The organism is Gilliamella sp. B14448G11, from assembly GCF_016101765.1.
Classification (GTDB): domain Bacteria; phylum Pseudomonadota; class Gammaproteobacteria; order Enterobacterales; family Orbaceae; genus Gilliamella; species Gilliamella apicola_N.
The window spans coordinates 1-57671 of sequence record NZ_JACFPX010000018.1 but is presented as its reverse complement, the minus strand read 5'-3'; the positions used below and the strand labels follow the sequence as shown (position 1 = coordinate 57671).

Annotated in this window: 55 protein-coding genes (1 of these 55 running past the window's edge); 35 read left to right on the top strand and 20 right to left on the bottom strand. The window is 35.2% G+C overall.

Annotated features, from left to right (window positions below; all coding sequences use genetic code 11):
• The 3 genes from ptsI to H3S88_RS11000 all read right to left on the bottom strand — a co-directional run.
• Positions 1-130, bottom strand: the 5' portion of a protein-coding gene (ptsI, locus tag H3S88_RS11010; protein ID WP_232352580.1) for a phosphoenolpyruvate-protein phosphotransferase PtsI. Its footprint begins 1598 nt before the window's first position; the window shows 130 of its 1728 coding nt (coding positions 1-130); its start codon is at positions 128-130; the stop codon falls past the left edge of the window.
• A 51-nt stretch (positions 131-181) separates the two neighbouring features.
• Positions 182-439, bottom strand: coding sequence for a phosphocarrier protein Hpr (gene ptsH, locus H3S88_RS11005; RefSeq protein WP_025316545.1), 258 nt, complete (start codon positions 437-439; stop codon positions 182-184).
• A gap of 139 nt (positions 440-578) precedes the next feature.
• Positions 579-932: a hypothetical protein gene (locus H3S88_RS11000; protein ID WP_198228832.1), complete on the bottom strand. Its 354-nt coding sequence runs from the start codon at positions 930-932 to the stop codon at positions 579-581.
• A gap of 121 nt (positions 933-1053) precedes the next feature.
• Here H3S88_RS11000 and H3S88_RS10995 point away from each other — a divergent pair, with 121 nt between their 5' ends.
• Entirely contained in the window at positions 1054-1596 is a 543-nt protein-coding gene (locus H3S88_RS10995) for a UPF0149 family protein (RefSeq protein ID WP_086326318.1), read from the top strand.
• A 40-nt stretch (positions 1597-1636) separates the two neighbouring features.
• The gene (pepP, locus tag H3S88_RS10990) at positions 1637-2947 is read left to right on the top strand and encodes a Xaa-Pro aminopeptidase (protein ID WP_198228866.1); all 1311 of its coding nucleotides are present in this window, start codon (positions 1637-1639) and stop codon (positions 2945-2947) included.
• Positions 2948-3027: 80 nt separating this feature from the next.
• Here pepP and H3S88_RS10985 read toward each other — a convergent pair whose 3' ends face one another.
• Complete coding sequence (locus H3S88_RS10985; protein ID WP_198228833.1) at positions 3028-3819, bottom strand: TonB family protein; 792 nt, start codon at positions 3817-3819, stop codon at positions 3028-3030.
• 154 nt (positions 3820-3973) lie between these two features.
• Here H3S88_RS10985 and ispB point away from each other — a divergent pair, with 154 nt between their 5' ends.
• A complete protein-coding gene (gene ispB, locus H3S88_RS10980; protein ID WP_232352578.1) occupies positions 3974-4960 on the top strand; it encodes an octaprenyl diphosphate synthase in 987 nt (328 codons plus the stop codon).
• Between the two features lie 126 nt (positions 4961-5086).
• Positions 5087-5959 (top strand): EamA family transporter, encoded by an 873-nt coding sequence (locus tag H3S88_RS10975; protein ID WP_198228834.1) that lies wholly within the window; start codon positions 5087-5089, stop codon positions 5957-5959.
• A gap of 90 nt (positions 5960-6049) precedes the next feature.
• Here H3S88_RS10975 and ffh read toward each other — a convergent pair whose 3' ends face one another.
• Positions 6050-7417, bottom strand: coding sequence for a signal recognition particle protein (gene ffh, locus H3S88_RS10970; RefSeq protein WP_198228835.1), 1368 nt, complete (start codon positions 7415-7417; stop codon positions 6050-6052).
• Positions 7418-7607: 190 nt separating this feature from the next.
• On the opposite strand from ffh, the gene H3S88_RS10965 reads away from it, so the two are divergent.
• The 5 genes from H3S88_RS10965 (at position 7608) to galU (ending at position 11466) form a co-directional block, all read left to right on the top strand.
• A complete protein-coding gene (locus tag H3S88_RS10965; protein ID WP_198228836.1) occupies positions 7608-7991 on the top strand; it encodes a RidA family protein in 384 nt (127 codons plus the stop codon).
• Between the two features lie 266 nt (positions 7992-8257).
• Positions 8258-9451, top strand: coding sequence for an amino acid aminotransferase (locus H3S88_RS10960; RefSeq protein WP_198228837.1), 1194 nt, complete (start codon positions 8258-8260; stop codon positions 9449-9451).
• A gap of 25 nt (positions 9452-9476) precedes the next feature.
• The gene (locus H3S88_RS10955) at positions 9477-9626 is read left to right on the top strand and encodes an entericidin A/B family lipoprotein (protein WP_081301693.1); all 150 of its coding nucleotides are present in this window, start codon (positions 9477-9479) and stop codon (positions 9624-9626) included.
• 48 nt (positions 9627-9674) lie between these two features.
• Positions 9675-10175 carry a hypothetical protein gene (locus H3S88_RS10950; protein WP_198228838.1) on the top strand — a complete coding sequence of 167 codons (501 nt, stop codon included), beginning with the start codon at positions 9675-9677 and terminating at the stop codon, positions 10173-10175.
• Positions 10176-10551: 376 nt separating this feature from the next.
• Positions 10552-11466 carry a UTP--glucose-1-phosphate uridylyltransferase GalU gene (gene galU / locus H3S88_RS10945; protein ID WP_198228839.1) on the top strand — a complete coding sequence of 305 codons (915 nt, stop codon included), beginning with the start codon at positions 10552-10554 and terminating at the stop codon, positions 11464-11466.
• A gap of 68 nt (positions 11467-11534) precedes the next feature.
• Here the strand turns inward: galU and H3S88_RS10940 are convergent, their stop codons facing one another.
• The 5 genes from H3S88_RS10940 to orn form a co-directional block, all read right to left on the bottom strand.
• Positions 11535-12956, bottom strand: coding sequence for a cation:dicarboxylate symporter family transporter (locus tag H3S88_RS10940; protein ID WP_198228840.1), 1422 nt, complete (start codon positions 12954-12956; stop codon positions 11535-11537).
• 145 nt (positions 12957-13101) lie between these two features.
• Positions 13102-14433, bottom strand: a complete 1332-nt coding sequence (locus H3S88_RS10935) for a CoA-disulfide reductase (RefSeq protein ID WP_198228841.1) — start codon at positions 14431-14433, stop codon at positions 13102-13104.
• Between the two features lie 185 nt (positions 14434-14618).
• Entirely contained in the window at positions 14619-15590 is a 972-nt protein-coding gene (gene hemH, locus H3S88_RS10930; RefSeq protein ID WP_198228842.1) for a ferrochelatase, read from the bottom strand.
• 9 nt (positions 15591-15599) lie between these two features.
• Positions 15600-16871 carry a lipid IV(A) 3-deoxy-D-manno-octulosonic acid transferase gene (gene waaA, locus H3S88_RS10925; protein WP_198228843.1) on the bottom strand — a complete coding sequence of 424 codons (1272 nt, stop codon included), beginning with the start codon at positions 16869-16871 and terminating at the stop codon, positions 15600-15602.
• Positions 16872-16876: 5 nt separating this feature from the next.
• Positions 16877-17440, bottom strand: a complete 564-nt coding sequence (gene orn / locus H3S88_RS10920) for an oligoribonuclease (protein WP_039127389.1) — start codon at positions 17438-17440, stop codon at positions 16877-16879.
• A gap of 79 nt (positions 17441-17519) precedes the next feature.
• Between orn and rsgA the strand changes: the two genes are divergently transcribed.
• A complete protein-coding gene (gene rsgA / locus H3S88_RS10915) occupies positions 17520-18548 on the top strand; it encodes a small ribosomal subunit biogenesis GTPase RsgA (protein WP_198228844.1) in 1029 nt (342 codons plus the stop codon).
• A 124-nt stretch (positions 18549-18672) separates the two neighbouring features.
• Here rsgA and H3S88_RS10910 read toward each other — a convergent pair whose 3' ends face one another.
• Complete coding sequence (locus H3S88_RS10910; protein WP_065737884.1) at positions 18673-19215, bottom strand: HdeD family acid-resistance protein; 543 nt, start codon at positions 19213-19215, stop codon at positions 18673-18675.
• A 188-nt stretch (positions 19216-19403) separates the two neighbouring features.
• Positions 19404-21077 carry a C4-dicarboxylic acid transporter DauA gene (gene dauA / locus H3S88_RS10905; RefSeq protein WP_198228845.1) on the bottom strand — a complete coding sequence of 558 codons (1674 nt, stop codon included), beginning with the start codon at positions 21075-21077 and terminating at the stop codon, positions 19404-19406.
• A gap of 242 nt (positions 21078-21319) precedes the next feature.
• On the opposite strand from dauA, the gene H3S88_RS10900 reads away from it, so the two are divergent.
• On the top strand, positions 21320-22681 hold the full coding sequence (locus H3S88_RS10900) for a histidine-type phosphatase (protein WP_198228846.1): 1362 nt from the start codon (positions 21320-21322) through the stop codon (positions 22679-22681).
• A 61-nt stretch (positions 22682-22742) separates the two neighbouring features.
• On the opposite strand, the gene dtd is transcribed toward H3S88_RS10900, so the two are convergent.
• The 4 genes from dtd to rpsT form a co-directional block, all read right to left on the bottom strand.
• Positions 22743-23177 carry a D-aminoacyl-tRNA deacylase gene (dtd, locus tag H3S88_RS10895; protein WP_039127398.1) on the bottom strand — a complete coding sequence of 145 codons (435 nt, stop codon included), beginning with the start codon at positions 23175-23177 and terminating at the stop codon, positions 22743-22745.
• A 7-nt stretch (positions 23178-23184) separates the two neighbouring features.
• Positions 23185-24024: a virulence factor BrkB family protein gene (locus tag H3S88_RS10890; RefSeq protein ID WP_039127423.1), complete on the bottom strand. Its 840-nt coding sequence runs from the start codon at positions 24022-24024 to the stop codon at positions 23185-23187.
• Positions 24025-24034: 10 nt separating this feature from the next.
• Positions 24035-24649 (bottom strand): SPOR domain-containing protein, encoded by a 615-nt coding sequence (locus H3S88_RS10885; RefSeq protein WP_039127401.1) that lies wholly within the window; start codon positions 24647-24649, stop codon positions 24035-24037.
• 108 nt (positions 24650-24757) lie between these two features.
• Entirely contained in the window at positions 24758-25021 is a 264-nt protein-coding gene (gene rpsT, locus H3S88_RS10880; protein WP_025316521.1) for a 30S ribosomal protein S20, read from the bottom strand.
• A 228-nt stretch (positions 25022-25249) separates the two neighbouring features.
• Between rpsT and pgk the strand changes: the two genes are divergently transcribed.
• The 23 genes from pgk to H3S88_RS10765 all read left to right on the top strand — a co-directional run bounded on the left by pgk (position 25250) and on the right by H3S88_RS10765 (position 53277).
• Positions 25250-26413: a phosphoglycerate kinase gene (gene pgk / locus H3S88_RS10875; protein ID WP_025316520.1), complete on the top strand. Its 1164-nt coding sequence runs from the start codon at positions 25250-25252 to the stop codon at positions 26411-26413.
• Between the two features lie 78 nt (positions 26414-26491).
• On the top strand, positions 26492-27571 hold the full coding sequence (gene fbaA, locus H3S88_RS10870) for a class II fructose-bisphosphate aldolase (RefSeq protein WP_039127407.1): 1080 nt from the start codon (positions 26492-26494) through the stop codon (positions 27569-27571).
• Between the two features lie 183 nt (positions 27572-27754).
• A complete protein-coding gene (gene rplK / locus H3S88_RS10865; RefSeq protein ID WP_025316518.1) occupies positions 27755-28183 on the top strand; it encodes a 50S ribosomal protein L11 in 429 nt (142 codons plus the stop codon).
• 3 nt (positions 28184-28186) lie between these two features.
• On the top strand, positions 28187-28888 hold the full coding sequence (gene rplA / locus H3S88_RS10860; protein WP_198228847.1) for a 50S ribosomal protein L1: 702 nt from the start codon (positions 28187-28189) through the stop codon (positions 28886-28888).
• A 230-nt stretch (positions 28889-29118) separates the two neighbouring features.
• On the top strand, positions 29119-29616 hold the full coding sequence (gene rplJ, locus H3S88_RS10855) for a 50S ribosomal protein L10 (RefSeq protein WP_025316516.1): 498 nt from the start codon (positions 29119-29121) through the stop codon (positions 29614-29616).
• 61 nt (positions 29617-29677) lie between these two features.
• The gene (gene rplL, locus H3S88_RS10850; protein ID WP_025316515.1) at positions 29678-30046 is read left to right on the top strand and encodes a 50S ribosomal protein L7/L12; all 369 of its coding nucleotides are present in this window, start codon (positions 29678-29680) and stop codon (positions 30044-30046) included.
• 248 nt (positions 30047-30294) lie between these two features.
• Positions 30295-34323 carry a DNA-directed RNA polymerase subunit beta gene (gene rpoB, locus H3S88_RS10845; protein ID WP_198228848.1) on the top strand — a complete coding sequence of 1343 codons (4029 nt, stop codon included), beginning with the start codon at positions 30295-30297 and terminating at the stop codon, positions 34321-34323.
• A gap of 90 nt (positions 34324-34413) precedes the next feature.
• The gene (gene rpoC, locus H3S88_RS10840; protein ID WP_065737878.1) at positions 34414-38631 is read left to right on the top strand and encodes a DNA-directed RNA polymerase subunit beta'; all 4218 of its coding nucleotides are present in this window, start codon (positions 34414-34416) and stop codon (positions 38629-38631) included.
• Between the two features lie 83 nt (positions 38632-38714).
• A complete protein-coding gene (locus H3S88_RS10835) occupies positions 38715-39026 on the top strand; it encodes an antibiotic biosynthesis monooxygenase (RefSeq protein WP_086308311.1) in 312 nt (103 codons plus the stop codon).
• Positions 39027-39457: 431 nt separating this feature from the next.
• The gene (locus H3S88_RS10830; protein WP_198228849.1) at positions 39458-40057 is read left to right on the top strand and encodes a LemA family protein; all 600 of its coding nucleotides are present in this window, start codon (positions 39458-39460) and stop codon (positions 40055-40057) included.
• 5 nt (positions 40058-40062) lie between these two features.
• Positions 40063-40974, top strand: a complete 912-nt coding sequence (locus H3S88_RS10825) for a YgcG family protein (RefSeq protein WP_198228850.1) — start codon at positions 40063-40065, stop codon at positions 40972-40974.
• A 340-nt stretch (positions 40975-41314) separates the two neighbouring features.
• Positions 41315-41824, top strand: a complete 510-nt coding sequence (gene yceD / locus H3S88_RS10820; RefSeq protein ID WP_198228851.1) for a 23S rRNA accumulation protein YceD — start codon at positions 41315-41317, stop codon at positions 41822-41824.
• Positions 41825-41828: 4 nt separating this feature from the next.
• On the top strand, positions 41829-41996 hold the full coding sequence (rpmF, locus tag H3S88_RS10815) for a 50S ribosomal protein L32 (protein ID WP_198228852.1): 168 nt from the start codon (positions 41829-41831) through the stop codon (positions 41994-41996).
• Between the two features lie 33 nt (positions 41997-42029).
• Complete coding sequence (plsX, locus tag H3S88_RS10810) at positions 42030-43076, top strand: phosphate acyltransferase PlsX (RefSeq protein ID WP_198228853.1); 1047 nt, start codon at positions 42030-42032, stop codon at positions 43074-43076.
• A 4-nt stretch (positions 43077-43080) separates the two neighbouring features.
• Positions 43081-44034, top strand: coding sequence for a beta-ketoacyl-ACP synthase III (locus H3S88_RS10805; protein ID WP_198228854.1), 954 nt, complete (start codon positions 43081-43083; stop codon positions 44032-44034).
• 35 nt (positions 44035-44069) lie between these two features.
• Positions 44070-45005, top strand: a complete 936-nt coding sequence (fabD, locus tag H3S88_RS10800) for an ACP S-malonyltransferase (protein ID WP_198228855.1) — start codon at positions 44070-44072, stop codon at positions 45003-45005.
• 19 nt (positions 45006-45024) lie between these two features.
• Positions 45025-45759, top strand: coding sequence for a 3-oxoacyl-ACP reductase FabG (fabG, locus tag H3S88_RS10795; protein ID WP_198228856.1), 735 nt, complete (start codon positions 45025-45027; stop codon positions 45757-45759).
• A 149-nt stretch (positions 45760-45908) separates the two neighbouring features.
• Positions 45909-46142, top strand: coding sequence for an acyl carrier protein (acpP, locus tag H3S88_RS10790; RefSeq protein ID WP_034948180.1), 234 nt, complete (start codon positions 45909-45911; stop codon positions 46140-46142).
• Positions 46143-46288: 146 nt separating this feature from the next.
• Positions 46289-47533: a beta-ketoacyl-ACP synthase II gene (gene fabF, locus H3S88_RS10785; protein ID WP_198228857.1), complete on the top strand. Its 1245-nt coding sequence runs from the start codon at positions 46289-46291 to the stop codon at positions 47531-47533.
• A gap of 253 nt (positions 47534-47786) precedes the next feature.
• Complete coding sequence (locus H3S88_RS10780; RefSeq protein ID WP_198228858.1) at positions 47787-48035, top strand: hypothetical protein; 249 nt, start codon at positions 47787-47789, stop codon at positions 48033-48035.
• Positions 48036-48210: 175 nt separating this feature from the next.
• Entirely contained in the window at positions 48211-51693 is a 3483-nt protein-coding gene (dnaE, locus tag H3S88_RS10775) for a DNA polymerase III subunit alpha (RefSeq protein WP_198228859.1), read from the top strand.
• Between the two features lie 249 nt (positions 51694-51942).
• Entirely contained in the window at positions 51943-52902 is a 960-nt protein-coding gene (gene accA / locus H3S88_RS10770) for an acetyl-CoA carboxylase carboxyl transferase subunit alpha (RefSeq protein WP_198228860.1), read from the top strand.
• A 6-nt stretch (positions 52903-52908) separates the two neighbouring features.
• Positions 52909-53277, top strand: coding sequence for a diacylglycerol kinase (locus H3S88_RS10765; protein ID WP_232352577.1), 369 nt, complete (start codon positions 52909-52911; stop codon positions 53275-53277).
• Between the two features lie 111 nt (positions 53278-53388).
• Here the strand turns inward: H3S88_RS10765 and H3S88_RS10760 are convergent, their stop codons facing one another.
• The 4 genes from H3S88_RS10760 to metK form a co-directional block, all read right to left on the bottom strand.
• The gene (locus H3S88_RS10760) at positions 53389-54231 is read right to left on the bottom strand and encodes a 23S rRNA (adenine(2030)-N(6))-methyltransferase RlmJ (RefSeq protein ID WP_198228861.1); all 843 of its coding nucleotides are present in this window, start codon (positions 54229-54231) and stop codon (positions 53389-53391) included.
• Positions 54225-54599, bottom strand: a complete 375-nt coding sequence (locus H3S88_RS10755; RefSeq protein ID WP_065737865.1) for a hypothetical protein — start codon at positions 54597-54599, stop codon at positions 54225-54227. Before H3S88_RS10755 ends, H3S88_RS10760 begins: the two co-directional genes overlap by 7 nt.
• A 258-nt stretch (positions 54600-54857) precedes the next feature.
• On the bottom strand, positions 54858-55361 hold the full coding sequence (locus H3S88_RS10750) for a SprT family zinc-dependent metalloprotease (protein ID WP_198228862.1): 504 nt from the start codon (positions 55359-55361) through the stop codon (positions 54858-54860).
• Entirely contained in the window at positions 55345-56496 is a 1152-nt protein-coding gene (metK, locus tag H3S88_RS10745) for a methionine adenosyltransferase (protein ID WP_198228863.1), read from the bottom strand. Before metK ends, H3S88_RS10750 begins: the two co-directional genes overlap by 17 nt.
• Before the next feature lie 213 nt (positions 56497-56709).
• On the opposite strand from metK, the gene murI reads away from it, so the two are divergent.
• Positions 56710-57534: a glutamate racemase gene (gene murI, locus H3S88_RS10740; protein ID WP_198228864.1), complete on the top strand. Its 825-nt coding sequence runs from the start codon at positions 56710-56712 to the stop codon at positions 57532-57534.
• Positions 57535-57671 lie beyond the last annotated feature (137 nt).

Here is a 57671-nt window from a genome sequence, read left to right as displayed (position 1 = left end):
TGAAGCGTTCAATTTCAGCGTCAATTTTGTTATCAAGAATTTGTCTATTACTAATAACAATAGGCTCTTCTTTTAATAATAGCGCTTTTGCAAAAGCGATACCGGGGGAAACAAGTATACCTGATACCATAAATTTAATCCTTATTCAATTTTAAAACTGTTCATAGCTAATTTGGAGTTATTATTCTAATTCTGGAATTAGTTTTACAAGATGTTGTACTGCTTCTTTTTCATCTTCGCCTTCGGCTGAAATAGTAATTGTTGTTCCTTGTGTTAAACCTAAAGTTTGTAATTTAAATAAGCTTTTGGCACTTGCACTTTTACCATTTGAAGTAACGGTAATTTCAGCATTAAAATTTTTGGCTTCTTTGACAAATTGCGCCGCTGGACGGGTATGAAGACCATTTGATGCCGTAATTGTTACATCTTGTTTATACATATTATTTTTGCTCCTAAAAATATTTTCTTTTCAGCAACCAATATAAATAAAAACTGCATGAAAGGCTAGTAAGATTTCATAGATCTTTGACATTCATTGAATATTATTAGCCATAATTTATAGAGATAGCTAGATTTTATCAGTATCGGTAAATTCGAGTGATTTTATCACTACATTTTCTAAATTCTACCTGCCCATTAATACCATGTTTGATATTCTCAAAAACGACTTCTTCACTACCATCAAGTTGTGAAGCTCTAATTTCTTTACGACAGAATGTTTCAAATCGTTGCAGTTCTTGCTCGCCATTACCTAATTTATAAGTTTTAGGTAAATTTTGACCGGTTACATAAGTGTGTATCTTATCTTGCACATTAAGGATAATCACGCCATTATTTGAAACTAATGTACCACAAGCGGCTAATGATATAGCTAAAACTGCATAAAAAGATAGTAGTAGAGGCAATTTCACCATTATTCTTAATAACTTCAAAATAATTCCTTTATAAAGCTCAGTAACCTGTTTATTATTTATAGCAAGCTTAGAATTATATACTAAAATTGTGGAAAGTGCAGAAATGCATTTTTTGATATGACAACATCAAGGTGGCGTAATGGCGGAAACTATTAATTATGACGAACTTAATCGTCAATTAGTCCAATATAAAGTAGGGATTACAGCAGCTGAGTTGCATGGTTTTATCGTAGGTATTTTAGCTGGAGGTAACCATGATGAGAGTTGGCGTCCTTTAGTTGAAGATATGTTAAATAATGGTCAAACTGTTGTTGCACCTCTGAATGAACAAATTACTAAACTTTATCAGTTAACTAAGCAACAACTCTTAGATGAAGATTTTGAATTTCAATTATTTCTTAGTGACAAAGATTTGTATGCACAAATTGATGATTTAGTTGGTTGGGTAAATCATTTTTTACTTGGTATAGGGCTGGTACAACCCAAAATTAATCGGATTAAAGGTGATGTGGGAGAAGCTATTTATGATTTACGTCAAATTGTTAATTTGGGCTATGATGAGCAAGAAGATCAACAAGAACTTGAGTTTGCGTTTGAAGAAATTAAAGAATATGTACGTATAACATCAATGTTATGTTTTGACGAATTCAATGAAACTGAAATAACACCAACAATTCATTAAGATTAACTAGTAATTAATCTTAATTAAGGTCGTCATAATGATGAAAACAGATATTAAAACAGAAATTATTTTGCGTCGTGAAAAGTTGCTTGCGCAGATGGTGCCCAATAGTGTTGCTCTTTTTTTCGCTGCTCCTGAAGTAACACGAAGTAACGATACTCATTATCCATATCGACAAAATAGTGATTTTTGGTATTTTACCCATTTTGCTGAGCCAGAGTCAGTGTTGGCTGTGATTAAACAACAAGATAATAGTGCGCGGTATGTATTATTCAATCGAAAAAAGGATCCTTTGGCAGAGACATGGACGGGATATCGTTTAGGTCAGCAAGCTGCATTGGCATCAATTTTCGTTGATGAAGCTTATCTTTTTGATGAAATTGATACCATATTGCCCGATTTATTAAATGGTAAAACTGCAATTTATCATGCTGATCAACTTTATCAATATGCCGATAAAATTGTTAACCAAGTACAGGCGACTTTAAGACAAGGGGGTAGATTAAATTTAGTGGCGCCAAGCTCTATCATTGATTGGCGACCAATCGTGCATGAGATGCGGATGTTTAAGTCGGATTTTGAGATGCAACTATTACGTAAGGCTTGTAAAATTAGTGCAGTGGCACATGTTAGAGCAATGCAAAAATGTGCGCCTTCAATGTATGAATATCAATTAGAAGCCGAAATTTTACACGAATTTGCTTGGCACGGTGCACGCTTTCCATCTTATAACACCATTGTTGGTGGTGGCAATAATGGTTGTATTTTGCATTATGAAAATAATAGTGAGCAATTGAAAGATGGCGATTTGGTTTTGATAGATGCGGGGTGTGAGTATCAATACTACGCAGGAGATATTACTCGAACATTGCCAATTAATGGCAAATTTAACCAAGAACAACGTGAGATTTATGATATCGTTTTGGCTTCTCAATATCAAGCAATTCATCTTCTCAAACCTGGCACATCCATTAAAGACGTTAATGACCAAGTCGTACGAACGATGGTGATAGGTTTAGTTAAGTTAGGCATTATGCAAGGTGATGTAGACACTCTAATTGCTAATAAAGCCTATTTGGCGTTTTATATGCATGGTTTAGGGCATTGGCTTGGCATTGATGTGCATGATGTTGGTAGTGGACGAGATCGAATTTTAGAACCTGGAATGGTGTTAACTGTCGAGCCAGGATTGTATATTAATAAAGATGCTGATGTACCAGATCGCTATAAAGGTATTGGCATTCGTATTGAGGATAATATTTTAATTACCGAATCTGGTAATGAAGTTTTGACCGCGGATGTTCCCAAAGAGCCTGAACAAATTGAACAATTGATGGTCAATCAGTTGTAGAGTATAGATAACTATTGCCATAACTTTCGAGATATAGGTTATGGCTTTGTTGTTGTCACTTAAAACGATTATGCGAATAATTAGTCCAAACTAATGGATTTATCTCGATTAAAGATAATTTTTATTTTCTGATCTTTCGCTGCAATAGGTTGATACTTCCACATTTTCATTGCACTAATTACTGAACGATTAAAGATATTATTGGGTTTTGCTTCTATAATCCGAATATTTTCAATACGTCCATTACTGTTTATATCAAACAGTGCTATCACGTAACCTTCTAACCGCATATCAAGTGCTCGGCGAGGATACTCGGGTTGGTTGCGACTAATCGGTGAAGGATTACCTGAGTATCGACGACTATCAGATATTTGTGGGGCAACAGAAGTATTAGAGATATTTTCAGCAATGACTTCTTGCCTTACTTGTTGACGTGATGCTTTTTGTACAGGGCGAGGCTTTTTCTTAGGCTTATCTTTTTGTTTTACAACAATATCTTTTTTAGTTATTACCGCAGGTTTGTCAGGTATTGTTTCTTCAATAGGTTCAGGTTCAACAATTGGTGTCTCTTCAATTGGTTTGTTATCAATAATTTCACTGTCTTGAGCACCTTGAATATCAGGTGTATTTTCAACTAATGATTGTTCGGGAGCAGCAAGAGAAAAATCAATCATTATGGCTTTAATTGAATTATCGCCCTCATCTGCAACGATGTCTTTTACAAATAGCGTAGAGCAAAACAATAAAGTAAGTATACACAAATGTGACATTACAGCAATAAATGCATATAAATAAACACCTCTTTCCTCTTTCTTAGCAATGGATTGAGGGATCTTTTCATCACTGATATCTATATCAAAGTTAATCTTCATACTAATAAACATTTCTAACTTAAGGTGGGTATTTTAAATGAAAATGCTTATCATTTGTAGTTTTTTTTAAAATATGATCCGCAACTCTTGTTGCATAAAAATATTTATCAGATAATAGCGTGATTAATATCTATTATTTCTAGCGGTTAAACTGATGAATAATCCATCAATGAATCAAATACTCGATCTGGTAAAAGATGATTTAGTTAAAGTGAACCAAGCTATACAAGCTGAACTAAGTTCAGATGTGGCTTTGATTAATCAGTTGGGCAATTATATTATTAGCAGTGGAGGAAAGCGTATTCGTCCTGTTATTGCTTTATTAATTGCTAAAGCACTTAATTATCAAGGTGACAAACATATTATTACGGCTGCTTTTATTGAATTTATTCATACCGCCACCTTATTGCATGATGATGTAGTAGACGAGTCTGATTTAAGGCGTGGTAAATCGACCGCGAATGCTTTATTTGGGAATGCTGCTAGTGTATTAGTCGGTGATTATATTTATACACGTTCTTTTCAAATGATGGTGCGTACAGAATCGTTTAAGGTTTTGACTATCATGTCGGCAGCAACTAATGTTATTGCTGAAGGGGAAGTACAGCAATTAATTAATTGTAATGATCCTGATATTACCAAAGAACAATATTTAGAAGTTATTTATCGCAAAACAGCACGTTTATTTGAGGCAACTTCGCATTCTGCTGCGGTGTTAGCTGGTGCAAATGAACAGCAAGAGTTTGCCTTACAAGAGTACGGTAAATATTTAGGTACAGCCTTTCAAATTATTGATGACCTATTGGATTACAATGCCGATAATAATCAAAAATTAGGAAAAAATTTAGGAGATGATCTTAATGAAGGCAAGCCAACCTTACCGCTCCTACACGCCATGCATCACACTAAAAATGCTGAGGATGCTGCATTAATTCGTCGAGCTATAGAACAAGGCAATGGTCGACATTTATTAAATCGCATTTTACATATTATGGATGAATGTGGTTCACTTGAGTTTACCTTGCAAGCTGCTCAGGCGGAAGCCCGTAAAGCATCGGATGTTATTGCTATTTTACCTGACTCACCTTATAAACAAGCATTACAAGATCTAGCCTTATTGTCAGTAAAAAGAGAAAATTAATTAATCGGTAAATGTTAAGTAAGTTATTTAAGCGTCTATTTTATACTCAAATGTATCGTTTATCTCAAACTTTTTGGCATTAATTAAATAGACAATAAGTTCAATATATTAAAGTAAGGTATTTTTATGTTTAAAAGATCTTGGCCGGTTTTTTTGATTTTTGTTTCGATGATCTCCATTCAAGGTAGTGCTTCAATCGCCAAATATCTTTTTCCAGTGTTAGGACCTGAAGGTATGACCGCTTGGCGATTGTGTTTTTCGGCTATAATTTTAATTATCATTTTTAAACCTTGGCGAAAACCAATACCTAAACCGGCATTAAAATTTATATTTTTATACGGTATTTCAATTGGTTGTATGAATTTAGCTTTTTATAGTGCTATCGCTAGAATTCCTTTAGGCATTGCTGTAGCTATCGAATTGACAGGACCAATAATGGTAGCCATGTGTTCATCACGTCAATTGTTTGATTTTATTTGGCTAGGTATTGCCGTGATCGGATTAGCTATGTTACTGCCTATTCATCAAGCGTCAGGGAATTTAGATCCTGTCGGTATTTTATTTGCTTTATTAGCAGGCAGTTGTTGGGCATGTTACATTTTATTTGGGCGTAAAGCTGGTGCTATTTATGGATCTTCAAGCGTCGCTATTGGGTCGGTAATTGCTTCGTGCTTTTTATTTCCAATTGGTGTATGGCAAAGTGGTAGTGCTATGTTTTCGTTAGATCTGCTCCCTTTGGTGTTTGTTGTCTCTTTATTGGCCTCAGCTATTCCTTATGGATTAGATATGATTGCTCTACCAAAATTGCCTGCGCAAACATTTAGTACTTTAATGAGTTTATCACCCGTTTTTGCTGCGCTTTCTGGTTTAATTGTGTTGCACGAACAATTATCGAGTTATCAGTGGTTAGCAATTGTGTTTATTATTGTTTCATCAATAGGTACCGTACTCACCATGAATCGCCCAACAAAGATTGAATCGGTTAAATCAGGTAATTAAAAAAAATTATCGCGCTGTTGAAGGCGCGATTTTTTTGATAGTCTAATGTTCAATTATGACCCTTTTACAAGGAAGAAATTAAGCGTAGATTTAACGTGGAGGGAATCCCATTCCACCGCCCATTAAACCTTTCATCTGGCGCATCATCTTCATCATGCCACCACCTTTCATTTTCTTCATCATTTTTTGCATATCGTCAAACTGTTTTAAGAGTTTATTCACATCTTGTACTTGGGTTCCTGAACCCATTGCAATTCGACGCTTACGTGAACCTTTAATGATTTCAGGATTTGCACGCTCTTTGAGCGTCATTGAGCCAATAATTGCTTCCATTTTGATAGTGATTTTATCATCCATTTGTGCTTTGATATGATCCGGCAGTTGACCTACACCAGGTAATTTTGCCAGCATTGCACCCATACCGCCCATATTGCGCATCTGTTTAAGTTGATCTTGAAAATCATTAAAATCAAATTTATCGCCTTTTTTCAATTTTTTGGCGATTTTTTCTGCTTTCTCGCGATCGACATTACTTTGTAATTCTTCAATTAACGAAATAACATCACCCATACCCAAAATACGAGAGGCAATACGATCAGGATAGAATGGTTCTAAAGCATCGGTCTTTTCACCCATCCCCAAAAATTTAATTGGTTTGCCAGTAATATTGCGAATAGAAAGCGCTGCACCACCACGAGCATCCCCATCAACTTTAGTTAAAATCACACCAGTGAGTGGTAATGCATCATTGAAAGCTTTCGCGGTATTGGCTGCATCTTGTCCGGTCATGGCATCCACAACAAACAGGGTTTCAATTGGGTTTATTGCTTGATGAAGAGCCTTGATTTCGTCCATCATGTCATTATCGACATGTAAACGACCTGCGGTATCGACAATAAGTACGTCAAAAAATTGTAGTTTAGCGTGTGAAATGGCTTTATTTACAATATTAACTGGTTTTTCATTAACATCAGATGGAAAAAATTCGACATCAATGGCTTTAGCTAGTGTTTCTAACTGCTTAATTGCCGCTGGTCGATAAACATCGGCAGATACAACCAGTACTTTTTTCTTCTGTTTTTCTTTTAAGAATTTGGCCAGTTTTGCAACACTGGTGGTTTTACCTGCACCTTGTAAACCAGCCATTAAGATTACTGCGGGTGGCTGGGTTGCTAAATTGAGTGAACTGTTAACTTCTCCCATTGCAGCCGTCAGTTCGGCTTGAACTATTTTAATAAACTCTTGGCCTGGTGTTAGGCTTTTATTGACATCTAAACCTACAGCTTTTTCTTTAACTTGATTAATAAATTCACGAACAACAGGTAGCGCAACATCGGCTTCAAGTAGAGCCATTCGGACATCGCGCAGTGCTTCTTTAATATTATCTTCAGACAGTCGCCCACGACCACTGATATTGCGAAATGTCTGTGATAAACGGTCGGTTAAATTCTCAAACATGTTAACTCTCAATAAATAAAAAAATTTTGATTATCATATCAGAAAATTTTAAGAAGTCCCATGATCATAATTGTGTATTGACTTGACACCAAATTATCTTCCTGTTCAAATGAAAATAGATAAACAAAGGTGTATTACTTATAAAAAGTAATGAAGAGATAGAATAAATACAAAAGGAGAAAAATTGAATATGGCAAAAGTGATTCAAACCGAAAAAGCCCCAGCAGCAATCGGACCATATGTTCAGGCACTCGATTTAGGCAATATGCTATTTGCATCAGGGCAGATTCCTTTAGTCCCTGAAACGGGTGAAATGCCAGATTGTGTTAAAGAACAAGCAAAACAAAGTTTAGCCAATGTTAAAGCAATAATCACATCGGCAGGTTATCAAGTGAGTAATATCGTTAAGACAACTATTTTTTTAGCTGATATGAATGATTTTGCTGCTGTTAATGCGGTTTATGAAGCATTTTTTATCGAAAATAATGCCGGATTCCCTGCACGTTCTTGTGTACAAGTTGCTCGTATACCTAAAGATGCAAAAGTTGAAATTGAAGTCATTGCGGCTAAATAATTTTAACTAGTTTGATTAGCACTAAAAAGTGCTAATCTTTGTCAAAAAGTTTCAGGTAAACCCTACGTTTTAGTATAAAATTGAACTTAAATTGAATAATTTTTTCATTTAATATATCGTTGATTATTCTTATCAAAAATGATTGAAATTCCTAATGAAAATTCAATTGAATTATTTACAGTTGAACTTGTATTTAGTGATTGATTGCCAATTGAGTTGATGCAATAATCTACAGTTATGAGTTATTGTGTCAATTAGGTTGTAATATGTTTGAAAAAGTAGAGTCCTATTCAGGGGATCCAATTTTATCTTTAGTTGCTGAATTTAATAATGATCATCGTGAAAGTAAAACTAATTTAAGTATTGGTTATTATTATGATGAAAATAGTGTTGTCCCTCAATTGGAGTGTATTAAAATTGCTCGTGATTATATTTATCATAATCAACAAGATGCACAACTTTATTTACCAATGAGTGGTTTACCCTCTTATTGCCAAGCAATTCAGTCATTGCTATTTGGTGAAGAACATTCAGCCTATAAAGATAAACGTATTTCAACTATACAAACATTAGGCGGATCAGGTGCACTAAAAATCGGTGCTGATTTTTTATATCGTTATTTTCCTAATTCACAAGTCTGGGTCAGTGATCCAACATGGGAAAATCATATTGCTATTTTTGGTGGCGCAGGTTTTAAAGTTAATACCTATCCCTATTTTGATTCACAAACATGTGGAGTTAAATTTGACTCAATGCTTGAAACATTGGAACAATTGCCTGCCAAAAGCATTGTATTACTGCATCCTTGTTGTCATAACCCAACGGGCGCAGATTTAACACCATCACAGTGGGATAAAGTAATTGCTGTATTACAAACACGTGATCTCATTCCATTTATGGATATTGCTTATCAAGGATTTGGTGAAAGTATTGAAAGTGACAGTTACGCAATTAAAAAAGCAGCTGAAGTGGGGCTTTGTGGTTTTATAAGTAACTCGTTTTCCAAAACATTTTCACTTTATGGGGAACGTGTTGGGGGGTTATCTGTGTTGTGTGAAAATGATGAAGCTGCTCGTCGTGTATTAGGCCAACTTCAGGCAACGGTTCGTCGAAACTATTCTAGCCCAGCTGCTTATGGTGCCCAATTAGTCAGTTATGTTTTAAATAATTCTGAATTGAAAGCCTGTTGGGTTAAAGAAGTTGAATCAATGCGAAATCGTATTGTATTGATGCGTTCTACTTTAGTTAGTTTGTTAAAAACACAAGCGCCAGATCATACTTTTGATTATTTAGTTAAGCAGCGTGGTATGTTTAGTTATACTGGTTTTAGTAAACAACAAGTCACACAATTAAAAGATAATTTTGCTGTTTATTTGGTGGGCAGTGGAAGAATGTGTGTGGCGGGCTTAAATCACCATAATATTCATCGTGTGGCGGAAGCATTTGCTACATTAAAATAATCAAGTCACAAAAAGGAGAATATTTATGTTACGCAAGATGTTAATTCTAGTATTCGGTATTGCAATGACAACTCTCATTGTTGGATGTAATACAGTTAATGGTGTAGGCAAAGATGTTCAATCTGGTGGTAAAGCCATTTCGAAAACGGCTGAAAATGTTAGTGATAAATTATAATAAGGATGATTAATATATATTAATCATTTATAGATTATAAAAAGTAAAATGCGACATATTATAGTAGTTATATTTTTTTTACTTACTGGGTGCGGTTCGTTAAATTTTCGAACTGCACCTTTAACTGTTGAAAACTGTCATTATTCAAGTATGATTAATACGGAATTTGTATTAAATCCTTTGCCGTCAAATGTATTAAGTTATCCACATATTTATATTGCTCAAAGTCGACAAAGTAAACATTTACCAGCAAGTTATGCCGGCATGAAAGGAAAACTGACGGGTAATATTGAGGGTCGTGATTATCCTAAACAAACATTTTGGCGAGCGCAATCCTTATTTGATAGGGCTACATTATATGATGATGGCTATGATGATCTCTATATAAGTCCCACGCAAAAAGAAGCTCGTGACCGTAAAGCGAAATTTGTAGTAAGACAAGCGATTTTGCAAAACTGCCAGCTTATTTATATTGCTATTGATTCTTTGGCAAAAGATAGGGATAATCCTGCATTAATTGAATCTAACGATTTATCAATAAATAGATAAGATATTATATAAAGACAAATAACTAATAGTATTATTGGTTGAATTGATATTTATAGTATCGAGTTTATTAACAAAATTTATTTCTCTTTCTTATTTAATTTTTGATAATTATTCTTTAGAATTGTTTTTATATTGTAAAGATTATCAATGCTACGTTTAATATGTTAGATTTAGCTTTTTTTATCGTTTATTACAATTTGATATCGAATCAACGTAATATATGAAATTTTACAAGGGCAATTATTCATACATGTACTTTGATTCCCTATATGTTAATGTCATTATGGGTTGAAAATACATATTGTTAATATGGCATAGAGATAATAGAGACTATTATAATAGTTGTGTTATCTGCTAATTTTTTTAAGGAAATAAAATGTCATCAAGTTTTGAATCAACTTTGAATGGAAACGTCAAAAAGGCCGTTATCCCTGTTGCCGGTCTTGGTACTCGAATGTTACCTGCTACTAAAGCCATTCCTAAGGAAATGTTACCTGTGGTTGATAAACCACTTATTCAGTATGTAGTAAAAGAGTGTATTGCGGCAGGCATTACTGAGATCATTTTTGTTACCCACTCATCAAAAAATTCAATTGAAAACCACTTCGATACTAGTTTTGAATTAGAAGCAATGTTAGAAGCGCGTGTTAAACGTCAACTGTTACAAGAAGTACAAAGTATTTTACCTAAAAATGTAACAATAACGAGTGTTCGACAAGGTTTAGCCAAAGGACTTGGTCATGCCGTATTGTGTGCTTATCCTTTGGTTGGCGATGAACCTTTCGCGGTTGTGCTACCAGATGTGATTATTGATGAGTATGAAAGCGATCTAACAAAAGATAATTTAGCGGCAATGATTAATAATTATCATGAGACCAAGCATAGTCAAATTATGGTTGAGCCAGTACCGAAAGAGTTAGTTTCTTCTTATGGGATTGTCGACTGCCATGGTCAAGAATTGTCTGCTGGTGCTGTTACACAAATGTATAGTGTCGTTGAAAAACCATCAGTTGAAGAAGCTCCATCCAATCAATCGGTTGTTGGGCGTTATGTTTTATCTGAAAAAATCTGGCCTTTACTTGCTAAAACACCATTAGGTGCAGGTGGCGAAATTCAACTCACGGATGCAATTGCAATGTTACTTAAAGAGGACTCCGTTGATGCATATTGTATTAAAGGCCGGAGTCATGATTGTGGTAATAAATTGGGTTATGTACAAACCTTTGTACAATACGCAATGCGTCATAAAAGCTTAGGCGATGATGTTACTGCATGGTTAAAAACAATTTAAACATTAATTTTTGAATAAAAAAGGACGCTCTAAACGTCCTTTTTTATTCTGCGTATTCTTTACTTAAATTAAACATCCGACTGCTCATTTTCAAGAGAAATATTTGGATCATAGAAAGTATTCATATCCATAAGTCCCACTTCGCGATCGGTAGCGACTGCCGCAGTCATTGCCCCAGATACGTTGGCTAGTGTACGTGCCATATCAATGATTGGATCGACCGCCAGAACCATACCAATTAATGGGAAGTATTCAGCCATGCCCATACCAGATAAAACCACTGTTGCAGCAACTGTTGCTGTACCAGGAATACCAGCAATACCAATTGAACCAATGACGACTACAATTACCAACATAATATAAAATTGGAAATTAGTATCAATACCCACCATATGCGCAACCATAACAGCAAGTAATGCAGGAAAGAAACCAGCACAGCCATTCATACCCATAGTACTACCAAGTGAACCGACCAAATTTGCTGTGCCTGTATTGACTCCCATACGTACTGTTAAAGTTGAGATAGTCATGGGTAATGTACCAACTGACGAACGGCTTGTAAAAGCTAATAACCACGTTCCCATTGCTTTTTTAATAAACATGACAGGTGATATACCGTGAATCATAACAATTAAAACATGCACAATTAACATGATCAATGTGGCAATGTAGATGGCTGCAACAAAACCTGATACTTCAACAATTGCAGGTATACCATTAGAAATAATGGTTCTAGCTAGAAGGGCGATGACTGCATATGGCATATACTTAATGATGGTCATGGCAATTGACATCACAATTTTATAAAGTGCTTCAATAAAGGTTTTAAACAGAGCAATCGGTTGTGGATTTTTCTTTTCCATTCGATTGGCAGCAATCCCCATAAGAGCAGAAAAGATAACTAATCCAACAATATTTTCTTTAACCATTGATGCAATGATATTACTTGGAATAAGGTTTACAAAAGTATCAATTATATTAGTGTATTGTTTAGCTTGAGCATGATGCTCAGTTGTAGAGCTGATTTCTCCTAATTCAAACAAATTAGCCAAAGCAATACCAACTATACAAGCAATTGCAGTGGTAAACAGTAACCAGAATATCCCTCTAAATGCGATTTGTGGTAGGTTTTCTTTACCAGAAAAATCAATAATGACTTTAACAATAGAGACAAATATCAAAGGAATGACTAGCATGCGAATAAAGGCAATAAAAGCACGTCCAAAAAGGCCATACCATGTAGCTGTCTCTTGCATCCAAACATTTGATGTATCAGGGAATCCTGCTGCAGCTTGTATACCTAAACCAAGCACTGCACCAAGTATTAACCCAACTAACATACGAAGAGAAAAATTAATTTTTTTATCTTGTAACGGTTTCATCACTCCAAAAAAACAAACTAGCAGTAGTCCAATACCAATTAAAGTTTGATAGTGTGTGATAGATAGGAACTTTTCAAAAAAAGTTCCTTGAAAAATGGGATCTGACATAATTGCCCCTTTATTGTGATAATTTAATCATCGAATAAAATCATATTAATAATCTTACTTAATTTATGATGCACTGATTTTTGTATCAAGTAAGATAATTTGTATTATTTAGGTGTTGTCATTAACAATGACAATTTAACTATTATTATTTAGCTATTGAACCTGCAATATTTAAAATGTCCCATGGTCTTGAAAATGGCGGTGCATAAAGAAAGTCCATCATTGCTAATTCATCAATTTTTATTTCTGCCCAAATGGCAGTTGCTAACGTATTTACTCGTAAAACAGCGCCACTACCACCTACAATTTGTCCACCTAAAATGGTGCGGGTCTCGGCGTGATAAATTACTTTGGCTGTTACCTCAGTTTGCCCTGCAACATAGTTACTGTGATTTTTATCCTTAACAATAACTGTTTTATAAGCAATACCCGCTTTTTGAGCTTCTTTTTCGGTTAAGCCTGTTCGTCCTGCCTCAATATCAAACGCTTTAAATGCTGATGTACCGATGGTTCCTGGGAATTGACTCTGTCCACCTCCTAGATTTTCACCAACTATCTTGCCCAGTTTGTTCGCACCTGTGGCAAGAGGAATGTAAACCATCTCTTTGCTGACTTTATGCTGCAATGCAGCGCAGTCACCTGCTGCATAAATATCTGGAAAGTTTGTCCGTCCATAGCTATCGGTAATAATAGCGCCATTTGGTAGCATATTAAGACCAATATTTTGATAAATTTCACTGTTAGGTTTTACTCCAGTTGCGATAATAACCATGTCAGCAAGATAAGTATCTTTATTGGTAATTACGTGAGTGACATGCTGTTCTCCTATAAAACCTTGTACTTGTTCTTGTAGATGTAAATCACAATGTTGTTTAATGTTCTTTGCAATTACATCGGTAATTTGTGCATCGAATGCATCGACCAGTACTCTATCATCTAACTGAATTAATTTGACTTGCTTATTTAAAGCAACAAATGACTCGGCAATTTCAAGTCCTATAAAGCCTGTACCAACTACAATGACGTTTTTTACTGCTGGATCGGATAATGCTTGTTTAATGGCTAAACCATCATTGAGATCGCGTAAAGTAAAAATATTTTTCAATTTATAATTTGTAAAATTTGGAATGATAGGGCTTGCACCAACGGCAATTAATAATTTGTCATAATTATCATCAAAACATTCATCTGTATTAATATTTTTAATCGTTAGTTTTTTTTGTATGCTATCAATAGCGACAACTTGGTGACGTGTTTTTATTTCAATACCATCTTGTTGGAATTGTTGTGGTGTACGGGATATCATTTCATTAGCATCAGTGAAATGATCACCGATAAAATAAGGTAAACCACAAGCTCCAAACGATACAATGTCAGTTTTTTCATAAATACGAATGGTAGCATTAGGGTTCATTCTTTTGGCTTTAGCAGCAGCACTCGCTCCTGCAGCTTGAGCACCAATGATGATTATTTTCATCTAATTTTCTCCTTAGGGCTCAGATTCTCAATAATGACAATCCTATCATAGGTTATAACATATGTGTGCGACAGATAATGACTTATTATGAATATTAATCAGTCGTACATTTGAAAACAAAATATTAAAGGTCTAAAGCGATAATTAATTCCTTTTTAGCCCTATTTTTGTCAAAAAGTTTCAGGTTAACTATACGTTTGAGTATAATTTATTAGATCTTTAATTAAATCAATTTGTAAATTAGAATCATTTAACGCATGAATATAATGAAACTTTTTGCCTCCAGCCTGTAAAAATAGTTCTCGATTTTCTTCGTTAATTTCGTAAATGGTTTCAATACAATCCACAGAAAATCCAGGACAAATAACATGAAGATATTTAACGCCATCATGTGCTAACTTTTCCAAAAAATCACTGGTATTTGGCGTAACCCATTTTCCTTTACCAAATTTAGATTGATAAGCCATTTCAATGGGAATATTAATGCCATTAGCTTCACATTTCTCAATTAATAATAATGTGGTTAGTTGGCAACGCTCTATGTAATCATCTTTACGTTTATGAATATAACGTTCAGGAATTCCGTGATAAGATAGTACTAATACCTCGGGCTCTCCTTGCTCTTCAAATGCTTGTTTAATTTGCAAATATAGAGCATTAATATAACTTGGATGATCAGCATAATCGCGGATGTAATGAATATTATTGGTTATTGATTGAGATGATTTAATTGTCTTTAGTTTATCAAGCACCGCTAATGTTGTTGTGGTCGAATATTGGGGAAATAATGGTAATACCGTTATTTTCTTACACGATTGCAGTTTATTTAAGGCAAATTGAAGATTCGGCTCGCCATAGGTCATGGCTAATTGACAATGTATATTAGGTAATTCCTGTTGTAATTTGTCACACAGTTGTTGGCTATAATGCATCAATGGTGATGAATTATCTATCCAAATTTTTTTATAGTGGTTAATAATATAAGGTACTCGTTTTGGTAACACTCGATACTTTAAAATTGGATACCAAAAAAAAGCAGGCAAATCCACTACATGCCTATCTAGTAAAAATTCGGTTAAATAGTGTTTTATTGCATCAGGCGTGACAGCGCTTGGCGTTCCGAGATTAACCAGTAATAACCCTTGTTTTTTATCCATAGCTAATCCTTATTTTGAACAAAGATAATGGGTTATAATACCAAGAAGCCGATCTAATGCACCTTGATTTTGCTTTAATACTTGGTAGGCATTTTCACCAATTTGTTGGCTATCTGTTTTATTATTTAATAGGTTGTTTACTACTAAATATAAAGCTTCTGCTGTGCTGTCACAAATTATCATTCCGTTTGCAGCAATTAACTGTTCGCAGATGATTTTAAAATTGAAAAAATATTGACCGCTAATAATTGGAATATGATGTAAGGCTGGTTCTAGAGGATTATGTCCACCATGGTCGACTAAGCTACCACCAACAAAGGCAATATCTGCCATGCTATAAAGTTCTAACAGTTCACCCATGGTATCACCCAAGACCACTTGTGTTTGATCGGTTGGAATTTGGTTCGAGCTACGGGTTATATAATTAAATTCATTATTTTTAATGAGTTTTTCGACTGTTTTAAAACGTTCAGGGTGACGGGGCACTAGGATTAATAATAAATTAGGATGCTGTAACAATAATTGTTTAAATGCTTTTAAGATGATTTCATCTTCACCATCATGAGTACTAGCTGCAATAAAAACGGGACGGTTCAATTGCCATTGTTGTTTTAAGTTAGCAATTTTTTGTTGTTGCTCAGTTGTTAAATTGATGTCGAACTTAATACTGCCTGTTACGGTTAGATGATCGCTGGGTAAACCTAATGCTGTAAAGCGTTCACCATCTTGATTATTTTGTGCGGCAACCATGCTGATTTTTGCTAGTAATTGCTTAATGGTTGTGCCTAGCTTACTGTAACGATTTGCTGAGCGTTCGGACAAGCGAGCATTAGCAATAATCAAAGGGATAGCGTTCTTATGGCATTGGCTAATAAAATTAGGCCAAAGTTCGGTTTCCATAATAATGACTAATTTGGGTTGGGTTATTTTTAAAAAACGTTTGATAGCGCACGGTAGGTCATATGGTAAATAGACATGGCTCACACTGTCTTTTAATAATGATTTAACTCGCTCAGAGCCTGTTGGTGTCATGGTTGTAACGGTAATGGGTAAAGCGGGATATCGTCGCTGCAATGCTCTAATAAGTGGAACAGCGGCAATGGTTTCACCCACGGATACCGCATGGACTAAAATACCATTTGCTTTCACTTTATTTTTGCAAAAACCATACCGTTCAAACCAACGTTTACGGTATGCTGGTGCTTTGTGGCTGCGCCAAAGTAATCTTATCCATACCAATGGCTGAATAAGATAGAGTAAAATGGTATAAAGTAATTGCATATCAATTAGTTCTTAAGCTTAAAAAAATGTTGGCGATAATAAATAAGCTCGGCAATTGAATCACGAATATCATCAAGCGCTTGATGGGTACTTTGCTTTGTAATTCCTTTTAAAATTTCAGGTTTCCATCGTTTAGCTAATTCTTTTATGGTACTGACGTCTAAATAGCGGTAATGAAAATAACTTTCTAAATTAGGCATATAGTTAAATAGAAAACGACGGTCTTGACCAATAGTGTTACCGCAAATTGGTGAGCTGTTTGCAGGTACCCACTGTTTTAAAAATTCGATAGTTTGTTGTTCTGCTTGTTGTTCATTAACGGTACTTTGGCGTACTCGTTCAATTAAACCAGATTTGCCGTGGGTATTTTTGTTCCAATCATCCATTAAGGCTAATTGATCGTCGGATTGATGAATGGCAATAACAGGGCCTTCAGCTAAAATGTTTAAATTAGAATCAGTTACAATAGTTGCAATTTCAATAATACGATCAGTTGCTGGATTAAGCCCAGTCATTTCAAGATCGATCCAAATAAGATTGTTGCTGTTAATTTGTGATTGTGTGGTCATAATTTGTTATAGAAGTTTTCTTTTTGATGCCGAGTAGTGTAGCATAACTGTCAAACTGTTTTAGCAAAAATTAGTGACTGTGGCAAAAAATCAACTATCCAAAAATCAAAAAAGACGCGTGGCGGCTAAACACCAACAACGATTAGAAACCAAACAAGATGAAAATCTGTCAAATTTTTCATCACCCCGTGATGGTGTGGTAATAAGTCGTTTTGGTAAGTCGGCTGATGTCGAAGATAACGCTCAAAACATTTATCGCTGTAGTATTCGGCGTACTTTACCATCGTTAGTGACAGGCGACAAAGTCGTGTGGCGCGAAAGTTTGGAGCCCAATACCAATGGCATTATTGAGGCGGTACATGCAAGGCATTCTGAGTTGGTTCGTCCTGATTTTTATGACGGAGTTAAGCCTGTGGCCGCCAATGTTGATCAAATAGTGATTATTTCAGCGGTTTTGCCTGAATTATCACTTAATATTATTGATCGTTATTTAGTGGCTTGCGCAGTAACCGATATTGAGCCAATCATTGTCTTAAACAAAATTGATTTATTAAATGCTGAACAACGAGTAGAAGTTGAAAAGCAATTAACTATTTACACAAATATTGGCTATCAAGTTTTATATGTTTCTTGTCAAAATCACCAAGGAATTGCTGCATTGCAGACTGTCTTGCAGGATAAAATATCCATTTTAGTTGGGCAGTCAGGTGTCGGTAAATCAAGTATTATTAATTTATTATTACCACATCAATTGCAATCGGCTATAACTGGAAATATTTCTGAATTATCCGGTCTTGGACAACATACTACTACTTCAACCAGACTTTATCATTTGCCAAACGGAGGTGATATTATTGATTCACCAGGTATTCGTGAATTTGGTTTATGGCATCTAGAGCCAGAACAGGTAATTAGTGGTTTTAAAGAGTTCGATGACTATTTAGGTGGATGTCAATTCCGTGATTGTAATCATCTTGATACGCCAGGTTGCTTATTACAACAAGCTGTAAGAGATGGCAAAATCGCACTTTCAAGATTAGATAATTATCATCGAATTTTACAGACCATGAAAGAAGTAAAAGCTAGAACGAATAAAAGTTATAAATAACCGTTTATGGTGAATTTGAATATCGTTAATTTTAATTGATTCAAACGTTTTTGTTATTACAACAAGTAAGGGTTGCTTACATTATTTAAATAGCAATTATGGGCAACCCTTTAATATTAAAGCATCAGTTTTTTACAGCAAAACCAATTGCTACATATGCAAAACCTTGGAATATAAGGTCAATACCTAAAAACATTCCCAATACCCAAAGACTATCATATGGCCAGCCAGTAATTATCATCAAACCTAAAATTAGGGTTATAATACCAGAAGTGAGTACCCATCCCCAACGCGGTAAATTTCGATTACTAAAAGAGGCAAAAATTTGCGTAAATCCACTCATAATTAGCAATATTGCTATCACTAAAGTTAAAGCTGATGAAACCGCAATCGGCCGGAAAAAAGAGATTAAGCCAACAATAATGTATAAAATTCCCATTATTGCCCATAATGCCGTTTGACCAAAGCCTTTAAGGTTAAATGAATTTATTGTTTGTGCGATTCCTGCAATTAAAATTAATGTACCAATAAAATAGACAGAAAAAACAGTAGCCATGAACTGATAGCCTAAGGCTAAACATCCTAATACAATTAAAATAAAGCCAACTACGATTAACCAATTTGATTTTTGTTTTATATATTGAACGTTGTTTTCATCAGATATCATATTATTTTCCTACTTTTATATTTAAGTTTACATTTAAATAAAATATCTTTCTGATCATAGAGTTGCTAATCATAGTTAGCAGCAGAAAAGAAAGATCGCGGAGGTAATGATTACTACTGATCTGTGGTATTCTTTAGGTGTACCACAGATCTTACTACTTATTGAATAACTTAAAAACTACGATGAAACTACTCTTTATCTTTCAATGCTTCATCTAATGTTGAGAAGAACATTAGTTTATTAGGGATAGGTACAATTTTGGCGCGAGCTAATGTTTTTAATGGCTGAAATTGCAATTCACAAATTGATAAATCAACGTGTTTTGGCAATTCATCAATAAAATGTATTAAGGCATTAAGTCCGCCAGCGTCAAGAATTGGTACGGCGTCCCATTGTAATATAATATGCTCATATCCGTTAATTTTTTTATAAAGCTCAACAAAAGTTTTTTCTGCCGCAGCGAAAAACAGTGGGCCATTAACACGTAAAACTAAGGTTTTATCATCACTTCGATTTAGCTCAACTAAGCGAGTCATTCGAGCAATACGGCGCATAAATAATATGGAAGCCAATACTATGCCAAGTGTAATTGCTATAACCATATCGAATAATACGGTAAGTGACATACAGATTAACATAATTAAAATATCATCTTTAGGTGCGCATTTGATGATATATATCACTCGTTGCACGGCACTCATATTCCAAGCCACTATTAATAGCAGAGCGGCCATTGCTGATAGTGGAATATAAGATAAAAGTGGTGCAAAGCAAATAAGAGCAAGTAATACTACTAATGAATGTAATACTGCTGCAATAGGTGATGTAGCACCTGCTTTGACATTCGCAGCTGAGCGTGCGATAGCGGCGGTAGCCGAAATACCTCCAAAAAACGGTGCAATAATATTGCCTAGACCTTGACCTATAAGTTCACTGTTTGAGTGATGTTTTGTGTGGGTCATCTCATCTAACACTACAGCACAAAGCAGTGATTCAATAGCGCATAACATTGCCATAGTCAATGAAATCGGCAGTAAAGCAGAAAGTGTCGTCCAATCCCAATTAAATTCAGCAGTTTCCCATGGTAATACAAATTCAGGTAGTACCGAAGGAATACCATGACCAATAGTATTATCAGCAAGTGTATAGGTAAATCGTGATCCTATCGTTTCAATCTGATAACCGAATTGATTAAATATAAACATGACAATAATACCTGCAACTAATGCAGGTAAGTGACCAGATATCTTCACTCGAAATTTTGGCCATATAATTAATACAAACAGTGTTACCATTCCGACAATTGTGTCTGCAATATTAATTGATGGTAAAGTTTTAGCTAATTCAATAACTTTGCTTACATAACTTTCAGGCATATGTTCAAGAGTCAAACCGAAAAAATCTTTAATTTGCATAGTAGCAATGGTAATTGCTATGCCTGAGGTAAAACCTAATACTACAGGTAATGGAATATATTCAATTAATCTTCCTAATCGAATCATGCCCATCAATATTAGAAAAACACCCGATAATAATGTTGCAATTAATAATCCAGATAAACCATATTGTAATGATACTGGATATAAGATAACGACAAATGCGGCGGTAGGTCCCGAAACACTAAAACGAGATCCTCCCGTTAGAGCAATAACAAAACCGGCTATAATTGCGGTATAAAGTCCATGTTGTGGTGGAACGCCACTGGCAATTGCAAGAGCCATTGCTAGTGGTATAGCGATAATACCAACGGTTATCCCAGCTATTAAATCTTTGAAAAAACGCGTTGTGTTATAAGGGGTAATTATACATGCTGAAATAAATGCACAGCTAATTTTGGTGCCAGAAAGGCCATATAATTTCATTATTTTTGATTAATTAAATGGAAGTTATCTTGAATGCTTAATAAGATAATCTTTTTTACAAAAAATAAAAGAGCGTTATGAAAATAATCATCTTCTTTTTGTAAAATTTTACTATAGATCGAGTTTAGAGAAGTGGCTGTGTTAATATACGAAACGAATATTGATTCTTGAGGCATCTATTAACCACGTTTTCATCTTAATCCTAATTGCGTTAATATTAGTATTTAAATGGAGATAAAAATATGATTATGTACAGTTCGCGTAAATTATTGACTGTTTTTCTATTTACTTTTACTTCATTAAGTTTTGCTCAAACCAATGTGATTGCTGGTTCCAAAACAGCTTACCAATACAATTCTAACCAAACTCTTACTTCTGCTCCAACAGACTATCAAGCTTTTTATATTGATCATATTGGGCGCCATGGCTCGCGGTATATAAGTAAATCAAAGCATGAAGAGCTTGCTTATCACATTCTATCATTGGCTGAGAGTCAGCATCAATTGACTGATTCAGGAAAAGATCTTCTTAGGCAAGTCACTATCCTTAAGCAATTAAATCAGAACCACTATGGTCAGCTTACCAATCTGGGTCGCAAAGATATTAGTTTGATAAGTAACCGAATGCTGGAAAATAATCCAACAGTATTTAAAGGACAAAAAATTGAAGTTATTTCAAGCAGTTCTCCAAGAGCAAAAGAAACAGCAGAAATTTTTATTGATTCTTTTAAAGCTAAATACCCTAATATTCATGTGGTTCAACAACCAGACAATGAACAAACATTATTGCGCTTTTTTGAGTATTCTCCTGCCTATAGTGAATATAAAAAAAGTAAAGTAGTGAAAGATGCCGTGAAATCTCTTGAGTATGCTTCTCAAACTAAACAGATGAGTAAACAAGTTGCCAAAGGCATTTTTAAAAAATCTTTTTTAATTAAGTTAAAAAAGGGATTGGATGAATCTGAGGATACATTAGTAAAAACATCGGATTTTGTTATTGCAGTATACCAATTGTATCAAGAATTGCAGGCTTTTTCGCCACAAGTTTTAACGGACAATCATCTTGATTTAGATCGTTATTTTTCAGCAGAACAAAAGACATGGCTTAATACAGTTGTTACTACAAAAAATTATTTGCAAATAGGCCCTGCCTTTGATGCTACAGGTATTCAAATTAAAATTGCTGCACCATTATTATGGGATATGATTCACTCTGCTGATAAGGCAATAGTTGATAATAATGTGGATGCTAATTTGCGCTTTGCGCATGCTGAAACGGTTTCACCATTAGCCACTTTACTTGAAATTGAAGGCTCTGCTAATGTTACTAAAACACTGTTTAATTATCCTACTGTATGGCGAGCAGATAAAATTATCCCTATGGGGGCGAACATTCAATGGATTTTTTATAAAAGTAAGCAAACTCATCAACCGATTTTAATCAAAGTATTACTAAATGAGCGAGAGGTACATTTACCTATTAAAACCGATAGTTACCCTTATTATCGATGGAATGATGTAAAACAATTTTATGTTAATAAACTGAATAAATTAGGTTTAGATGAGAACCAGTCAGCAATAGAGATGTTAAAAAATCTAAAATAAATTAACAACTATAAATATTATGTCCTTATATCAGGGCATAATATTCAATATTGTGATTATATTAGACTTGTAGCCAGAATGTTACTGGTCCATCATTTATCAAAGAAACCTGCATGTCCGCTGCAAATTGTCCTGTTTGTGTATTAATTTTCTTTTTACATTGTTCAACAAAAAATTGATATAGTTTATTGGCTTCATCCGGTTTTGCACCTTTAGTAAAACTAGGGCGCATACCCTTTTGTGTATCGGCTGCTAGTGTAAATTGAGAAACAACTAATAGTTCACCATTAGTTTGGCTAACATTTAAATTCATTTTGCCTTCATTATCACTAAATATTCGGTACCCTAGAACTTTTTCACATAAGCGTATTGCTTTTTGCTCATTATCTTCTTGTTCTACACCTAATAATACTAGTAATCCATGATTAATCTGTCCAATAACTTGATTATCAACCGTAACACTAGCTTGTTTAACACGTTGGATTAAGGCGATCATAAAATAATTACTCTGGTAATGATTGATTTTCAACTGCGTGCTTTTTGCGATTAAAGTCCGTTAAGGTTGCTGCAAACTCAGCGCCAAACAAAACAATGCACCAAGAAAAATAGATCCAAACTAACATAATGGGAATTGATGATACAACTCCATAAATAAGTTGATAAGTTGGAAAAGAAGTTATATACAGCGCAAATGCTCGTTTTCCTAATTCAAATAATATTGCTGCGACAATGGCTCCAACTATGGACTCTTTAAAAGGTACTGATTCAGTAGGAATAATACTATAAAGCAACCAGAAACCAGCTACAGATATAAAAAATGGTAAAGAACTGAATAGAAAGTTACCTGTTGTCGCAGTAGAAAGCCATTTTAGTGAAAACACATAAGAACTTATTGCAACACTTGAACCAGCTAAAATAGGGCCTAAAGTTAATATGGTCCAATACATCGTTAGATTGTACATGAATGATCGCTTACGCTTGGTTTTCCATATGTGATTTAGCGCAGTATTAATTGAATTAATTAACAGAAGCGATGTAACAATTAAACCGATTACACCCATAAAGGTCATTTTTTTAGTATTGCCAATAAATTGTTCTAAATAATTCTCGATAGTGTCACTAGCCGTTGGAACCAAGTTGTTATAAATTATTTTTTTTAATGAAAGACTGACCTCGTCAAACATAGGAAAAGCAGAGAGTAGAGAAAATATAACAGTAATAAGTGGCACTAAAGCAAGGATTGTTGTATAAGCTAACCCAGCAGCGGATGTTGTTAAACGGTCTTGATTTATACGCAACCATAACATTTTAGTAAACAGCTGTATATTTTTGAATGATTTCATATTTTTCTTTTTAGTTAGAAATAATACAATCATTAATCCCATTATTTTTTAATGAGTTTAATGCCTTATCTGCCTCATTTTTATTAGTATATTGTCCTGCAGTGACTCGATATAATTGACCAGAAGATATACTACCACTGATGCCAATCATTGCAATTCTTGCTTTAAGGGTTTCGGCGTTAGCTTTATCTTTGAATGCTCCGCACTTCAGTATCCATTTATTTGCAGTACCAACATTTTGCGTAGTTATAGATGAAGTGGTTTCTTGCTTGGTCACACTATTATTTTTAGTCGGCGGCGTGACAGGACGTGAATTATTGACAAAGCTATCTAAAATTTGTTGCCGTTCACTTGCTCTTGAATCATAACTAGCATTTGGAGTTTCAAGTTCTTTAAGATAAGTCCAACGTTCTTGCGGTCGTTCTGGTAATGTTATTGCCGGAGGTTGGGTTTTTACTTTTGGGGGTTTAACTGGTTGAGTTGGTTTGTTATTCGCAACGTAATAGAGAATAGTAGAAAATAGAATAATGATAATAATGGCCAAAAATATCATTAAATTAGGCTTATTTCGTGAATTATTTTTTTTTGATCGGCTCTTTTTTCTTACATAATCACGCTGAACCACAATATACTCTCTTATTAATATCGAATAACGGATTAATACAAATAAAAAAAGTGGCTTACACCACTTTTTATTATTCTTTCTAACTATAATAGTTAATAGATAACAGCATTAAGCCAATGCTTTAATCTGCTTAATTAAATTCGCTTTATGACGTGCAGCTTTGTTTTTGTGGATTAAGCCACGAGCCGCTTGACGATCAACAACTGCCTGCATGTCTTTGAATGCCACTTCAGCTGTTTGTTTATCACCAGCTGCAACAGCTGCGTAAACTTTTTTAATATAAGTACGCATCATTGAACGGTTACTAGCATTATGTTTACGGCGTTTTTCGGATTGAACCGCACGTTTCTTAGCTGATTTGATATTAGCCAAAGTCAACTCCCAAGTTTAGATAAAAATTACATATTAATAAGGCGGCAAAATATGCCTGATTTTCTCTCTATTGTCAATGCTGTTATATAAAATTTTTTACCTTGATAACAAATTTTTTATTTCTATCAGATGTTCAGTATGTGAACAATAATGGTTGTAACCTAAAAGAAAATTTTATGTTAGAATAGTCATAATTTTATTATATTGATATTTATAAGAGGAAGTCACATGTCTATTATTAGAATGCAAGATCTTGATCTAAAAGGAAAACGTTTATTTATTCGTTCAGATCTTAATGTGCCAGTTAAAAATGGTAAAGTAACCTCTGATGCGCGAATTAAAGCATCACTACCGACTATTGAAGAAGCGATCAAGAAAGGTGCTAAAGTAATGGTTACTTCTCATATTGGTCGCCCAACGGAAGGGGAGTATAATCCTGAATTTTCATTACAACCTGTTGTTGATTACTTGAAAGAACATGTATCTTTCCCTGTTCGTTTAGTAAAAGATTACCTTGATGGTGTGGATGTTAAAGAGGGTGAATTAGTTGTTCTTGAAAATGTGCGTTTCAATGTCGGTGAAGGTAAAGATGATGAAACTTTATCTAAAAAATACGCTGCACTTTGCGACATTTATGTAATGGATGCTTTTGGTACTGCTCACCGTGCACAAGCTTCAACTCATGGTGCTGGTAAATTTGCTCCTGTTGCTTGTGCAGGTCCATTATTAGCGGCTGAATTAGATGCATTAGGTAAAGCGCTTGATAATCCAGCAAGACCAATGGTTGCTATTGTTGCTGGTTCTAAAGTATCAACTAAGTTAACTGTTCTTGATTCACTTTCAAAAATTGCTGACCAAATTATTGTTGGTGGTGGTATTGCTAATACTTTCATTGCAGCAGAAGGTTATAATGTTGGTAAATCACTTTATGAAGCCGATTTAATTCCAGAAGCTAAAAAACTAATGGCTAACTGTGAAATTCCTGTGCCTACTGATGTACGCGTTGCCACTGAATTTAGTGAAACAGCTACGGCAACTGAAAAATCAGTAAAAGATGTTAAAGAAAATGAGCAAATTCTTGATTTAGGCGATAAATCAGCAGAAGTATTAGCAAATATTATTAAGAATGCAAAAACTATACTGTGGAATGGTCCTGTAGGTGTATTTGAATTCCCTAATTTCCGTCGTGGTACTGAAATTGTTGCTAAAGCAATTGCTGATAGCCAAGGTTTTTCAATTGCCGGTGGTGGAGATACATTAGCTGCAATTGATTTATTTGGTATTGAAGATAAAATCTCTTATATTTCAACTGGTGGTGGTGCTTTCCTTGAATTTGTTGAAGGTAAAAAACTTCCAGCTGTTGCAATGTTAGAAGAAAGAGCAAAAGCATAACATTTTAGTTTAAAAGTAAGGATGAGCTAATTACTCATCCTTACTACTTTTTATATTAATAAATTTATAGGTAATAAAATGGTTACAAAAATTTCTGATGTCGTTAAACCTGGTGTGGTAACTGGTGATGATGTTCAAAAGGTGTTCCAAATTGCACGTGAAAATAATTTTGCCCTACCAGCGGTAAACTGTGTTGATACAAATACAATTAATGCAGTTATTGAAACGGCAGCTAAAGTAGGTTCTCCTGTTATTGTTCAATTTTCTAATGGTGGTGCACAATTTATTGCAGGTAAAGGTTTAAAACTTGAAGGGCAAGAGTGTGCTGTGTTAGGTGCAGTATCTGGCGCTAAACATGTTCATCTTATGGCAGAAAAATATGGCGTACCAGTTATTGTACATACCGACCATTGTGCGAAAAAATTATTGCCTTGGGTTGATGGATTACTTGATGCTGGCGAAACTCATTTTGCTAAAACAGGTAAACCATTGTTTTCTTCTCATATGATCGATCTTTCAGAAGAAACATTAAAAGATAACATTGATATTTGTTGTCAATATCTTGCTCGTATGTCGGCAATGAAAATGACATTAGAATTAGAATTAGGTTGTACTGGTGGTGAAGAAGATGGTGTTGATAATAGCCATATGGATAGTTCAGCACTTTATACACAACCAGAAGATGTTGCTTATGCTTATGAACGTTTGAGCGCGATTAGCCCTCGTTTCACTATTGCTGCATCATTTGGTAATGTGCATGGTGTTTATAAACCAGGTAACGTTAAGTTGACGCCAAAAATTCTAGATAACTCACAAAAATATGTATCAGAAAAATTTAATTTACCTGAAAAATCATTGAACTTCGTGTTCCATGGTGGTTCTGGCTCTACACCAGAAGAAATTGCAGAAGCAGTAAGCTATGGTGTTATCAAAATGAATATTGATACTGATACACAGTGGGCTAACTGGGCTGGTGTTTTAGATTATTACAAAGCGAATGAAGCTTATTTACAAGGACAATTAGGTAATCCTGAAGGTCCTGATGCACCAAATAAAAAATATTACGATCCTCGTGTATGGTTACGTAAAGGTCAAGATTCTTTAGTTGCACGTTTAGAACTCGCATTTAAAGAACTTAACGCAATTAACGTTCTATAATTTGAAGGCAAAAAAAGCAGAATCTTTGGTTCTGCTTTTCATTTTTATCCTGTTTTAAATAAATCTTGCTTTTTGTATAAAGTTGTAGGATAATTCTGCCCTCATTTAACTTAGGGGAGCTGTCTATTTATTAATAGCTGTTATTAATAGAGGCGTTTGCACCCGAGAAAAGGAAAATCAAAAATGGCAAAAAAAGTACAAGCTTACATCAAGTTGCAAGTTGCGGCTGGTGCAGCGAATCCTAGTCCGCCAGTTGGTCCTGCACTAGGTCAACATGGTGTTAACATTATGGAATTCTGTAAAGCATTTAATGCAAAAACAGAAAGCATGGAAAAAGGTTTACCTATTCCTGTTGTTATTACAGTATATTCTGACCGTTCATTTACATTTGTAACTAAAACTCCTCCTGCTGCGGTTTTATTAAAGAAAGCTGCTAAAATCAAGTCTGGTTCTGGCGAACCTAACAAGAAAAAAGTAGGTAAAATTACAAGTGCTCAGATTCGCGAAATTGCTGAATTAAAAGCTGCAGATATGAATGGCGCTACCATTGAAACAATGATGCGTTCTATTGAAGGAACGGCTCGTTCAATGGGCTTGGAAGTGGAGGGTTAATCAATGGCTAAATTATCTAAGAAAGCTAAACTTATCCGCGAAAAAGTGAATGCGACTAAACAATATGAAATTAATGAAGCTATTGCTTTATTAAAAGAATTCGCAACTGCTAAATTTACAGAAAGTGTTGATGTTGCTGTTAATTTAGGTATTGATTCACGTAAATCAGATCAAAATGTGCGTGGAGCAATTGTACTTCCACATGGTACTGGTCGTAGTGTTCGCGTTGCTGTATTTACTCAAGGTGCAAATGCAGAAGCAGCTAAAGAAGCTGGCGCGGAACTAGTCGGTATGGATGATCTAGCTGATCAAATCAAAAAAGGCGAAATGGATTTTGATGTTGTTATTGCATCACCAGACGCTATGCGTGTTGTTGGTCAATTAGGTCAAATTTTAGGACCACGTGGTTTAATGCCAAATCCTAAAGTTGGTACTGTAACGCCTAATGTTGCAGAAGCAGTTAAAAATGCTAAAGCTGGTCAGATCCGTTACCGTAATGATAAAAATGGTATTATCCATACCACTATCGGTAAAGCTGATTTTGATGCAGCGAAACTTAAAGAGAATTTAGAAGCATTACTTGTTGCGTTAAAACGTGCAAAACCAGCCTCTTCTAAAGGTGTATTTGTGAAGAAAGTTAGCCTTTCTACCACAATGGGTGCTGGTGTTGCTATTGATCAAGCAACATTAAATGCAAGTGTTTAATTACTTTTGTTGATTAAACAATAAGAATCGGTTGGTGTCTGGCCTTAACCAGACCCCGTCCAAGACCGTAGGTGTAGTTGAAGTTTAACTACTTAATTTTCCTACGTAGACGGTGACAGAACCTGATAGATATAATAGAGGGATTCTGCTCATCGTGGTTATGCTAGCTACATGTGTAGCTAGTTAAAATCAGTCTAGGCTTTGCCTAGTTTAATCCAGGAGCAATACCAATGGCACTAAATCTTCAAAATAAACAAGAAATTGTTGCTGAAGTTAACGAAATCGCCAAAGGTGCGCTTTCTGCAGTTGTTGCTGATTCTCGTGGCGTAACTGTAGAAAAAATGACTGCATTACGTAAGTCTGCTCGTGAAGCTGGTGTTTATATGCGTGTTGTTCGTAATACGCTATTACGCCGTGTTGTTGAGGGAACTCAATACGAGTGTTTAAAAGATACGTTTGTTGGTCCAACTCTAATTGCATTTTCAAATGAGCACCCAGGTGCTGCAGCGCGTATTTTTAAAGCGTTTGCTAAAGAAAATGATAAATTTGAGATTAAAGCCGCAGCCTTTGAAGGTGAGTTGATTACTGCAGCGAATATTGATCGCTTAGCAACATTACCTACTTATGAAGAAGCATTAGCACGCTTGATGTCAACCATGAAAGAAGCCGCAGCTGGCAAATTGGTTCGTACTCTTGCAGCTGTTCGCGATCAAAAAGAAGCTGCTTAATTGTCAGTATGATTGTGAACGTTATTAATTAATAAAAATTGTAAATTTGGGAAACTATATTATGTCTATCACTAAAGAACAAATTTTAGATGCAGTTGCCGAAATGTCTGTAATGGACGTTGTTGAACTTGTATCAATGATGGAAGAAAAATTTGGCGTTTCTGCAGCAGCAGCTGTAGCAGTTGCAGCAGCTGGTCCAGCTGAAGCAGCAGAAGAAAAAACTGAATTTGATGTAATCTTAAAAGAAGTTGGTGCGAACAAAGTAGCTGTTATCAAAGCAGTTCGTGGTGCAACAGGTTTAGGCTTGAAAGAAGCTAAAGATCTTGTTGAATCAGCTCCAGCAACAGTTAAAGAAGGCGTTAGCAAAGCTGATGCAGATGAACTTAAAAAGGCACTTGAAGAATCTGGTGCAGTTGTCGAACTTAAATAAGTTTATCGATAGCAACCTAAATGGCTGGGGGTTTTTTACCTCCAGCCTTTTTGCGCTGTAAAAAGTCAAAGAATTTTATTTGAAGATTATCAATAAAAAGTAATAAAGAAATAGTATATTTACTAAGCCTAATCAATTGATATTTAAAGATATTTTCGATGAGGTGTCAGGCGTTATTATTTGAAGGTAGTACCCCCTGATGAATATTTAATCATGCTAAAATAGCAGATAAGCAAGTTGAGGAACTAATGGTTTACTCTTATACCGAGAAAAAACGAATTCGTAAGAATTTTGGTAAGCGTCCACAAGTCTTGGATATACCGTATCTTCTTTCTATTCAACTTGATTCGTTCCAGAAATTTATTGAACAAGATCCAGAAGGTCAATATGGCTTAGAAGCCGCATTTCGTTCAATATTTCCGATAAAAAGTTATAGTGGTAACGCTGAGTTACAATACGTGAGCTTTAAAATGGGCGAACCTGTGTTTGATGTTAAAGAATGTCAAATTAGGGGGATCACTTACTCAGCACCGTTGCGCGTAAAATTACGTTTAGTTATTTATGATAAAGATGCGCCAGAAGGAACAGTAAAAGATATTAAAGAGCAAGACGTCTACATGGGCGAAATCCCTTTAATGACGGACAATGGTACGTTTGTGATCAACGGTACTGAACGTGTAATCGTATCACAATTACATCGTAGTCCTGGTGTGTTCTTTGATAGTGATAAAGGTAAAACACACTCTTCTGGTAAAGTTTTATATAATGCTCGGATTATTCCTTATCGTGGCTCTTGGCTTGATTTTGAATTTGATCCAAAAGATAATCTTTTTGCCCGTATTGACCGTCGTCGTAAACTTCCAGCAACAATAATTTTACGTGCTTTAGGTTATGAAACAGAAGAAATTTTAGATATTTTCTTCGAGAAAACTATTTTTGAAGTGGGCAAATCCAAACTGAAAATGGATCTTGTTCCAGAACGTTTACGTGGCGAAACAGCTCTTTTTGATATCGAATCAAAAGGCAAAGTTTATGCTGAAAAAGGTCGTCGTATTACGGCTCGCCACATCCGTGAATTAGATAAAGATAACGTTACTAAAATTGATGTACCTGTTGAATATATAGTTAATAAAGTGTTAGCTAAAAATTATGTCAATGAAGCGACAGGCGAAGTTATTGCTTTTGCAAATACACCAATTTCATTAGAGCTATTGCTTGAATTAACTAATGCGGGCCATAGAAAAATAGAAACATTATTTACTAATGATCTTGATCATGGTCCATTTATTTCTGAAACTCTAAATGTTGATTCAACCCGTGATCGATTAGGTGCATTAGTTGAAATTTATCGTATGATGCGCCCTGGTGAACCACCAACAAAAGAGGCTGCTGAAGCGTTATTTGATAATTTATTCTTCTCTGACGAGCGTTATGATTTGTCCGCTGTTGGTCGAATGAAATTTAATCGTTCTTTAGGTCGTGAAGATATCGAAGGCGAAAGCGTCTTAACAAAAGATGATATCGTTGACGTAATGAAGAAATTAATCAGCATTCGTAATGGTCATGGTGAAGTTGATGATATTGACCATTTAGGTAATCGTCGTATTCGTAGCGTTGGTGAAATGGCAGAAAACCAATTCCGTATTGGTTTAGTTCGTGTAGAGCGAGCTGTTAAAGAACGTTTATCTTTAGGTGATTTAGATTCACTGATGCCACAAGATATGATCAATGCTAAACCGATTTCAGCTGCAATCCGTGAGTTCTTTGGTTCTAGCCAATTATCTCAGTTTATGGATCAAAACAATCCATTATCTGAAATTACTCACAAACGTCGTATTTCAGCATTAGGTCCTGGTGGTTTAACTCGTGAACGAGCAGGATTTGAAGTGCGTGACGTACATCCTACTCATTATGGTCGTGTATGTCCGATTGAGACACCTGAAGGTCCGAACATTGGTTTGATTAACTCATTAGCAGTTTATTCTCGTACTAATGAGTATGGTTTCTTAGAAACGCCATATCGTCGAGTTATCGATGGTATTGTAACTGATGAAATTAATTATTTATCAGCGATTGATGAAAGCGAATTTGTTATTGCTCAGGCTAACTCAAACCTTGATGAAGACGGACGCTTTAAAGAAGACTTAGTTACTTGTCGTTTAAATGGTGAGTCAGGTTTATATAGTCCTGAACAAGTTCACTATATGGACGTATCAACTCAGCAAATCGTATCGGTTGGTGCTTCATTAATTCCATTCTTAGAGCATGATGATGCGAACCGTGCCCTAATGGGTGCGAACATGCAACGTCAAGCAGTACCGACATTAAAAGCGGAAAAACCATTTGTTGGAACTGGTATGGAAAGGGCTGTAGCAGTTGACTCAGGTGTAACTGCAGTAGCTCGTCGTGGTGGTACTGTTCAATATGTTGATGCATCACGCATTGTAATTAACGTTAATGATGATGAAATGTACGCAGGTGAAACAGGTATTGATATTTATAACTTAACTAAATATACCCGTTCTAACCAAAATACTTGTATCAATCAAATTCCATGTGTGAAATTAGGTGAAAAAGTTGAACGAGGCGATGTTCTTGCTGACGGTCCATCAACTGATTTAGGTGAATTAGCATTAGGTCAAAACATGCGCGTGGCTTTCATGCCATGGAATGGTTATAACTTTGAGGATTCAATTTTAGTCTCTGAAAAAGTTGTACAAGATGACCGCTTTACTTCGATTCATATTCAAGAACTATCTTGTATCTCACGAGATACTAAATTAGGTGCTGAAGAAATCACAGCCGACATTCCAAATGTAGGTGAAGCTGCACTTTCTAAACTTGATGAATCAGGTATTGTTTATATCGGAGCTGAAGTTAAAGGCGGTGATATTCTGGTTGGTAAAGTGACACCAAAAGGTGAAACTCAATTAACCCCAGAAGAAAAACTACTGCGTGCGATTTTTGGTGAGAAAGCGTCTGATGTTAAAGATACTTCTTTACGTGTGCCAAATGGTGTTTCTGGTACAGTAATTGATGTTCAAGTCTTTACGCGTGATGGTGTACAAAAAGATAAACGTGCACTTGAAATTGAAGACATGCAATTAAAACAAGCACGTAAAGATTTAACTGAAGAACTTAACATTTTAGAAGCTGCTTTGTTTGCTCGTATTCGTGATGTGTTAATTGCTGGTGGAATTAAAGCTGACAAATTAGATGCTTTACCACGTGAAAAATGGTTAACAATCGGTATTGCGAACGAAGATAAACAAGCTCAATTAGAGCAACTTGCAGAACAGCACGAAGAAATCAAAGCTGAATTTAACAAAAAACTTGAAGCTAAACGCATGAAGATCACCCAAGGTGATGATTTACAACCTGGTGTGTTAAAAATTGTTAAAGTTTATTTAGCTGTTAAACGTCAAATCCAGCCTGGGGATAAAATGGCTGGTCGTCATGGTAACAAAGGGGTTATCTCTAAAATTAACCCAATTGAAGATATGCCATATGATGACAAAGGCCGTCCGGTTGATATCGTATTAAACCCACTGGGGGTTCCATCACGTATGAATATCGGGCAGATTCTAGAAACTCACTTAGGTATGGCGGCTAAAGGTATAGGTCAGAAGATTGATACTATGCTGAAAGAACAGCAAGAATTAGCTAAATTACGCGAATTTATCCAAAAAGCGTATGACCTTGGTTTAGGTGCAGCACAAAAAGTTAATGTTGCTGAATTTACTGATCAAGAAGTCATGACACTGGCACAGAATTTACGTAATGGTATGCCACTTGCTACACCTGTCTTTGATGGTGCTAAAGAGCAAGAAATTAAGGCATTACTTGAACTTGGTGATCTACCAACTTCTGGACAAATTACGTTGTATGATGGTCGTACAGGTGAACAATTTGAACGTCCTGTAACTGTTGGTTACATGTATATGCTCAAATTGAACCACTTGGTTGATGACAAAATGCATGCTCGTTCTACAGGTTCATACAGTCTGGTTACTCAGCAACCATTGGGTGGTAAAGCTCAATTCGGTGGTCAGCGTTTCGGTGAGATGGAAGTATGGGCACTAGAGGCATATGGTGCAGCTTATACCTTACAAGAAATGTTAACTGTTAAGTCAGATGACGTGAACGGTCGTACTAAGATGTACAAAAATATTGTAGATGGTGATCATCGTATGGAACCTGCGATACCAGAATCATTTAATGTATTGTTAAAAGAGATTCGTTCGTTAGGTATTAATATAGAGTTAGACGAAGAGTAATCTTCTCTAGTTCAAATGATTTCTATTTATAGGGATAACTTATTAGTCATAATAAGTTATCTAATTGATTTAACTCCATAGGAGTCAATTGTGAAAGACTTACTAAAGTTTCTAAAAGCACAAACTAAAACTGAAGATTTTGACGCTATCAAGATAGGTCTTGCCTCTCCTGATATGATCCGTTCATGGTCTTTTGGTGAAGTCAAAAAACCTGAAACAATTAATTATCGTACGTTCAAGCCTGAACGTGATGGATTGTTTTGTGCGCGTATTTTTGGACCTGTGAAAGATTATGAATGTTTATGTGGAAAATATAAACGTTTAAAACACCGTGGTGTGATCTGTGAAAAATGTGGTGTAGAAGTCACTCAAGCTAAAGTGCGTCGTGAACGTATGGGGCACATTGAGCTTGCTTCTCCAACTGCTCATATCTGGTTTTTAAAATCATTACCATCTCGTATTGGTTTATTGCTTGATATGCCACTGCGCGATATTGAACGTGTGCTTTATTTTGAATCATTCATGGTTCTTGATGGAGGCATGACGAACTTAGAACGTGGTCAGATTTTAACTGAAGAACAATATTTAGATGCGTTAGAAGAATTTGGTGATGAATTCGATGCACGTATGGGTGCAGAAGCTATCCAAGAATTGTTACGTAATATTGATGTGCAAGCTGAATGCGAAGCACTACGTGACGAACTAGCAACAACAAATTCTGAAACTAAACGTAAAAAATTAACTAAACGTATTAAGATTATTGAAGCATTTATCCAATCAGAAAATAAACCTGAATGGATGATTTTAAATGTATTACCAGTATTGCCACCTGATTTACGCCCACTAGTACCACTTGATGGCGGACGTTTTGCAACATCAGATTTAAATGATCTTTATCGTCGTGTAATTAACCGTAATAACCGTTTAAAACGTTTATTAGATTTAGCTGCGCCAGATATTATCGTACGAAACGAAAAACGTATGCTACAAGAATCGGTTGATGCATTATTAGATAATGGTCGTCGTGGTCGTGCAATTACAGGTTCAAACAAACGTCCTTTAAAATCACTTGCTGATATGATTAAAGGTAAGCAAGGTCGTTTCCGTCAAAACCTATTAGGTAAACGTGTTGACTATTCAGGCCGTTCAGTAATTACTGTAGGTCCATACTTACGTTTACATCAATGTGGTTTACCGAAAAAAATGGCACTTGAATTATTTAAACCATTTATTTACGGAAAACTAGAACGCCGTGGTTATGCCACTACCATTAAAGCAGCCAAGAAAATGGTTGAGCGTGAAGATGCAATTGTTTGGGATATCTTAGATGAAGTTATTCGTGAACACCCAGTATTACTAAACCGTGCACCTACATTGCATAGATTAGGTATTCAAGCATTTGAACCTATCTTAATTGAAGGTAAAGCGATTCAGTTACATCCATTAGTTTGTGCGGCATTCAATGCTGACTTCGATGGTGACCAAATGGCTGTTCATGTTCCTTTAACACTAGAAGCACAGTTAGAAGCTCGTGCGTTGATGATGTCAACCAACAACATCCTTTCACCGGCAAGTGGTGAACCTATCATCGTTCCTTCTCAGGACGTGGTATTAGGTCTTTATTACATGACTCGTGATAAAGTGAATGCTAAGGGCGAAGGCATGATATTAACTGGTCCTAAAGAGGCAGAAAAACTGTATCGCTTAGGGCTGGTAGAATTACATGCAAAAGTGAAAGTACGTATCACTGAAAGTCAGCGTAATAGTGTTGGAGAGTGGGAAGATAGTACATCAGTTGTAGATACAACTGTTGGTCGTGCTATTTTGTGGTTAATTATGCCTAAAGGTATGAGCTTCTCAGTAATTAATCAACCACTCGGTAAAAAAGCGATTTCACGAATTTTAAATATTTGTTATCGCCAATTAGGTATGAAAGAAACTGTTATTTTAGCTGACCAAGTGATGTATACCGGTTTTGCTTATGCAGCTCGTTCTGGTGTTTCAGTTGGTATTGATGATATGGAAATTCCTGCGAAGAAATTACAAATCATCAACGAAGCTGAAATTGAAGTTGCTGAAATTCAAGAACAGTTCCAATCAGGTTTAGTTACTGCTGGTGAACGTTATAACAAAGTTATCGATATCTGGGCCGCAGCTAATGAGCGTGTTGCTAAAGCAATGATGGATAACTTATCAACTGAAAAAGTCATCAACCGTGATGGTGAAGAAGAGGTTCAATCTTCTTTCAATAGTATCTATATGATGGCTGACTCTGGTGCTCGTGGTTCCGCAGCACAGATTCGTCAGTTAGCGGGTATGCGTGGTTTGATGGCAAAACCAGATGGTTCAATTATTGAAACACCAATTACTGCAAACTTCCGTGAAGGATTAAACGTACTTCAGTACTTTATTTCTACCCATGGTGCGCGTAAAGGTCTTGCTGATACTGCCTTGAAAACTGCGAACTCAGGTTACTTAACTCGTCGTTTAGTTGACGTAGCTCAAGACCTAGTTGTTATTGAAGATGATTGTGGCACGTTAGAAGGTGTAGTAATGACACCAGTAATTGAGGGTGGTGATGTTAAAGAGCCACTACGTGAACGTGTACTAGGTCGTGTAACAGCTGAAGATGTATTAAAACCAGGTAGCGCGGATATTTTAATTCCTCGTAATACACTACTTGATGAAAGCTACTGTGATTTGTTAGAAGCTGAATCTGTTGATAGCGTGAAAGTACGTTCTGTGGTTTCATGTGATACTGATTTCGGTGTGTGTGCAAAATGTTATGGTCGTGACCTAGCTCGTGGTCACTTAGTTAACAAGGGTGAAGCAATTGGTGTTATCGCGGCTCAGTCAATCGGTGAACCGGGTACACAGTTAACCATGCGAACATTCCACATCGGTGGTGCTGCATCGCGAGCAGCAGCAGAATCAAGCGTTCAAGTTAAAAATAAGGGTAGCATTAAATTAACAAATGCGAAGTTTGTAACTAACCCAGATAAGAAATTAGTAATTACTTCACGTAATGCTGAATTAACAATTATCGATGAATTAGGTCGAATGAAAGAAACCTACAAAGTTCCTTACGGTTCGATTCTAGCTAAAGGTAATGGTTCAGCGGTTGAAGCTGGTGAAACGATTGCTAACTGGGATCCGCATACTATGCCAGTTATCTCTGAAGCAAAAGGTTTTGTACGTTTTGTTGATATGGTTGATGGTCAAACCATTACTCGTCAAACTGATGAGTTAACCGGTTTATCATCTATCGCGATATTAGATGTAGCTGAGCGTACTGGTGTAGGTAAAGATTTGCGTCCAGCAATCAAAATTGTGGATGCTAAAGGCGATGATATTTATGTCGCTGGTACAGAAATGCTTGCGCAATACTTCTTACCAGGTAAAGCGTTAGTTCAATTAGAAGATGGTGCTGAAATCAATATTGGTGACACACTTGCTCGTATTCCACAGGCATCTGTTGGTACTAAAGATATCACAGGTGGTTTACCACGTGTTGCTGACTTGTTTGAAGCTCGTAAACCGAAAGAACCAGCTATACTTGCTGAAATTGATGGTATTATCTCATTCGGTAAAGAAACTAAAGGTAAACGTCGCTTAATTATCACACCATTAGATGGTAGTGAACCATACGAAGAGATGATCCCTAAATGGCGTCAGCTTAACGTATTTGAAGGGGAACAAGTTGGTCGCGGTGATGTGATTTCGGATGGTCCTGAATCGGCGCACGATATTTTACGTCTACGTGGTGTAAATGCGGTAACACGTTACATTGTTAACGAAGTTCAAGAAGTTTATCGTTTACAAGGTGTAAAAATCAACGATAAACACATTGAAGTCATCGTTCGTCAAATGTTACGTAAAGCAACGGTTATTCATCCAGGTAGTTCTCGTTTACTTGATGGAGAACAACTTGAGGTTTCACGCCTGAAGATTATTAACCGTGAACTTGAAGCGCAAGGTAAAGAACCTATTGTTTACTTACATGATCTGCTTGGTATTACTAAAGCATCACTAACTACTGAATCGTTTATATCTGCAGCGTCGTTCCAAGAAACAACACGCGTATTAACCGAAGCAGCAGTTGCTGGTAAAAATGACGAATTACGTGGTTTAAAAGAAAACGTAATTGTTGGTCGATTAATTCCAGCAGGTACAGGTTATGCTTACCATAAAGAGCGTATGCGTAAACGAGCAATGCCATCGACGGATGATATTCAAACAACAATTTCTGCAGAAGAAGCAACAGCTAACTTAGCTGAATTGCTTAACTCAGCAGAAGAACAACAATAGCCTGTAAAAAGGCTAGAATGTAAATAGCACGCCTATGCGTGCTATTTTTTTGTCAACTATTTGAAATACAAAAGGAGATTTGGATGTATATTGTAATGAATCGTTTTAAGATTAAATGTGGGAGTGAAGATACATTTATTGAAATATGGCGTAACCGAGATAGTCATTTAAAAGACATGAACGGATTTAATCGTTTTTACTTATTACGTGGAAAAAGTGAGGAAGAATATACGCTATTCTCATCGTATACTGAGTGGGAATCTAAAGCAGATTTTGACGCTTGGGTTAATTCCGAATATTTTCAACATACCCATCGTAACACTAACAATCGATCAAATAATAAAGATATTTATTTTGAACCAGCACAATTAGAGTGTTTTGAAACAATTCTATAATCAAAATAATTATAAAAGATAAAATAAGTTAACCAATTTATCTGAATTTTTGTTAATAAATTTTGTAAATAATAATAAATAATATTGCGATGTATATTTTATGTGTAATTAGGATTATACTTCGCAAATTTGATAAAAAAAGATATAATGTTTATAAACTATGTTAAGTAATGTAGATTTAGTTAGTAAATAACATTATCCGATTTACTTAAATAGTTAACGCAAAATTACTTTTTCTTGAAGTCTTTTCTTTACAATTTTTCGCTATCCTTATTATTTTTCCATACTAGGCTGTATTTATTTGTTGTTTTAAAAGCAAGTTTTAATACTAAGTAAAACGGCGAAATATATAGTTTTCAAATAGGTTATTTTATTTACTGTACATAATTTGTTGAGTTATCGATTAATTCAATTATTTATAAGGACTTATAATGAAATCAAAATCTTTATTAATTATTATTATATTACTTATTATTGGGGCTTTTATCTTTTTTAAAGACTATAACAATATTCAAAACCAAGATGAAGCAGTAGCCGCTTCATGGTCTGAAGTTGTTAATCAATATAAACGTCGAGCTGATTTGGTTCCTAATTTAGTCAATACCGTAAAAGGTTATGCTTCTCATGAAAAAGACGTTTTAACTCAAGTCACCGATGCTAGAGCTAAAGTCGGTTCAGTTCAAATTAATGCAGATCAACTTAGTGATCCTGTTTTATTTTCTAAATTCCAACAAGCACAATCTGAATTAAGTTCTGCGTTAAGTCGATTAATAGCAGTGAGTGAAAACTATCCTGATCTTAAAGCTAATACCCTTTATCAAGATTTAATGAGCCAACTTGAAGGTACGGAAAATCGTATTACTGTGGCGAGAGGAAGATACATTCAAACCGTCCAGAGTTTTAATAGTTATATTCGCAAATTACCGACTAAATGGGTTGCTGACATAATAGGGCAACAACCAAAACAACAATTTACTGTTGAAAATGAACAACAGATATCTAATGCTCCATCTGTCAATTTTGGGCAATAAGCATAATGAAAAAATATTATCTGATCTTTTGTTTACTGTTTTTTAGTATTGTAAGCTATGCATTAACTGAAATTCCAACATTTGATCATCGTGTTATTGATACATCACATACTTTAGAATCTTCGCAAATAGATGATTTGGAGTCAAGCTTGATTGGTTTTGAAAAGACGAGAACTGATGGTGCACAGATCGCTGTATTGATGATTAATAAACTCAATAATGAAACGATTGAGCAGTATGCCGATCGGGTGTTTATTCAGTGGAAAATAGGTAAAAAAGAGCAAGATAATGGCATTTTATTATTAATTGTTAAAGATGATAAGTTAATGCGAATTGAAGTTGGTTATGGGTTTGAAGGAACTATTACTGACTTAATTGCCAGCCATATTATTCGTGAACAATTAGCGCCACAATTTAAGAAAAATAACTATTATCAAGGTATACATGATGCGCTTTCAGTTTTAATTAGTAAATTGAATGATCCTCAACAAGTACCAGAAACTAATAATGATACTGATCTCAAAATGGTACTTGCTAGTGAATTTGGTGCTAATTTATTTAACTATGGGTTAGCATCCTTTTTTATATGTTTTGCTTTTGCAAGCTTATTTTCGATACGTTCCACTAAACGTAGAGCCACCAGAAGTTTAGGCACAGGTTTGTTAAATGGGATATCCGTTGGCGGTTTTACTTTGTTCAATGGTTATTCATTACATATTGTCTTGCCATTAATATTTTTAGCATTTGTGGCTAGTACGATTTTAAGTGGAATTTTAACTATGAGTAGTAGTGGTCGAGGTCGAGGAGGTGGTTTCGGTGGTGGCAAAGGTGGTGGTTTTGGTGGAGGTTCATTCGGCGGTTTTGGTGGTGGTGGTGGCGGCCGTAGTGGCGGTGGTGGAGCATCCGGAGGTTGGTAATAATAAATGGGATGTTTTATTTGCCTTATTTTTTAATTAATTCTTATTATTCGTTTTTAACAGTAATCAAGTTTTTCCTTCCTATATTCTATTTTTTGGATAAATAATAGTTAACGTAAATTTGATATTTAATATAAAATCAAATTTAACGATTATATTTTTGTTATGAACTAAATTATATAATCAGAATAAATATTAAGGTAATAATCAATAACTAAAACAAATTATCTTGTTTACGCCCATTGACGAAATCATGATTTAAAGGTAATATGCGCGCCTTACGGCATTGTGTAGTTTTTAACTATACTGAATAAAATTTTAAGGTAGATAAACATATCTTATGCTAAATAAATTGCCATTAACAATTGACCCGATTAAAGCAGCGCAAAAACGGCTTGATTATGTTGGATATTATCCTATTCAAGCTATAACTAGGGTTGATTGTCCAAAAAGTGATATTACATGTAGCTTATCTTTTGATTATGATGAGCAAAAACTTTGTGTTATCACAATTGATGCAAAAATGACGTTAGAGTTGATTTGTCAACGTTGTTTTAAACCTTTTATCACTGAAGTTCATGTGATGAATAAATTCAGTCCTGTTAAGAGCGATGCTCAAGCAGAGACTCTACCGGAACATTATGAGCCTGTTCTGATGAACGAGTTCGGCGAAGTAGAGATATTAGCGTTACTTGAGGACGAAATTATTCTTTCGTTGCCAATTGCGCCGGTACATGATAGTAAACACTGCGAAGTGTCTGAGGCAGATATGGTATTTGGTGAAATTCCTGCTGAGAATGAAAAACCAAATCCATTTGCAATTTTAGTTAGTTTAAAGAATAAGGGGTAAATCCATGGCTGTTCAACAGAATCGTAAAACTCGTGCAAAACGTGGTATGCGTCGTTCTCATGATGCATTAACTGTTTCTAATATCTCAGTTGATGAATCAGGTAAAACTCATTTACGTCATCACGTAACCGCTGATGGTTATTATCGTGGTCGTAAAGTGATTTCTAAATAATAACTATTTAATTAGAAATCCTCAGGTGACATTTTGGATAATCTAACCATTGCGTTAGATGCTATGAGCGGGGACTTCGGTCCTCGTATTGTTGTACCTGCAGCAATACAAGCACTAAATTGTTATCCTAACCTTTCTTTATTTCTGGTCGGCGATCCAACAGAAATCAATTTCTTTTTGTCTAAAGAAAATTCCCAACTTGTCACTCAATATCAATCAAAGAGTAGATTAAATTTGATTGAATCAAGTTCAGTAATTGCTAATGACATAAAACCTTCTTATGCAATTCGTCATAGCCAAGGCTCATCAATGCGAATAGCGCTTGAATTGGTTAAAGATAACAAGGCTCAAGCATGTGTGAGTGCAGGTAATACAGGGGCATTAATGGGACTATCAAAGCTGTTATTACACTCATTAACAGGAATTGATCGTCCTGCTTTAGTGGCTACAATTCCCGCTTTAAATAATCAAAATACCGTAGTATTAGATCTCGGTGCTAATGCTCAGTGTGATAGTGATATGTTGGTACAATTTGCAATAATGGGCGAAATCCTAGCAAAAACTGTGCTTAAGATAGAACATCCTCGAGTTGCATTACTTAATATTGGTGAAGAAGATATTAAAGGTTTGGATAAAATCCGAGCAGCAGCAGAGGTCTTAAAATCTAATGATCAAATTAATTATATTGGTTATTTGGAAGGTAATGAACTTTTAACTGGTAAAACAGATGTATTAGTATGTGATGGTTTTGTCGGTAATGTGACACTGAAAACTGTTGAAGGATTAATTAAAATTTTTATGTCTTCATTTAAATTATCTTTAGGTCGCCATTCATTTTTCATAAAATTATTAAGCAAATGGCTACAAAGGATGATTACAAAAAATTTTGGTTATTTAGATCCTGGGCGTTATAATGGAGCTTGTTTGCTTGGACTCCGAAGTATTGTGATTAAAAGTCACGGTAGTGCCAATCAAAAATCATTTTTTGCAGCAATTGAACAAGCTATTTTGGCAATACAAACAAATATACCAGAGAAGATTGCAATGAGCCTTTCTTCCGCATTACCCAAGAGCGAATAATTAGATGTATACAAAGATTTTAGGAACAGGGAGTTATCTTCCAAAACAGATAAGAACTAATACTGATCTTGAAAAAATGGTCGATACTAGCGATGAATGGATTACAACGCGAACAGGTATCAAGGAAAGACGCATTGCTGAACCAAACGAAACTGTTACAAGTATGGCTTATGAAGCAGCTATAAATGCAATAGATATGGCAAATATCAACAAAAATGATATTGGCATGATTATTGTTGCAACAGCAACTTCAGCCAATGCTTTTCCTAGTTCTGCAACAGAATTACAAGCTAAACTAGATATTGATGATGTCGTTGCGTTTGATGTGTCGGCTGCCTGCTCAGGATTTGTTTATGCGCTTGATATCGCAGATAAATACATTAAAAGTGGTGCTGTTAAATATGCATTAGTCGTTGGTTCAGATATGTTAACACGAGGTGTTGATCCAAATGACCGTGGTACTATTATAATTTTTGGTGATGGTGCAGGTGCGGTTGTTGTTGGGGCATCAGATGAACCTGGTATTATTGCTTCACATCTTCATGCTGATGGGCGTTATGGTGACTTGTTGAAGTATCCATATGTTGATCGTCGTAATATGAATGATCCTGTTTATATGACTATGCATGGTAACGAAGTGTTTAAAGTTGCTGTTAAAGAACTTTCAAATTTAGTTGATGAGCTTTTAATGGAAAACTCATTTAATAAAGCAGATCTAGATTGGCTGGTGCCACATCAAGCTAATTTAAGAATTATTTCAGCAACAGCTAAACGTTTAGATATGGATATGAGTAAAGTTATTGTCACATTAGATAAACAGGGTAATACTTCCGCAGCTTCTGTTCCTTGTGCTTTAGATACAGGTGTGCGAGATGGGCGAATTCAACGAGGTCAACTAATTCTGTTAGAAGCTTTTGGTGGTGGCTTTGTTTGGGGTTCTGCACTAATTAGATTTTAATTTATGCTCTATTTTTAATGATCAAGGATTTAATAATGACCAAATTTGCAATGGTATTTCCAGGACAAGGTTCACAAACTGTCGGCATGTTAAAAGATCTTGCTGATAATTATCCAATTGTGAAATCAACTTTTGCGGAAGCCTCTGAAGTACTCGGTTATGATTTATGGGCCTTAATACAAACTGGCCCGGCAGAAGAATTAAATAAAACATGGCAAACGCAACCAGCATTACTTGCCTCATCTGTAGCTATATATAGAGTATGGCAAAGCGAAAATGGTTCTGAACCCGATTTTATGGCAGGACACAGTTTAGGTGAGTATTCAGCTTTAGTTTGTGCGGGTGTGATTGATTTTAAAGATGCGATTAAACTTGTTGAGTTGCGGGGAAAATTAATGCAAGAAGCCGTACCAAATGGTACAGGTGCTATGTATGCAATTATTGGATTAGATAATGACTCAATTCGTCTTGCATGCGAACAAGCGGCGCACGGACAAGTTGTTGCACCGGTGAATTTTAATTCTCCTGGTCAAGTTGTTATTGCAGGTAATAAAGAAGCGGTTGAGCGAGCAGGTGCTTTATGTAAAGAGGCGGGAGCTAAACGAGCATTACCTCTTGCAGTGAGCGTACCTTCACACTGTGCTTTAATGAAGCCTGCGGCGGATAAATTAGCATCAACCCTAAATAGCATCACGTTTAACGCACCAAAATTTGCCGTAATTAACAACGTTAATGTCAAAGTTGAATCTGCAGCTGACAATATTAAAGGAGCTTTAATTGCTCAGCTTTATAGCCCAGTACGCTGGACTGAAACAGTTGAAGAAATGGCTAATCTAGGTGTAACATTGTTAGTGGAAATGGGGCCTGGTAAAGTATTAACAGGCCTAACTAAACGTATTGTCGACACGCTGTCTGGTTGTGCTGTCAATGATAAAGCTTCATTAGATGCCGCATTGGAAATTACTAAATAAAAGATAAAAAGAGGTAAATATGAACCTATCAGGAAAAATTGCTTTAGTCACTGGCGCTAGTCGTGGCATTGGTAAAGCAATTGCAGAAAAACTTGTTGCCTGTGGCGCAACAGTCATTGGAACAGCGACAACAGAAAATGGTGCTGAGGCTATTAGCCAATACTTAGGCCAAAATGGTAAAGGATTAGCCTTAAATGTTACTGATGAAGCATCAATTGAATCGGTAATTAGTACAATCAAAGCTGAATTTGGTGATATTGATATTTTGGTTAATAATGCTGGCATTACTCGTGATAATTTGTTAATGCGAATGAAAAATGATGAATGGCAGGATATTTTAGATACAAATTTAACTTCTGTTTTCCGTTTATCTAAAGTATTAATGCGTACAATGATGAAAAAGCGTTATGGCAGAATTATAACTATTGGTTCAGTAGTTGGTACTATGGGTAATGCAGGGCAGGCTAATTATGCCGCAGCTAAAGCTGGACTAATTGGCTTTAGTAAATCACTTGCCCGTGAGGTAGCTTCAAGAGGTATTACCGTTAATGTTGTTGCGCCCGGCTTTATTGCAACAGATATGACAGCAGCTTTAACAGATGAACAAAAAGCATTAACATTGGCACAAGTTCCAGCAGGGCGTTTAGGTGAACCAACTGAAATTGCAAATGCAGTAGCATTTTTAGCATCAGATGAAGCATCTTATATTACTGGTGAAACTTTACATGTCAATGGTGGCATGTATATGGTGTAATTGATTAGAATAGTGTAAAATAAGCCAATATTTTAACATTAAGCTTAAAAAATAAGCAATTGGGTTGAAAAATGATTTGCATCTTTTTCAACATTTTATAAACTTACATTCACCGCCACTTTGGCGATTTTTATAGGAAAAAAAAGAGTATGAGTACTATTGAAGAGCGAGTTAAGAAAATTATTGTTGAGCAACTTGGTGTGAAAGAGGAAGAAGTTAAAAATGAATCTTCTTTCGTTGAAGATCTTGGTGCTGACTCACTTGATACAGTTGAGCTAGTTATGGCTTTGGAAGAAGAATTTGATACTGAAATTCCTGATGAAGAAGCTGAAAAAATTACAACTGTACAATCAGCAATTGATTATATTACTGCAAATCAGTAAGGTTGCAGAGTTTTTTAATAGGCGGTCAAGTGATCGCCTAGTTCGTATACTTATCTTTAATTTTATAATTTGAGAATATTGAACGAAAACTTAAAATAAATTTTCAATGATTCAAATTTCATTTCAATCCTTTTCTGGAGGACAATGTGTCTAAACGCAGAGTTGTTGTCACAGGAATGGGCATGATATCTCCAGTCGGTAATACAGTTGAATCCACTTGGCAAGCACTTCTAGCTGGTCAAAGTGGTGTTGAACTCATAGAACACTTTGATACTGCCCCTTTCGCAACGCACTTCGCCGCTATGGTTAAGAACTTTGATGGCGAAAATTATAATATTTCACGTAAAGATGCGCGTAAAATGGATTATTTTATCCAATATGGTATTGCCGCAGGTATACAAGCAATGCAAGATGCTGGTATTGAAATAACGGAAGAAAATGCAGAACGTATTGGTTGTGCTATTGGTTCTGGTATTGGTGGACTTGGATTAATTGAAGAAAATCACAGTGCATTAGTTAATGGTGGACCAAGGAAAATTAGCCCGTTTTTTGTGCCATCTACAATTGTTAATATGATTGCAGGACATCTATCCATTATTTATGGATTAAAAGGACCAAGTATTGCTATTGCTACAGCTTGTTCTTCAGGTGTTCATAATATAGGGAATGCTGCGCGCATGATTGCTTATGGTGATGCTGATGCAATGCTAGCTGGTGGTGCAGAAAAAGGAAGTACTCCACTTGGTATTGGCGGGTTTGGCGCAGCTCGTGCATTATCTACAAATAATGATAATCCTAAAGGTGCAAGTCGACCATGGGACAAAGATCGAGATGGTTTTGTGCTTGGTGATGGTGCGGGTATTATGTTCTTAGAAGAATATGAACATGCAAAAAAACGTGGCGCTAAAATTTACGCTGAATTAGTTGGATTTGGTATGAGTAGTGATGCATATCATATGACCTCACCACCACCAGATGGCAGTGGTGCGGCGTTAGCTATGAAATGCGCACTTCGTGATGCAGGAATAACTCCTGAACAAGTGGGATATATTAATGCTCATGGTACATCTACACCAGCTGGTGATATAGCTGAAACGCAAGCGGTTAAAAGTATTTTTAAAGAAAATGCTAATAAAGTAATGGTTAGCTCAACTAAGTCAATGATTGGTCATTTACTTGGTGCAGCAGGTGCTGTTGAGTCAATTTTTACTGTGCAGGCATTACATGATCAATCTATTCCACCAACTATTAATCTGGATAACCCAGCTGACGGTTGTGATCTTGATTATGTACCTCATACCGCTCGTCAAGTTAAGAATTTAGAATATGCACTTTGTAACTCCTTTGGTTTCGGTGGAACCAATGGTTCAGTGTTATTTAAAAAAATGTAATTCTATTTTGCTTTCCCATCACTATAAAAAGTGATGGGAGTGAGAAATTCCTTTCTATATTACTGCTTAATAATGGTTAAAATTATCTAGATAAAAAGGTCAATGTGTCTAATTTTAAAATATTTTCTGGCTTTAGATTTGAAAGTATAGGCTATCTGAGGCTCATGCAATCCATAATGGTTTTACTGCATTAGAATCAACGCGTGATTATTGGCATGGTGAAAAAATCGCGATAGGTACCTTAGCAATTTTAATGTTGATAGACAGCGATCCAGATATGATTGATACTGTTTATACATTTTGTGCATCAGTTGGATTACCAACAACTCTTTCAGAAATAGATTTAATTGATGTTAATTATGATGACTTGATAAAAGCAGTTTTATTATCTTGTGCTGAAGGTGAATCGATCTATAACTCACCTGCTGAAGTTAACCCAAAAAAAGTATTTTCCGCAATAAAAGTATTAAATGCAGAACGATTACGTCGTAAAAAACATTAAAAACTCTATTTAGATTATGTTATCTACAGTTAAAAAGTTCTCGTTGATATTGCGTACGGGAATTTCTATTATTACGACTTTATATAAATTTGTGCATGTAAACAGAATAAGAATATTCATCTTGCTTGTGTTATAATGCAAACCAATTTTTATATCATTTTTATTTCTGGTAATTATGGCAGAACCCAAATTTATTCATCTTCATCTACATAGCGATTTTTCCATGATTGATGGAATTGCTAAAGTCGGTACATTAGTTAGTGAAGTGAGCAAATTACAGATGCCAGCTTTTGCGATCACTGATTTTACAAATCTTTGCGGACTGGTTAAATTTTATGGTTCTGCAATGTCCAAAGGAATTAAACCTATTATTGGTGCCGATTTAGTTATTAAAAATCCTCAACTATCAGATGATATCTATCAGTTAACATTATTAGCTGCAACAAATGAGGGATATCAAAATCTTACTTTATTAATTTCTAAAGCTTATCAGCGTGGCTATATTGGTGATATGCCTGTAGTAGATCAACAATGGCTGGTTGAGCATAGAGCAGGATTAATTGTTTTAGCTGGAAGAGAAAGTGATATTGGTATTGGCATTACTCGTAATAATCAGGCAATAATTGATAATGGAATTAATTTTTATTTTGAAAATTTTCCTAATCATTTTTATTTTGAACTGGTACGAACGGGTCGTACTAATGAAGAATTATTCATTCATACGGCCGTAAAACTTGCCGAACAACATCAATTACCTGTTGTTGCTACCAATGATGTTAGATTTTTAAAATCCTCAGATTTTGAAGCTCATGAAATTCGTGTGGCCATTCATGATGGTAATACACTTGAAGATCCTAATCGCCCTAAAAACTACTCGTCTCAACAGTATCTTCGTAGTGAACAAGAAATGTGTGACCTATTTTCGGATATTCCTGAAGCTTTGGCAAATAGCGTTGAAATAGCAAAACGATGTAATGTTACAATTCGACTTGGTGAATACTTTTTACCTAAATTTCCAACTGGAGATATGTCAACTGAAGATTTTTTAGTATATAAATCAAAAATCGGTTTAGAAGAAAGACTTGAATTTTTATTTCCCGATCCTGAAACAAGAAAACAAAGAAGATCGGAATATGACGAACGCTTGGAAACAGAATTAAACGTCATTAATCAGATGGGCTTTCCTGGCTATTTCCTGATAGTTATGGAGTTTATTCAATGGTCAAAGGATAATGATATTCCTGTCGGACCTGGACGTGGATCTGGTGCGGGCTCTCTCGTTGCTTATGCTTTAAAAATTACTGATTTAGATCCGTTAGCTTTTGATTTGCTGTTTGAACGTTTCTTGAATCCCGAACGTGTTTCAATGCCTGACTTTGATGTCGACTTTTGTATGGAAAAACGCGATCTGGTTATCGACCATGTTGCTGATATGTACGGTCGGGATGCTGTTTCACAAATTATCACTTTTGGTACGATGGCAGCTAAAGCGGTAATACGTGATGTCGGTCGAGTACTAGGACATCCTTATGGATTTGTTGATCGTATTTCTAAATTAATTCCACTTGATCCAGGAATGACTCTAGCAAAAGCTTTTGAAGTTGAACCTCAACTCCAAGATTTATACGATAATAATGAAGAGATTAAATCATTAATTGACATTGCACGTCAATTAGAAGGGGTCACACGAAATGCGGGTAAACATGCTGGTGGGGTGGTGATTTCACCGACTAAGATTACGGATTTCGCACCAATTTATTGTGATACAGAGGGAAATCATCCTGTAACTCAGTTTGATAAAAATGATGTTGAATATGCTGGACTGGTAAAGTTTGACTTTTTAGGACTACGTACATTAACCATTATTAATTGGGCAATTAAAATGATTAATGAACGTCAGTTGAGAAATGGTCAGCCGCCAGTTGATATCAATCGTATAGAACTTGATGATAAAGATTCTTTTGAGTTGTTGTTAAAAGCCGAAACAACAGCTGTATTCCAGCTGGAATCTAGAGGAATGAAAGATTTGATTCGGCGTTTAAAACCAGACTGTTTTGAGGATATGATAGCGTTAGTAGCACTGTTTCGTCCTGGTCCACTACAATCTGGCATGGTAGATAATTTTATCGATCGTAAACACGGTCGGGAAGATGTTTCTTATCCCGATATAAAATACCAACATGAGTCATTAAAACCAATATTAGATCCAACCTATGGTATTATTTTATATCAAGAACAAGTTATGCAGATCGCTCAAACCTTATCTGGTTACACGTTAGGTGGGGCCGATTTATTGCGTCGAGCTATGGGTAAGAAAAAACCTGAAGAAATGGCAAAACAGCGCTCTGTGTTCAAAGAAGGAGCAGAAAAACAAGGTGTTGATGGCGAACTTGCGATGCGTATATTCGATTTAGTTGAAAAGTTTGCTGGTTATGGATTTAATAAATCTCATTCTGCTGCTTATGCACTTGTTTCTTATCAAACATTGTGGTTAAAAACACACTATCCGGCTGAATTTATGGCAGCAGTGATGACGGCTGATATGGATAATACTGACAAAATCGTTGGTTTAGTTGATGAATGTTTAAGAATGGGATTAAAAGTTAATCCTCCTGATATTAATAGTGGTCTTTACCATTTTCATGTGAATGATAAGGGTGAGATTGTTTACGGTATAGGTGCTATAAAAGGGGTTGGTGAAGGACCAATTGAAGCTATTGTTGAAGCTCGTAACAGTGGAGGATATTTTAAAAATATCTTTGAACTTTGTGCCAGAACAGACATGAAGAAAATCAATCGCCGGATACTTGAAAAGCTAACTATGGCTGGAGCTTTTGACAAATTAGGACCACATCGAGCAGCAATTTTACATAGTATTAATGATGCGATGCAAGCCGCAGATCAATATGCCAAAGCCCAAGATATCGGACAAGAAGATATGTTCGGTGTTTTAGCCGAGGAGCCAGAGCAAGTTGAACATGCTTATGCTGCAGTTCCCGAATTACCTGCTCAAGTATTATTAGATGGTGAGCGAGAAGCATTAGGACTATATTTAACAGGCCATCCAGTAACTCAGTATTTAAAGGAATTGAATCGTTATTCCGGAGGGTTACGAATAAGCGAGGCTTCTCCTACTGGTTGGGGAAAACTTGCAACTTTTGCAGGTATAGTTGCTGATGCTAGAGTTAGGATAACTAAAAAAGGTAATAAGATTGGTTTGTTTACTCTAGATGACCGTTCTGGTCGTATTGATGGCATGCTGTTTGCCGATTCTTTGGAAAAATTCGGGCATCTACTCGTAAAAGATAAAATTCTCATTGTGTCAGGACAAGTTAGTCACGATGATTTTAATGGTGGACTCAAAATGTCAGTACGAGATATTGTAGATTTAAAAGATGCTCGAGCAAAATATGTAAAAGGTCTTGCTATTACATTAACTGAAATTGAAGCTAATCGTTCAATATTACAACGATTACAACAAATTTTTGAACCTTATCGTCATGGAAGTGTACCAGTTAATTTATATTATCATCGTGATGATTCTGTAGTTCGTATTCAATTTGGTACTACATGGCGAATAATACCAGAAGATGCTTTAATTGTAGAATTAAAAACATTACTTGGTAACGATCGCATTGAATTTGAGTTTGACAAATAATAACTAAATAATTACCTATCAATTGAGTGTTATTGATTTAAAAGATCAGATCAATTAAAGTCACTATTATTAAAAATTAGTGACTTTATTTTTAGATAATTGAAGTAAATTGATATAAATATTGGTGACTTCAATAAGTATTACATAGTAGAATTGACTTAATTTTATCTTAAGAAATAGTCAGTATACTGTAGTTAATGATGTATTTTTTAGGAAATACAAATAAAATAAGAGGCAATCATAAGCGTTATGAACAATTTTTTGGAATTTGAAAAGCCGATAGCGGAATTAGAAGCAAAAATTAATTCCTTAAAGAATATTGATTCTCAACAAGTTGAATTAGATCTAAATTTAGATAAAGAGATTAAACAATTAAATCGAAAAAGCCGTGAGTTAACAAAAAAAATATTTGCAAACCTATCGCCCTGGGATGTAGCACAATTAGCTAGACACCCCAATAGACCCTATACACTAGATTACATAAAAGAGATTTTCACTGATTTTGATGAGTTGGCTGGTGATCGTGCATATGCCGATGATAAAGCAATAGTTGGTGGTATCGCTCGTATTGATGAACGTACAGTTATGGTTATCGGACATCAAAAGGGACGAGAAACCAAACAGAAGATATATCGTAACTTTGGTATGCCTGCTCCAGAAGGTTATCGCAAAGCATTAAGGCTAATGCAATTAGCGGAGCGTTTTAAATTACCTATTATTACTTTTATTGATACTCCTGGCGCATATCCTGGAATTGGAGCGGAAGAACGCGGCCAAGCTGAGGCTATTGCCAGAAATTTGCGAGAAATGTCACGTCTTAAAGTACCTACAATTTGTACTGTTATTGGTGAAGGTGGGTCTGGAGGTGCACTTGCTATTGGCGTATCAGATAAAGTTAATATGATGCAATATAGTACTTATTCAGTTATTTCGCCTGAAGGTTGTGCATCTATTTTATGGAAAAGTGCTGATAAAGCATCTGTAGCGGCTGAAGCAATGAACATGACCGCTGATAAATTACTTAAACTAAATCTTATTGATGCAATTGTACCGGAGCCACTTGGTGGGGCGCATCGTGATTATGCAAAAGTAGCTGCATCATTAAAAAAACAATTGCTTAGTGATCTTGATGAACTTGAAAATATGGATTTATCGGCTTTACTTGAAAGAAGATTTCAACGATTAATGAATTATGGTTATGTGAGATAATTTATAATGGAAAAATCGACAGGATTACAGCGCATTGTTAATGCCACAAAGTATTCTCTAAAAGGTTTTAAATCTGCAATTAAATATGAAACGGCATTTCGACAAGAATTAATTTTGTTATTGGTAGCTTATATTATAGTTATGTTAATTGATTTTACCATTTATGAGCGAATTTTATTACTTGGCTCAATAGGTTTTGTTATGATTGTAGAATTACTTAACAGTGCTATTGAATGCGTTGTCGATCGAATCGGTAGCGAAAGACATGAATTATCTGGACGAGCAAAGGACTATGGTTCTGCGGCAGTATTTATGTCTCTGTTATTGACTGTTATTTTATGGATTTATCTATTTTCTTGTCATTTTTTCTCTTAATATTACTTAAACGTGGTGTTTTCTTGAAACATCTAGACAAAAAGTAAATTTACTATAGACATTCATATTAAAAATGCGAGATCGTTACTCGCATTTTTAATAAAATTGATATTATTCCGAAACCAGCTCTTTCGCAATAAAACTACCAGTTTTCTCAACATCTAAGGTATTTTTTAGCCATGGTAATATTGTTTGCATTTGTTCATGTAATTTCCATGGTGGATTAATCACTAGCATTCCTGAAGCAGTCATACCTTTCTGATTATTATCTGGTTTTATTGCTAATTCAAATTGTGAAATTCGTCTAATTCCTAATTTAATAATACTATCAATCATTTTTTGAGTTTGTGTTCGTGATACAACTGGATACCAAATTAGATAAACACCCGTTGCAAAACGTTTATAAACTTCAAATAATGCTTTAGGTATTATTTGATAATCGTCTTTAATTTCATAAGACGGATCAATTAAAATAATCCCACGACGAAACTGATGTGGTAGCTTAGATTTTAATTGTGCAAAACCATCTTCACGTAACACTTTTGCTCTTTTATCTTTACTAAATTCCTGACGTAATAATGGATAATCTGTAGGATGTAATTCTGTTAAATTAAGCTTGTCTTGTTGTCGTAATAATTGTTTAGCAATTAAAGGTGATCCTGGATAATATTTTAACTCACTAAAAGGATTATACCTTTTTATTACAGATAGATAAGTGTTAAGCAATTCCGGTATATTAGGTTGTTGCCATAGCAGATTAATCCCTGATAAATATTCTCCAGTTTTTTCCGAATGCTCACTTTTCAACAAATATCTACCAGCGCCAGAATGTGTATCTAAATATAAAAAAGGTTTTTCTTTTTCTTTTAATGCGTTGATGCATAATGTTAATACAATATGTTTTAATACATCTGCATGATTTCCTGCGTGATAGCTATGCCGATAGCTTAACATGACTTATTTAACCTCTTTTGTTCATTTTTCTGCATATAGAAAGTTGTTAATGCTAAACTTAAAAGACATGGTATTTCCATCAACTCTTCAATTAGATCTTTTCGAGTAGGTTCTAAAACTAAAAATTCATATCCTAAACGTCTATGTTCAGCAACGTCAGCAATACCTAAAAAAAGAAATGCAAAAAATAAATGCCAAACGGGAATTGTCTCATATTTATATCGACGAACTATTTCTTGACGAATAGTTGGCAAAAATATAGTTAATAATGGGATTGCAATGATAATACTGGCAATAATTTTATAATAAATACGGGGAACATCAGGGAAAAAATCCCGTCCCCAGCTAATGCCTCGACCAAAAAGCATAAACCACCAAAATATTGTCCAAATCCAGAATTTAAAAAGGGTTGTATGATTCTTAACGCTTTTAGCATAATGATATGTGTAACAACACATAAATAATAAGAATAATGACTGTAAATGTTCAACTAAGCTAACAGTTAAGTTATTGTATAACGGAAGCCAAAAGTTACCTGTAATATATAGAAAAATGCTCAGAATCACAATAAACATAGAGCTTTTGTAAAAGTGTGTATCAAATTTAGGCATAATTTATTTTAATAATTAAATAATATTTTTAAGTTTAAGTATAGTACCGCATTTACGACATTGATAACTAGTTTTATTCTTTTTAATTTTATTATGTCTTATTGGTGATAAATAATGTTCTTGGCAATCACATATATATACATACTCGTAACGTTTAAAATTAAAATTATGGGTAACTTTAGGGGGCTTCTTCATTATTTCTGACATGATATATTGCCATTCTTTACCATGAGGTTTTACTTTTCCATAGATTTGAAAGGTAATAAGATGAGCTAATTCATGAGGAACAACCTCCTCAATAAAATTTTCCCCATTTTCACAAAGCATTGTGATGTTAAGTTGAATTTCCCAACAATTTAATACTGCACTACCTGCAATGCTGCCTTTTGATTTATAACTAATTTTTGGTTCTTTATATTCAGTGTGTAGCAGGCGATTGGCTTGAAGTAAGTATCCTCTTAAACAAGCCATTACCTGATTATGTAAATAAATTGGTATGCGTTTATAATCCTGCTGCATCGCGAAGTAGTGCTGCTTTATCGGTTTTTTCCCAAGGAAATATATCCCGACCAAAATGACCGTAGGTTGCAGTTTTTTGATAAATTGGTTGAATCAGATCAAGCATTTGAATTAGCCCATAAGGTCTTAGATCAAAAAATTCTTTGATTAACGAGACAATTTTATCGTGTCCAATTTTCTCAGTACCAAAAGTATTAACATAAACAGAAGTAGGGTTAGCAACACCAATTGCATAAGAAATTTGCAATTCACATTTATCAGCAAGCCCTGCTGCCACAAGATTTTTAGCAACATATCTTGCTGCATAAGCCGCTGAGCGATCAACCTTTGAAGGATCTTTTCCTGAAAAAGCTCCACCACCGTGATGGGCTGCACCACCATAAGTATCTACAATGATTTTTCGACCAGTTAATCCACAATCTCCCATTGGACCCCCAATAACAAATCGCCCAGTTGGATTAATAAAATATTTAGTTCTTGAGGTTAACCATTCGGCAGGCAATGTCGGTTTAATGATTTCCTCCATTACTGCCTCTTGTATAACCTTTTGTTCAATTCCATCCGAATGTTGGGTTGATAAAACGATTGTATCGACCCCTTTTATTTGTCCATTTTGATAAATTAATGTGACTTGGCTTTTTGCATCAGGTCTTAACCATGGAAGCGTACCATTTTTTCTTACTTCAGCTTGGCGGCGCATCAAATCATGAGCATAGCTGATTGCTGCAGGCATTAGATTAGGCATTTCATTAGTTGCATAACCAAACATAATACCTTGGTCACCGGCACCTTGTTCCAATGGATCTTCTCTATCTACACCTTGATTAATATCGGGAGATTGTTTACCAATTGCATTTAATACAGCACAAGAATTTGCATCAAATCCCATTTCTGAACTGGTATAACCAATATCATTAATTGTTTTTCTTGTTAATTCTTCTATATCTACCCAAGCAGAAGTCGTAATTTCACCGCCAACTAATGCCATACCTGTTTTTACATACGTCTCGCAAGCAACGCGAGCCTTTGGATCTTGCTTTAAGATTGCATCAAGTACGGCATCAGATATTTGATCGGCAATTTTATCTGGATGACCTTCTGAAACAGATTCAGATGTAAATAAAAATTCTGACATAGAATACCTTTTGACTTAATTGTGTTTAGTAATCGAAATATAATACCTAATTTCTGGTAATCTATTTTAGCAGTTTTACCATCTAGACGTCTATCTTAATAACTATAAAATATTGAATAAATTTTGATACAGATAAAATTACTTGCATTAATTTCTATTCAATTTACGATATTGTGCGTTTTCTATTTATTATCTAATAAAGTTTAATTTAATATGAATATTATAAAACAATCTCCTGTGGTGTTAGTGTTTGATTCTGGCATTGGTGGATTATCTGTTTATAATGAAATTTACAATAAAATGCCTAATGCGCGGTATATTTATGCGTTTGATAATGAAATGTTTCCTTATGGTGATAAATCTCCAGAGTTTCTAGTTAATAGAGTTAATTCTGTTATAAAAACCATTACTAAGTTTCAACAAATTGATTTAGCGGTTATTGCATGCAATACTGCTAGTACAATTTGCCTACCTAGTTTGCGCGCTAAATTTCTTTTTCCTATAGTGGGTGTAGTTCCTGCTATTAAACCTGCAAGCTTACTAACAAAAAATAAGTGCATAGGATTATTGGCAACAAAAGCAACCATTGAAAGGGCTTATACAACAAATTTAATTAAACAATATGCTAATCATTGTTCAGTTAAATTATTAGGTCTATCTGAATTAGCACTTATAGCAGAAAATAAATTACAAGGTATTGCTGTAGATATGCAACATTTAAAAGAGTTGATGCATCCATGGCTCAGTTTACAAACTATTCCTGACACAATTGTTCTTGGATGTACTCATTATCCTTTTATTAAAGAAGAGCTGCAGATGATTTTTCCTCAAGTAAACTTTATTGATTCAGGTTATGCAATTGCAACACGGGTATATAATTTATTAAAAGATAAATATGAGGTAGACAAAATATCTTCATTTAATAAAGCAAATATCATATTAAGTACGACTTATAATCAGTCCGTTGAAAAATTAATCAAAAAATTAACTGAATATAATCTTGATAAATATCAAAGTTTTAATGTTTTTGGTGTTTAAAGGTTGTCCAAACGAATAAATATTTGAACTTTTTTGCTTGCCAAAAAAAATGAAGTGCCTATAATGCGCATCCACTGACACGGCGTCAGCGATAAGCAGACGAAAAAGGTGTGAGTGAGCAAGGTCAAAAATTTTGA

Bases quoted from the DNA above. Each gene is read 5' to 3' on its own strand.
- ptsH (WP_025316545.1), bottom strand. From the start codon at position 439: ATGTATAAACAAGATGTAACAATTACGGCATCAAATGGTCTTCATACC.
- H3S88_RS10995 (WP_086326318.1), top strand. From the start codon at position 1,054: ATGGCGGAAACTATTAATTATGACGAACTTAATCGTCAATTAGTCCAA.
- pepP (WP_198228866.1), top strand. From the start codon at position 1,637: ATGAAAACAGATATTAAAACAGAAATTATTTTGCGTCGTGAAAAGTTG.
- H3S88_RS10985 (WP_198228833.1), bottom strand. From the start codon at position 3,819: ATGAAGATTAACTTTGATATAGATATCAGTGATGAAAAGATCCCTCAA.
- ispB (WP_232352578.1), top strand. From the start codon at position 3,974: ATGAATAATCCATCAATGAATCAAATACTCGATCTGGTAAAAGATGAT.
- H3S88_RS10975 (WP_198228834.1), top strand. From the start codon at position 5,087: ATGTTTAAAAGATCTTGGCCGGTTTTTTTGATTTTTGTTTCGATGATC.
- ffh (WP_198228835.1), bottom strand. From the start codon at position 7,417: ATGTTTGAGAATTTAACCGACCGTTTATCACAGACATTTCGCAATATC.
- H3S88_RS10965 (WP_198228836.1), top strand. From the start codon at position 7,608: ATGGCAAAAGTGATTCAAACCGAAAAAGCCCCAGCAGCAATCGGACCA.
- H3S88_RS10960 (WP_198228837.1), top strand. From the start codon at position 8,258: ATGTTTGAAAAAGTAGAGTCCTATTCAGGGGATCCAATTTTATCTTTA.
- H3S88_RS10955 (WP_081301693.1), top strand. From the start codon at position 9,477: ATGTTACGCAAGATGTTAATTCTAGTATTCGGTATTGCAATGACAACT.
- H3S88_RS10950 (WP_198228838.1), top strand. From the start codon at position 9,675: ATGCGACATATTATAGTAGTTATATTTTTTTTACTTACTGGGTGCGGT.
- galU (WP_198228839.1), top strand. From the start codon at position 10,552: ATGTCATCAAGTTTTGAATCAACTTTGAATGGAAACGTCAAAAAGGCC.
- H3S88_RS10940 (WP_198228840.1), bottom strand. From the start codon at position 12,956: ATGTCAGATCCCATTTTTCAAGGAACTTTTTTTGAAAAGTTCCTATCT.
- H3S88_RS10935 (WP_198228841.1), bottom strand. From the start codon at position 14,433: ATGAAAATAATCATCATTGGTGCTCAAGCTGCAGGAGCGAGTGCTGCT.
- hemH (WP_198228842.1), bottom strand. From the start codon at position 15,590: ATGGATAAAAAACAAGGGTTATTACTGGTTAATCTCGGAACGCCAAGC.
- waaA (WP_198228843.1), bottom strand. From the start codon at position 16,871: ATGCAATTACTTTATACCATTTTACTCTATCTTATTCAGCCATTGGTA.
- orn (WP_039127389.1), bottom strand. From the start codon at position 17,440: ATGACCACACAATCACAAATTAACAGCAACAATCTTATTTGGATCGAT.
- H3S88_RS10910 (WP_065737884.1), bottom strand. From the start codon at position 19,215: ATGATATCTGATGAAAACAACGTTCAATATATAAAACAAAAATCAAAT.
- dauA (WP_198228845.1), bottom strand. From the start codon at position 21,077: ATGAAATTATATGGCCTTTCTGGCACCAAAATTAGCTGTGCATTTATT.
- H3S88_RS10900 (WP_198228846.1), top strand. From the start codon at position 21,320: ATGATTATGTACAGTTCGCGTAAATTATTGACTGTTTTTCTATTTACT.
- dtd (WP_039127398.1), bottom strand. From the start codon at position 23,177: ATGATCGCCTTAATCCAACGTGTTAAACAAGCTAGTGTTACGGTTGAT.
- H3S88_RS10890 (WP_039127423.1), bottom strand. From the start codon at position 24,024: ATGAAATCATTCAAAAATATACAGCTGTTTACTAAAATGTTATGGTTG.
- pgk (WP_025316520.1), top strand. From the start codon at position 25,250: ATGTCTATTATTAGAATGCAAGATCTTGATCTAAAAGGAAAACGTTTA.
- fbaA (WP_039127407.1), top strand. From the start codon at position 26,492: ATGGTTACAAAAATTTCTGATGTCGTTAAACCTGGTGTGGTAACTGGT.
- rplK (WP_025316518.1), top strand. From the start codon at position 27,755: ATGGCAAAAAAAGTACAAGCTTACATCAAGTTGCAAGTTGCGGCTGGT.
- rplA (WP_198228847.1), top strand. From the start codon at position 28,187: ATGGCTAAATTATCTAAGAAAGCTAAACTTATCCGCGAAAAAGTGAAT.
- rplJ (WP_025316516.1), top strand. From the start codon at position 29,119: ATGGCACTAAATCTTCAAAATAAACAAGAAATTGTTGCTGAAGTTAAC.
- rplL (WP_025316515.1), top strand. From the start codon at position 29,678: ATGTCTATCACTAAAGAACAAATTTTAGATGCAGTTGCCGAAATGTCT.
- rpoB (WP_198228848.1), top strand. From the start codon at position 30,295: ATGGTTTACTCTTATACCGAGAAAAAACGAATTCGTAAGAATTTTGGT.
- H3S88_RS10835 (WP_086308311.1), top strand. From the start codon at position 38,715: ATGTATATTGTAATGAATCGTTTTAAGATTAAATGTGGGAGTGAAGAT.
- H3S88_RS10830 (WP_198228849.1), top strand. From the start codon at position 39,458: ATGAAATCAAAATCTTTATTAATTATTATTATATTACTTATTATTGGG.
- H3S88_RS10825 (WP_198228850.1), top strand. From the start codon at position 40,063: ATGAAAAAATATTATCTGATCTTTTGTTTACTGTTTTTTAGTATTGTA.
- yceD (WP_198228851.1), top strand. From the start codon at position 41,315: ATGCTAAATAAATTGCCATTAACAATTGACCCGATTAAAGCAGCGCAA.
- rpmF (WP_198228852.1), top strand. From the start codon at position 41,829: ATGGCTGTTCAACAGAATCGTAAAACTCGTGCAAAACGTGGTATGCGT.
- H3S88_RS10805 (WP_198228854.1), top strand. From the start codon at position 43,081: ATGTATACAAAGATTTTAGGAACAGGGAGTTATCTTCCAAAACAGATA.
- fabD (WP_198228855.1), top strand. From the start codon at position 44,070: ATGACCAAATTTGCAATGGTATTTCCAGGACAAGGTTCACAAACTGTC.
- fabG (WP_198228856.1), top strand. From the start codon at position 45,025: ATGAACCTATCAGGAAAAATTGCTTTAGTCACTGGCGCTAGTCGTGGC.
- acpP (WP_034948180.1), top strand. From the start codon at position 45,909: ATGAGTACTATTGAAGAGCGAGTTAAGAAAATTATTGTTGAGCAACTT.
- H3S88_RS10780 (WP_198228858.1), top strand. From the start codon at position 47,787: ATGTTGATAGACAGCGATCCAGATATGATTGATACTGTTTATACATTT.
- dnaE (WP_198228859.1), top strand. From the start codon at position 48,211: ATGGCAGAACCCAAATTTATTCATCTTCATCTACATAGCGATTTTTCC.
- accA (WP_198228860.1), top strand. From the start codon at position 51,943: ATGAACAATTTTTTGGAATTTGAAAAGCCGATAGCGGAATTAGAAGCA.
- H3S88_RS10765 (WP_232352577.1), top strand. From the start codon at position 52,909: ATGGAAAAATCGACAGGATTACAGCGCATTGTTAATGCCACAAAGTAT.
- H3S88_RS10760 (WP_198228861.1), bottom strand. From the start codon at position 54,231: ATGTTAAGCTATCGGCATAGCTATCACGCAGGAAATCATGCAGATGTA.
- H3S88_RS10755 (WP_065737865.1), bottom strand. From the start codon at position 54,599: ATGCTTTTTGGTCGAGGCATTAGCTGGGGACGGGATTTTTTCCCTGAT.
- H3S88_RS10750 (WP_198228862.1), bottom strand. From the start codon at position 55,361: ATGCAGCAGGATTATAAACGCATACCAATTTATTTACATAATCAGGTA.
- metK (WP_198228863.1), bottom strand. From the start codon at position 56,496: ATGTCAGAATTTTTATTTACATCTGAATCTGTTTCAGAAGGTCATCCA.
- murI (WP_198228864.1), top strand. From the start codon at position 56,710: ATGAATATTATAAAACAATCTCCTGTGGTGTTAGTGTTTGATTCTGGC.